The organism is Paraburkholderia sp. BCC1876 (genome assembly GCF_902833695.1).
Taxonomy (GTDB): Bacteria; Pseudomonadota; Gammaproteobacteria; order Burkholderiales; family Burkholderiaceae; genus Paraburkholderia.
This window is the reverse complement of the sequence record NZ_CADFGI010000011.1, coordinates 172,195-228,340: the sequence shown is the minus strand read 5'-3', so window position 1 is coordinate 228,340 and position 56,146 is coordinate 172,195. Positions and strand designations below refer to the sequence as shown.

At 64.1% G+C, this 56,146-nt stretch carries 51 protein-coding genes (2 of these 51 running past the window's edge); 28 read left to right on the top strand and 23 right to left on the bottom strand.

Annotation, left to right across the window (positions count from 1 at the left end):
- Together HWY05_RS31390 and HWY05_RS31385 are read left to right on the top strand one after the other, a co-directional pair.
- Positions 1-63, top strand: the 3' end of a protein-coding gene (locus HWY05_RS31390; RefSeq protein WP_035556821.1) for a sigma-70 family RNA polymerase sigma factor. Its footprint begins 456 nt before the window's first position; only the last 63 of its 519 coding nucleotides appear in the window; its start codon lies off the left edge, out of view; the stop codon is at positions 61-63.
- The gene (locus tag HWY05_RS31385; RefSeq protein WP_176060763.1) at positions 60-884 is read left to right on the top strand and encodes an anti-sigma factor; all 825 of its coding nucleotides are present in this window, start codon (positions 60-62) and stop codon (positions 882-884) included. Before HWY05_RS31390 ends, HWY05_RS31385 begins: the two co-directional genes overlap by 4 nt.
- A gap of 72 nt (positions 885-956) precedes the next feature.
- On the opposite strand, the gene HWY05_RS31380 is transcribed toward HWY05_RS31385, so the two are convergent.
- The 3 genes from HWY05_RS31380 to HWY05_RS31370 form a co-directional block, all read right to left on the bottom strand.
- Positions 957-2,024 carry a lipase secretion chaperone gene (locus HWY05_RS31380; RefSeq protein ID WP_176060762.1) on the bottom strand — a complete coding sequence of 356 codons (1,068 nt, stop codon included), beginning with the start codon at positions 2,022-2,024 and terminating at the stop codon, positions 957-959.
- Positions 2,025-2,028: 4 nt separating this feature from the next.
- Positions 2,029-3,129, bottom strand: a complete 1,101-nt coding sequence (locus HWY05_RS31375) for a triacylglycerol lipase (RefSeq protein ID WP_176060761.1) — start codon at positions 3,127-3,129, stop codon at positions 2,029-2,031.
- Positions 3,130-3,233: 104 nt separating this feature from the next.
- Positions 3,234-4,160 carry an AraC family transcriptional regulator gene (locus HWY05_RS31370; protein WP_176060760.1) on the bottom strand — a complete coding sequence of 309 codons (927 nt, stop codon included), beginning with the start codon at positions 4,158-4,160 and terminating at the stop codon, positions 3,234-3,236.
- Positions 4,161-4,383: 223 nt separating this feature from the next.
- On the opposite strand from HWY05_RS31370, the gene HWY05_RS31365 reads away from it, so the two are divergent.
- Complete coding sequence (locus HWY05_RS31365; RefSeq protein WP_176060759.1) at positions 4,384-5,415, top strand: NAD(P)H-binding protein; 1,032 nt, start codon at positions 4,384-4,386, stop codon at positions 5,413-5,415.
- Positions 5,416-5,469: 54 nt separating this feature from the next.
- A complete protein-coding gene (locus HWY05_RS31360; RefSeq protein WP_176060758.1) occupies positions 5,470-5,646 on the top strand; it encodes a hypothetical protein in 177 nt (58 codons plus the stop codon).
- Positions 5,647-5,800: 154 nt separating this feature from the next.
- Here the strand turns inward: HWY05_RS31360 and ribA are convergent, their stop codons facing one another.
- Positions 5,801-6,454: a GTP cyclohydrolase II gene (gene ribA, locus HWY05_RS31355; protein ID WP_035556805.1), complete on the bottom strand. Its 654-nt coding sequence runs from the start codon at positions 6,452-6,454 to the stop codon at positions 5,801-5,803.
- 282 nt (positions 6,455-6,736) lie between these two features.
- Between ribA and HWY05_RS31350 the strand changes: the two genes are divergently transcribed.
- A complete protein-coding gene (locus HWY05_RS31350) occupies positions 6,737-7,180 on the top strand; it encodes a CBS domain-containing protein (protein WP_035556801.1) in 444 nt (147 codons plus the stop codon).
- Between the two features lie 283 nt (positions 7,181-7,463).
- Here HWY05_RS31350 and HWY05_RS31345 read toward each other — a convergent pair whose 3' ends face one another.
- Both HWY05_RS31345 and HWY05_RS31340 read right to left on the bottom strand, forming a co-directional pair.
- Positions 7,464-7,808, bottom strand: coding sequence for a DUF4148 domain-containing protein (locus HWY05_RS31345; protein ID WP_176060757.1), 345 nt, complete (start codon positions 7,806-7,808; stop codon positions 7,464-7,466).
- A gap of 272 nt (positions 7,809-8,080) precedes the next feature.
- Complete coding sequence (locus tag HWY05_RS31340; protein WP_176060756.1) at positions 8,081-8,728, bottom strand: DNA-3-methyladenine glycosylase; 648 nt, start codon at positions 8,726-8,728, stop codon at positions 8,081-8,083.
- Between the two features lie 350 nt (positions 8,729-9,078).
- Here HWY05_RS31340 and HWY05_RS31335 point away from each other — a divergent pair, with 350 nt between their 5' ends.
- Together HWY05_RS31335 and HWY05_RS31330 are read left to right on the top strand one after the other, a co-directional pair.
- A complete protein-coding gene (locus HWY05_RS31335; RefSeq protein WP_035556792.1) occupies positions 9,079-9,441 on the top strand; it encodes a BON domain-containing protein in 363 nt (120 codons plus the stop codon).
- 280 nt (positions 9,442-9,721) lie between these two features.
- Complete coding sequence (locus tag HWY05_RS31330; RefSeq protein ID WP_035556789.1) at positions 9,722-10,804, top strand: ionic transporter y4hA; 1,083 nt, start codon at positions 9,722-9,724, stop codon at positions 10,802-10,804.
- 27 nt (positions 10,805-10,831) lie between these two features.
- Here HWY05_RS31330 and HWY05_RS31325 read toward each other — a convergent pair whose 3' ends face one another.
- On the bottom strand, positions 10,832-11,725 hold the full coding sequence (locus HWY05_RS31325; RefSeq protein ID WP_035556786.1) for a LysR substrate-binding domain-containing protein: 894 nt from the start codon (positions 11,723-11,725) through the stop codon (positions 10,832-10,834).
- A gap of 505 nt (positions 11,726-12,230) precedes the next feature.
- Between HWY05_RS31325 and HWY05_RS31320 the strand changes: the two genes are divergently transcribed.
- From HWY05_RS31320 to HWY05_RS31290, 7 genes are all read left to right on the top strand, one after another.
- On the top strand, positions 12,231-13,325 hold the full coding sequence (locus tag HWY05_RS31320) for an extracellular solute-binding protein (protein WP_176060755.1): 1,095 nt from the start codon (positions 12,231-12,233) through the stop codon (positions 13,323-13,325).
- Positions 13,322-14,275 (top strand): ABC transporter permease, encoded by a 954-nt coding sequence (locus HWY05_RS31315; protein ID WP_176060754.1) that lies wholly within the window; start codon positions 13,322-13,324, stop codon positions 14,273-14,275. Before HWY05_RS31320 ends, HWY05_RS31315 begins: the two co-directional genes overlap by 4 nt.
- Entirely contained in the window at positions 14,272-15,159 is an 888-nt protein-coding gene (locus HWY05_RS31310; RefSeq protein ID WP_176060753.1) for an ABC transporter permease, read from the top strand. The genes HWY05_RS31315 and HWY05_RS31310 overlap by 4 nt, the downstream gene beginning before the upstream one ends.
- Before the next feature lie 59 nt (positions 15,160-15,218).
- Positions 15,219-16,289 (top strand): ABC transporter ATP-binding protein, encoded by a 1,071-nt coding sequence (locus HWY05_RS31305; RefSeq protein ID WP_176060752.1) that lies wholly within the window; start codon positions 15,219-15,221, stop codon positions 16,287-16,289.
- A 40-nt stretch (positions 16,290-16,329) separates the two neighbouring features.
- Positions 16,330-17,154, top strand: coding sequence for a transporter substrate-binding domain-containing protein (locus HWY05_RS31300; protein ID WP_176060751.1), 825 nt, complete (start codon positions 16,330-16,332; stop codon positions 17,152-17,154).
- 95 nt (positions 17,155-17,249) lie between these two features.
- Positions 17,250-18,014, top strand: coding sequence for an amino acid ABC transporter permease (locus HWY05_RS31295; RefSeq protein ID WP_035556768.1), 765 nt, complete (start codon positions 17,250-17,252; stop codon positions 18,012-18,014).
- A 2-nt stretch (positions 18,015-18,016) separates the two neighbouring features.
- The gene (locus HWY05_RS31290) at positions 18,017-18,673 is read left to right on the top strand and encodes an amino acid ABC transporter permease (protein WP_035556766.1); all 657 of its coding nucleotides are present in this window, start codon (positions 18,017-18,019) and stop codon (positions 18,671-18,673) included.
- Between the two features lie 140 nt (positions 18,674-18,813).
- Here the strand turns inward: HWY05_RS31290 and HWY05_RS31285 are convergent, their stop codons facing one another.
- Genes HWY05_RS31285 through HWY05_RS31275 form a run of 3 tightly spaced genes read right to left on the bottom strand, consistent with a single transcriptional unit; the run spans position 18,814 to position 22,826 of the window.
- Complete coding sequence (locus HWY05_RS31285; protein ID WP_035556764.1) at positions 18,814-20,112, bottom strand: cytochrome c; 1,299 nt, start codon at positions 20,110-20,112, stop codon at positions 18,814-18,816.
- Positions 20,113-20,125: 13 nt separating this feature from the next.
- A complete protein-coding gene (locus HWY05_RS31280; RefSeq protein WP_176060750.1) occupies positions 20,126-22,369 on the bottom strand; it encodes a xanthine dehydrogenase family protein molybdopterin-binding subunit in 2,244 nt (747 codons plus the stop codon).
- Position 22,370: 1 nt separating this feature from the next.
- A complete protein-coding gene (locus HWY05_RS31275; RefSeq protein ID WP_035556756.1) occupies positions 22,371-22,826 on the bottom strand; it encodes a (2Fe-2S)-binding protein in 456 nt (151 codons plus the stop codon).
- Between the two features lie 362 nt (positions 22,827-23,188).
- Here HWY05_RS31275 and HWY05_RS31270 point away from each other — a divergent pair, with 362 nt between their 5' ends.
- The gene (locus HWY05_RS31270; RefSeq protein ID WP_035556753.1) at positions 23,189-23,587 is read left to right on the top strand and encodes a hypothetical protein; all 399 of its coding nucleotides are present in this window, start codon (positions 23,189-23,191) and stop codon (positions 23,585-23,587) included.
- Positions 23,588-24,022: 435 nt separating this feature from the next.
- On the top strand, positions 24,023-24,841 hold the full coding sequence (locus HWY05_RS31265; RefSeq protein WP_176060749.1) for an alpha/beta hydrolase: 819 nt from the start codon (positions 24,023-24,025) through the stop codon (positions 24,839-24,841).
- 81 nt (positions 24,842-24,922) lie between these two features.
- Here HWY05_RS31265 and HWY05_RS31260 read toward each other — a convergent pair whose 3' ends face one another.
- The 6 genes from HWY05_RS31260 to HWY05_RS31235 all read right to left on the bottom strand — a co-directional run bounded on the left by HWY05_RS31260 (position 24,923) and on the right by HWY05_RS31235 (position 33,076).
- Complete coding sequence (locus HWY05_RS31260) at positions 24,923-25,951, bottom strand: peptidoglycan DD-metalloendopeptidase family protein (protein ID WP_176060748.1); 1,029 nt, start codon at positions 25,949-25,951, stop codon at positions 24,923-24,925.
- A gap of 509 nt (positions 25,952-26,460) precedes the next feature.
- Complete coding sequence (locus tag HWY05_RS31255; RefSeq protein ID WP_035556747.1) at positions 26,461-26,886, bottom strand: hypothetical protein; 426 nt, start codon at positions 26,884-26,886, stop codon at positions 26,461-26,463.
- A 116-nt stretch (positions 26,887-27,002) separates the two neighbouring features.
- Positions 27,003-28,298, bottom strand: a complete 1,296-nt coding sequence (locus HWY05_RS31250; protein WP_035556744.1) for a cytochrome c — start codon at positions 28,296-28,298, stop codon at positions 27,003-27,005.
- A complete protein-coding gene (locus HWY05_RS31245; RefSeq protein ID WP_176060747.1) occupies positions 28,295-29,032 on the bottom strand; it encodes a (2Fe-2S)-binding protein in 738 nt (245 codons plus the stop codon). The genes HWY05_RS31250 and HWY05_RS31245 overlap by 4 nt, the downstream gene beginning before the upstream one ends.
- Positions 29,029-31,857, bottom strand: a complete 2,829-nt coding sequence (locus tag HWY05_RS31240; RefSeq protein ID WP_035556742.1) for a molybdopterin cofactor-binding domain-containing protein — start codon at positions 31,855-31,857, stop codon at positions 29,029-29,031. The genes HWY05_RS31245 and HWY05_RS31240 overlap by 4 nt, the downstream gene beginning before the upstream one ends.
- Positions 31,858-32,320: 463 nt before the next feature.
- Positions 32,321-33,076 (bottom strand): DeoR/GlpR family DNA-binding transcription regulator, encoded by a 756-nt coding sequence (locus HWY05_RS31235; protein ID WP_176060746.1) that lies wholly within the window; start codon positions 33,074-33,076, stop codon positions 32,321-32,323.
- Between the two features lie 155 nt (positions 33,077-33,231).
- Between HWY05_RS31235 and HWY05_RS31230 the strand changes: the two genes are divergently transcribed.
- Positions 33,232-33,819 (top strand): NUDIX domain-containing protein, encoded by a 588-nt coding sequence (locus tag HWY05_RS31230; RefSeq protein WP_176060745.1) that lies wholly within the window; start codon positions 33,232-33,234, stop codon positions 33,817-33,819.
- Between the two features lie 177 nt (positions 33,820-33,996).
- Entirely contained in the window at positions 33,997-34,326 is a 330-nt protein-coding gene (locus tag HWY05_RS31225; RefSeq protein WP_176060744.1) for a hypothetical protein, read from the top strand.
- 30 nt (positions 34,327-34,356) lie between these two features.
- On the opposite strand, the gene HWY05_RS31220 is transcribed toward HWY05_RS31225, so the two are convergent.
- Positions 34,357-35,517, bottom strand: a complete 1,161-nt coding sequence (locus HWY05_RS31220) for a porin (protein WP_035556729.1) — start codon at positions 35,515-35,517, stop codon at positions 34,357-34,359.
- A 543-nt stretch (positions 35,518-36,060) separates the two neighbouring features.
- Between HWY05_RS31220 and HWY05_RS31215 the strand changes: the two genes are divergently transcribed.
- The gene (locus HWY05_RS31215; RefSeq protein WP_176060743.1) at positions 36,061-37,170 is read left to right on the top strand and encodes an OpgC domain-containing protein; all 1,110 of its coding nucleotides are present in this window, start codon (positions 36,061-36,063) and stop codon (positions 37,168-37,170) included.
- A 143-nt stretch (positions 37,171-37,313) separates the two neighbouring features.
- Entirely contained in the window at positions 37,314-38,216 is a 903-nt protein-coding gene (locus tag HWY05_RS31210; protein WP_176060742.1) for an alpha/beta hydrolase-fold protein, read from the top strand.
- Positions 38,217-38,240: 24 nt separating this feature from the next.
- Here HWY05_RS31210 and HWY05_RS31205 read toward each other — a convergent pair whose 3' ends face one another.
- On the bottom strand, positions 38,241-39,347 hold the full coding sequence (locus HWY05_RS31205) for an AI-2E family transporter (RefSeq protein WP_176060741.1): 1,107 nt from the start codon (positions 39,345-39,347) through the stop codon (positions 38,241-38,243).
- Positions 39,348-39,725: 378 nt separating this feature from the next.
- Here HWY05_RS31205 and HWY05_RS31200 point away from each other — a divergent pair, with 378 nt between their 5' ends.
- From HWY05_RS31200 to HWY05_RS31175, 6 genes are all read left to right on the top strand, one after another.
- Complete coding sequence (locus tag HWY05_RS31200) at positions 39,726-40,010, top strand: DUF3331 domain-containing protein (RefSeq protein ID WP_176060786.1); 285 nt, start codon at positions 39,726-39,728, stop codon at positions 40,008-40,010.
- Positions 40,011-40,242: 232 nt separating this feature from the next.
- Positions 40,243-42,813 (top strand): adenosylcobalamin-dependent ribonucleoside-diphosphate reductase, encoded by a 2,571-nt coding sequence (locus HWY05_RS31195; RefSeq protein ID WP_176060740.1) that lies wholly within the window; start codon positions 40,243-40,245, stop codon positions 42,811-42,813.
- Between the two features lie 369 nt (positions 42,814-43,182).
- The gene (locus HWY05_RS31190) at positions 43,183-43,776 is read left to right on the top strand and encodes a cytochrome b/b6 domain-containing protein (protein WP_176060739.1); all 594 of its coding nucleotides are present in this window, start codon (positions 43,183-43,185) and stop codon (positions 43,774-43,776) included.
- Between the two features lie 26 nt (positions 43,777-43,802).
- Positions 43,803-44,570, top strand: coding sequence for a molybdopterin-dependent oxidoreductase (locus HWY05_RS31185; protein WP_035556714.1), 768 nt, complete (start codon positions 43,803-43,805; stop codon positions 44,568-44,570).
- 115 nt (positions 44,571-44,685) lie between these two features.
- Entirely contained in the window at positions 44,686-45,300 is a 615-nt protein-coding gene (locus HWY05_RS31180; RefSeq protein WP_176060738.1) for a DUF5666 domain-containing protein, read from the top strand.
- Positions 45,301-45,409: 109 nt separating this feature from the next.
- On the top strand, positions 45,410-45,985 hold the full coding sequence (locus tag HWY05_RS31175; RefSeq protein ID WP_176060737.1) for a DUF308 domain-containing protein: 576 nt from the start codon (positions 45,410-45,412) through the stop codon (positions 45,983-45,985).
- Positions 45,986-45,994: 9 nt separating this feature from the next.
- Here the strand turns inward: HWY05_RS31175 and HWY05_RS31170 are convergent, their stop codons facing one another.
- Positions 45,995-47,842 carry a M24 family metallopeptidase gene (locus tag HWY05_RS31170; protein WP_176060736.1) on the bottom strand — a complete coding sequence of 616 codons (1,848 nt, stop codon included), beginning with the start codon at positions 47,840-47,842 and terminating at the stop codon, positions 45,995-45,997.
- A gap of 411 nt (positions 47,843-48,253) precedes the next feature.
- Between HWY05_RS31170 and HWY05_RS31165 the strand changes: the two genes are divergently transcribed.
- Positions 48,254-48,967 carry a cupin domain-containing protein gene (locus HWY05_RS31165; protein WP_176060735.1) on the top strand — a complete coding sequence of 238 codons (714 nt, stop codon included), beginning with the start codon at positions 48,254-48,256 and terminating at the stop codon, positions 48,965-48,967.
- 43 nt (positions 48,968-49,010) lie between these two features.
- Here HWY05_RS31165 and HWY05_RS31160 read toward each other — a convergent pair whose 3' ends face one another.
- From HWY05_RS31160 to HWY05_RS31145, 4 genes are all read right to left on the bottom strand, one after another.
- Positions 49,011-49,961, bottom strand: a complete 951-nt coding sequence (locus HWY05_RS31160) for a DmsC/YnfH family molybdoenzyme membrane anchor subunit (RefSeq protein ID WP_035556699.1) — start codon at positions 49,959-49,961, stop codon at positions 49,011-49,013.
- 20 nt (positions 49,962-49,981) lie between these two features.
- Complete coding sequence (locus tag HWY05_RS31155; protein WP_176060734.1) at positions 49,982-50,746, bottom strand: 4Fe-4S dicluster domain-containing protein; 765 nt, start codon at positions 50,744-50,746, stop codon at positions 49,982-49,984.
- Positions 50,747-50,859: 113 nt separating this feature from the next.
- Positions 50,860-53,781 (bottom strand): molybdopterin-dependent oxidoreductase, encoded by a 2,922-nt coding sequence (locus HWY05_RS31150; RefSeq protein WP_176060733.1) that lies wholly within the window; start codon positions 53,779-53,781, stop codon positions 50,860-50,862.
- Between the two features lie 202 nt (positions 53,782-53,983).
- Positions 53,984-54,916, bottom strand: a complete 933-nt coding sequence (locus tag HWY05_RS31145; RefSeq protein ID WP_176060732.1) for a 2-hydroxyacid dehydrogenase — start codon at positions 54,914-54,916, stop codon at positions 53,984-53,986.
- Between the two features lie 215 nt (positions 54,917-55,131).
- On the opposite strand from HWY05_RS31145, the gene HWY05_RS31140 reads away from it, so the two are divergent.
- Positions 55,132-56,146, top strand: partial view of a diguanylate cyclase gene (locus HWY05_RS31140; protein WP_176060731.1) — the 5' portion only. Its footprint extends 515 nt past the window's final position; the window shows 1,015 of its 1,530 coding nt (coding positions 1-1,015); it begins with the start codon at positions 55,132-55,134; its stop codon lies beyond the right edge, outside the window.

The following is a 56,146-nucleotide window of genomic DNA, read 5'->3' as shown; positions in this document are numbered from 1 at the left end:
GAGCGGCTGCGGGCGTTGATGGCGGGCACGCAGCCCGGTGCAAAATTACAGGTGGTGCGATGAGCGACCAATCTATGCCGATCGGCGAAGAAGACCTGCACGCCTACGTGGACGGCACGCTGTCCGACGAACGGCGTGTCGAGGTGGAGCGCGCGCTCGAACAGAACCCCGAGCTGGCCGCGCGCGTCAGCGATTATTTCTCGCTCAACAGCATGTTCCACGAGCGCTACGACCGCGTGCTGAGCGAGCCGGTGCCGAAACGGCTGCAGGCGCCTGCGCCGCGTCGCTGGCGCATGGCCGCCAACTGGCCGCAGTTTGCCGGCATGGCGGCGGCGCTGGTGCTAGGTGTCGGAATCGGCGTAGGCACGCATATGGGGCAGGACGTGGTGATGCCGATGGGCGCGAGCCATTCGGATACGCGTCCGGTCAGCGCGGACAGCAGCGAAATGTTCGCGCGCCAGGCGGCGATCGCGCATGTGGTGTATATGCCCGCGGTCGACCGCCCGGCGGAGATGAACGCCGACCACGAGCAGGATTTCGTGCAGTGGCTGTCGAACCGGCTCGGCACCAATGTGCATCCGCCGGTGCTGTCGAAGAGCGGCTTCGATCTGTCGGGCGGCCGGCTGTTGCCCGGCGCCGATGGCCCGACCGCGCAGTTCATGTATCGCGGGCCGAACGGCGAGCGCGTGACGCTGTGCATCTCGCACCGCAAGGTGAATTCGAACACCACCGCGTTCAAGCTGTATCAGGACGGGCCGGTGAACGTGTTCTACTGGGTCGACGGCGACTTTGGCTATGCGGTGTCGGGTGGGATCGATCGCAAGCAGCTGTTGCAACTGTCGCACGATGTGTATGCGCAGTTGACGGGGGCTACGCCGGGTTGATGGCGGGCGCAACGCTGCGGCGAGCGGTTCCGTTTTGGGCCGCCTTGCCCGGCTTTAGCCCTGCTCCCGGCCTCAACCGCCCGAACCGCTGCCACGATCGAGCGACGCCGCCCGCATCGCGTCGCTCGGATTCGTGAAGAACTGCTGGCGCAGTTGCGTGACCTGCGCGTCACGTTGCTGCGCCGGCAAATTCTGTTTGTCGATCTGCGCGCGCTGATTGGCGTAGTCCGCATAGCGCGCCTGCCAGGCATTGTCGGCCTGCTGCATTTTCACCGCGCGTTCCGCCGCTTCGGGTCCCAGCGTCTGCGTGATCTGCGCTCGCATTGCGTCGAGCGAACCGCCCGGCTTCTGTGCCTGCGCTTGCGCCTGGCTCAACGTGTCGAGCGCGGCTTGCTGCTGACGGATGCGCTCGCGCGCGGCGCGCACTTCGGGTGGCAACGCGGCATCCAGCGCCGCGAGACGGGCCGCTTTCTGCGCGTCGCTCAATGAAGCATCCGACGCGATTCTCAGGCGCGCCAGATCCGTGTGTTGCTGCTGCGACTCCGCGCCGAAGAAGGGCGCGTTCCATTCGCCCATGAGCCGCGTGCCCACCGCGTCGCGCTGATCGAGTTCAAGTTGCAACGCGTCGAGATTCAGCCTGGCGCCGGCTTGTGTCGGCAAGGGCGATGTTTGCGGCAACTTCCCCACTGCGCTCAGATAGGCGTTGTAGCGTTGCCAGACGTTGAGCGCTTCGTCCGCGGCCGGCGTGCCGTCGAGTTGCGCGGCGATCTGCCTGCGCACCAATGCGTCGAGCGTCGTGGCGGGGATTTCGTTTTGCGTCGTCAGAAAATAGTCGAAGAAATCGCGCACCGCACGCGTGCGCGCCAGATGACCGCGACCGTCGGTAGGCAAACGTGGCGGCGACGAGCCGTCGAGCGAGGCCGGCAGCGCACCGGCCGCCGATGCGTTCGGGTCTTGCCCCAACCCAGGCGCCGTGGTTTGCGCGGCGCTACCCGCCTGCCCCGTCGCCGCCACGGACTCGTGATGCACGGTCGGCGCGCGATTCACCCACAGCGCCGCGCCGGCCGATATCGCACCGACCGCGACGTAGGCAAACCATTGCTTGCGCGCACCGCCCCGCTGCCGTTCGTCTTGCGCCATCCGCTCAAACGCCTTGGGTCTTCAGCCGGTTCGCCTGAGTCCGGATCACCGCGACCGGGTCTTCCGCATTCGCGCCGCGCACGCCGAGCAACTGGTTGATCTCGTCGAGATGGTTCCACTTGTAGCGGGTGCCGAGCACCTTGCCGTACAGCGCGCTACACACGGAGACGAGCCCGTCGTTCTGCCCCGACTGGCGTGTCAGCATCACCGTGCCGGTGCCGTACAGCACGAGCGTCGACGGGTCCAGCACGTTCGCCGGGTCGATCAGCGCGACGCTGGTGTCGGTGGCGCCGGGAATGCCGAGCACCGACGTCGGCTGAATCGCGCTGCCGGCCCACGAATACAGCAGATGCGTGTTGCCGTTCACGGTTTCGGTCGCCGCGCCCGTTTGACACGAGCCGGGCGCGCCGAGACCGGCGCTCGGATAGCGCGTGTTGAAAGCCGCCGCGTTGGCCGTGGTCAGCGTTTGCAGCGCGGCGATCGCGTCCTGATCCGTGTTGTGCGTGCTGCTCGTCAGGATCCCGAAGATATTCGCGAACGCGGCGATGATCGGCGTGGACAGACCCGTCGGGTCCTTCTGCAATACGCCTGCGACGAAGTCCCCGAATTCCGAGCCGCGATGCGGCGTGCCGATGGTCGTGACCGAAGCGACGAGCTCCGGCGCGACCGCCGCGACGTAACGCGAAGTCAGGCCGCCCTGGCTATGGCCGATCAGGTTGACCTTCGGCGCGCCGGTGGCCGCGAGCACCTGCTTCACGTACGCAAGCAGTTGTTCGCCGCGGCCGTTCGGGCCGTCGTCGCTTTGAAAGCCCGAGAGGTTCGCCACGTACACGCTTGCGCCATGCTGCTGCAGATCGGCTTGAATGCCGTACCAGTAGTCGAGCACGCCGAGGTATTTGTCCGTGCCCGCAAGACCGTGCACGAGAATGATCGGATAGCGCGTGGCCGCGTATGTGTCGACGCTGGCGTTAGCCGTTGCGGTCGCGGCGACCGCGCGATCCATGCCGGCTGGCGTAGCGAATGTGAGCAGCAGCGCGAGCGGCGCCTGGGTCAGTGCAGCGGCGATTGCCCAGGCGACAAAGCGGGAACCCTTCGATTTCGACATGTACGGCCTCCGGTTGCAAAGTCCGGGTATTTAGCGATACAAATCGACCAACGGCAATAGAGCGCGAACTCCAAACTCCGCATGCTGCGGTGCGTTTCTAACGTTTATCGCGCTGTTGCAATGCGGCGGGCATTTAACGTGGAAAGCTCGACAATGCGGCCTGCATTCGCACTTGACTTGACGAGTTCGCGCGGCGTGACACCCAGCAAGCGGACCATCCAATGCGCCATGTGACTCTGATGCGCGAAGCCCGTTTCCAACGCGATCTGACTCGCGCTGAGCTTGCCGTGCAGCAATAGCGACCGGGCCCTTTCGACGCGCCGCTGCACCACGTACTGATGCACCGGCATGCCGAGCGTTTCGCGAAATAGCACCTTGAAATGCGGCACGCTCAACTCCGCCAGTGCGGCCAGGTCGCCGAGCGTGAGACGCTGATCGAGATGCGCCTCGATGAAATCAATCACGCGCGTGGCCATGATCGGCGCGAGCGTGCGGCGCTTGTTGTCGAGGGTCGGCGCGCCGCCGATCAGGCGCACCACCATCGCGGTGCAAAGGCTTTCGGCGTACAACGGATCGGAGGCTTCGTCGGCTTCGAGTTCAGCATGCAGTGCCCACGCCAGATGCTGAAAACGCGGATCGCGCATCTGGAATTGCGGCCGGAGCTGCGCGTCGGCGGACTTCAGGGCCAACTGCTCGACGGTGCGCTGTGCGAATGCTTCGCCGATCCACACGCTGAAAATCGTGCACGGGGATTCGTCGGTCCACTGCCCGTCGAGTCCCGCGGGAATCACGTCGGCGTCGCCATGCGCCTGGATGCGCGAAGAACGGCGTTCGTTGCACAGGCAACGCGCCCGCACCGGCGCGCCGACATGCACGCCCACCCGATGATGTTTGAACGCCGGCACTCGATGCAGGCCGGCCGACACGTTGACCAGATCGGCGCCGAAGCCCTGCCAGCCCAGCGACTGGCTGGAACGCAAGGCGATGCGGGAGCCGCTGTGCGCTAGCGGTATCGGTGTCACGGCGTTCATTGCGAGCCTCGTGGATGGCGGCCTGGGTGCGTGCATTGTGCGGGGTTTTTCGCGGCGGCGCTCGACACTACGCGATCCCGTTCGCGTGTTGCAGCGCCGCAATGCAGACCGTCATCCGAATCTGCGCAATGCGATCCGTGTCTGCGCGCTTTTCGATCGCCGTCTCTCCAGGATGACGCCATGCCGCCTCATCCACCATGGCACAGAACCAGGAGAGATCAACATGTTCGTGATTTTTGGAGCCGCCGGCCAGGTCGGCAAAGTCACCGCGACGGTTTTGCGCGAAGCGGGTCACGCGGTGCGCGCGGTGGTCCGCGACCGCAAGCAAGGCGAACAACTCGCGCGGATCGGCTGTGAGATCGCGCTCGCCGATCTGCTCGATACGGCGTCGGTGGCGCGGGCCATCGAAGGCGCGTACGCGGTGCAGATCTTGTGTCCGGTGCCGCGCGCGCACGCCGATCCGGCCGCTGAAATGCGCCGCATGATCAATTCGAGCGTCGACGCGCTGGACGCGAATCCGCCGCAACGGATTCTCGCGCTATCGGACTATGGCGCGGAACACGCGAGCGGCACGGGCATCTCGACGCTGTTCCACTACCTTGAAACGCAGCTAAAAACCGTCGATACGCAACTGACCTTTCTGCGCTCCGCCGAGCACATGCACAACTGGGCGCGCATGCTGCCTTTAATGCTCGCGCGCGGTGTGCTGCCGAGCCTGCATCATCCGGTGAGCAAGCTGTATCCGACCGTCGCCGCGCAGGATGTGGGTGTGCTGGCCGCCGAACTGCTGCTCGACGATCGCGCGCTGAACGTGTCGCCGCGCGTGGTGAGTATCGAAAGCGAACAGCGCGTCAGCACGTTCGAGGTGGCGCGTACGGTCGGTGAACTGGCGAGCAGTCAGGTGATCGCGCGTGAAGTGCCGCGTGGCGAGTGGAACGCGATGCTGCAGGCGGCCGGTCTCGGCGAGCAGCACGCACGGCTGATCGTCGATCTGTACGACGCGCATAACGCGGGTCGTATCGACGTCGAAAAGGAGGTCAGCGAAAGGTACTTCGGGGCGACGACACTGGCGCAGGCGTTGGCGGGGATTTTGCCGGCGGCGGTGGCGGCGGTGGCGGCGGTAGCTTTGGCAGCGGGTAAGACTGCTGCGACCGCTAAGGCGGCTAATGCGACTGATGCCGCTGAATCAACCACAGCAATCGCTTCCAACGCCGCAAATTCACCGACCGCGGCATCGACCACCGTCTCGCGCTAGACAGCGCGTATCACGAGAGACAGCATGCACCCCTGCCCTTTACTACGCGCTTCGATGAAATCGCGCGCGTCCGCGAAATACCGAACGCCGCTGAACCGCGCGTACGCGCAAACAAACCCGCGCCGCTGGCTGGCGCTATCGCTCAGTCTGTTGGCATGGTTGGGCTGGCACGCGCTGCGGGACGTGCTCAACGCCATTCCCGACAGCAACGACGACTTCGGCCTGTTCTGATCGCACTGACGCGCGACATCTGATCGCGCTGCGTGCTTGCCGGTCGACGCAACGCCCGGCTTGCACCACCTCAACCGCGCAACAGATTGACGAAATCCACGCAAAAACGCCGGCCGCCGTGTGTCACCAACGGCGGCCGGCGCGCTTCAACGGCTTATTCGTTTTCGTCGAAATAGTGGCCGAACTTGACCTGCTTCGTGCGGATATAACGCTCGTTTTCCTCGCGCATCGGAATGGCCAGCGCCACCCGCTCGCACACCGGAATACCGTGCTTCGACAGCGTGTCGAACTTCTCCGGATTGTTGCTCATCAGACGCACCGAAGTGACCTTCAGCGTGCGCAGAATGCCGGCCGCCGAATCGTATTCGCGCGAATCGTCCGGCAGGCCGAGATCGAGGTTGGCCTCGACCGTATCGCGTCCCTGCTCCTGCAGCGCGTACGCGCGGATCTTGTTCGACAGCCCGATGCCGCGGCCTTCGTGACCGCGCAGATACAGCAGCACGCCACAGCCTTCGGCCGCGATATAGCGCAGCGCGAGGTCGAGTTGTTCGCCGCAGTCGCAACGGTAGGAGCCGAGCACGTCGCCGGTCAGGCATTCGGAATGCAGGCGCGTCAACACGGACGACTGATTGGCGACGTCGCCCATCACGAGCGCGAGATGTTCGGCGCCGCTTTCGCACACGCGAAACACGTACGAGGTGAACGTGCCGTAGCGCGTGGGGAGCGTGGCAGTAGCGTCGAGAATGACGCATTCGCCGTTGTTGAGTGCGCCGTCTGCTGCGGGCGACGGATCGTGAGACGTGAGCATGGCGTTAGACAGTGGTGCTGACATGAACCCGATCAACCGGGAGATTAGATATGAGACAGGAGTTTATCGCTAAACGGCATGACGCACCGTATGGCCATGCGGATGGCGCGGATGCGTCGCGGTGCGGCAGGCCACGGTTGGACCATGATTGCAGATAGAACGCCTGACGCGCCACAGGTATTCCCGGGTATCCCGATAGCGCGCCACGCCTATACTGGAATGGCCTGTCCCTCACGACAGCACGCCACGCCGGCATGCTGCACTGCGAAACGGAGCCGCTCCATGACAAGCGTTGCACAGCTTCTTAAAACTAAACCTGATAACACGGTCGTCTTTACGGTCGGGGCCGACGATTCCGTCTACGACGCCATCAAGCTGATGGCCGAAAAAGGGATTGGCGCATTGGTGGTGACGGACGGCGACAGCATCGCCGGCATCGTCACGGAGCGCGACTACGCGCGCAAGGTCGTGCTGATGGACCGTTCGTCGAAGGCCACGCCGGTACGCGACATCATGAGCAAAGCCGTGCGCTTCGTGCGGCCCGACCAGACCACGGACGACTGCATGGCGCTGATGACCGAGCGTCGCATGCGGCACTTGCCGGTGATCGAGAACGACCGTCTGATCGGCATGGTGTCGATCGGCGACCTGGTGAAGAACATCATCGCCGAACAGCAATTCACCATTCAGCAACTCGAGTTCTATATTCACGGCGAGCGGCCCTGAAGAAAACCACTGTCGCCTACACGCGCTGCTAAACCGGAGCGCAAAAAAAGCCCAATCCTTCAAAAGGTTGGGCGAAGCTACCTTGCGGCAGCGGAGGTTCTTTGAACTGGCTTCGCGCGGCGCGTGACCCGATTGTCAGGTCGCGCGCGCGAATTCACGTCTGCGTCTTTACATCGTCGAAGGTTTAACGCTTCGCGATGCCGTGTGTGCCGTCGGTGACGGCGCACACCCTGCTAATCCATCAACGGCTTTACTGTCTTTATTTCCAGACTGCGCTGTCCGATCAGTTACCGAAATACACCGACTTCGGGCCCGACATCGGCTGAACCACGCCACCTGCTTGCGACGAACCGCTCACTGCGCCACCGTAGCCGCTGGTGTCCGCAACCGGTTCCTGGGTTTGCGCAACCGTCGGGCTCTGCGCGTCGACACGACGCTCAGCGGCCTGAATGTCGGCCGGATAGGTCGGGTCGCTGCTGTTCGCCGGGTTGTAGCCGGCCTGTTCCAACTGGATCAACTGGTTGCGAACGTCGGCGCGGGTCACCGGTTGCTGGCTCGCTTGAGCGAACGCTGCGACGGGAGCGGCGAGAACGGCTGCAATGGCGACTGCCTTGATAAGCGACTTCATGATGACTACCTCCAGATCTGGTTTTTTGGCTTCGCCTGTCACGCGTTGTGAGAAGCGAGTGATCCAAGTCTAGACACCCGATCGTCCCGGGAAAACCCTTAATTCAGAGATACATAATTGTTGGTTTCGCAAGAATGCGCGATGAATCACCGAAAATCCGCGCTCAAGTTTTTCTCTTACCGTAATAATTGTCGGGATCGTAACATTTTGTGTCTGACGTTTCGAAATGCATCCGAACCAGCCATCTTGACCGGCGACCCATTCGCCGACGGTCATTTTTTCGCCCGCTTCGGCTCAACGGCCTGGGCCGGTAACAACAGTTTTCGCGGCCCGCTGACGAACGCGCTGCCGGGTTCGAAAAACCTCAGCGGCTGATGCATCTCACGCGACAAACCAATCCGCGTCGTCACGCCAATCGGCGTCTCGCCGCGCTCGATCGCACCGATCCACAAGTCGTGCCCACTGCACAGATCGCAGCCGTTGAACGACGGCCCGATGTCGAGCGCGTTGGTCAGCCGCCCCGGCCCGCGCGCGAGGTCGCGCAGCGGCACGCCGGGTCGGCGCGCTTCGATCAGCGGCAGACCTTCGAGCGGCTCGATCGCGCGAAACAGAATCCCGGCGCCGATCTCTTCCGCTTCGGCCGACATGTTGAGCATGTACGACACGCCATACGTAAGCCGCACATACGCAAAACCCGGCGCGAGAAACATCGGCAGGTTGTACGGGCGGCGGCCCATAAACGCGTGGCTGGTCGAATCGCCGAGCGGATACGCTTCGGTTTCGACGATCCGTCCGCTGATGCGCCCTTCCTGCCCATCGCGCACGAGATATTTGCCGATCATGAACCGCGCCAGCTCGACCGTATCGAGCGGTAATTCGTCACGAAGCAATGGCACGATAGGCAGCAACGGTTTTCGCATGCGGTCGACCTTGTTTTCAATGCGCGTCGGAACGGCGCCGGCACGGTTGCGCGATCAGCAATACGACGCCATCGGCCTGTTGCGATCGGCCGATTCGTTGTACCAGAACCTCATTTCCTGGCACCGTCTTATTCACCATGGCACTAATTGGAGTATCGTGTGTTTCCGGCCCGCGGCACAGCCTTCAACGGCTTGCGCGTGGCACGGTCGGCCTGAATCAGCAGGCAGTTTGAAAGCCTTCGCACGACCCGCAGCACCGTTCCATTCAGTGTCGATCCCGATGTATCCGCAGGCGAAGCACAGATCCCCACCCGGGGATCGTCGTATCCATGACAACAGGAGAAAGTTGAATGAAAGCATTCACGGCAATCAAGATGGTCGGCGGCGCGCTGATCGTTCTGGCGTCCCTCAATGCGTATGCGCAAAGCAGCGACGCGATGGCTGCGGCCCCGATGGCTGCATCGTCGGCGCCGTCGGCCAAGCAAGCCAAGGCAGCGAACCGTGCGCTCGGCCGCAAGGTCCGCGGCGTACTGGCGAAGACCAAGGGCCTGAGCGTCAACAACATCACCGTGCGCGCGCGCGGCGGTGCAGTGACGCTCGCCGGTTCCGTGCCTGAGCAGCAGCAGGTCGACCTGGCCACGACGGCAGCGCAAGGCGTGGCTGGCGTGACGTCGGTCAAGAACGCACTGACGATCCGTCCGGTCGGACAGTAAGCGTAGTCGAGCCGTCGCCGGCTCTACGCGGGCGCCAATGCGTTATCACAACGCGTTGGCGCCCGTTTCCGTTCAGGGGTCGCCGAGACCGCTGCGCGAGGATTGCGCCGATGCTGCGCCACGCCCCCGGGATCAAGCACTGGCCGCAAAAACTATCCTTTATAATTTAATGCGTTAGAGCGCATTGTTGACACGATGCGTTAGCATTCGCGCTCGCTTCAAGCTCCAGACGTTGGCCGTTCGCCGCCGTCCCATACAAGCATCGAAAAAGGAAGCCCGAATGACCACGCCCGCGACCGTTTTGCCCCGCTGGACTATTGCCGCGCCGCTCGTCGCGTGGATCGTGCTCGGGCTCGCCTACGCGCTGCCGGGCAACGGGCTGCTGCTTGCGCTGGTCGGCGTGGCGCTGTGCGCCGCGGTGTTCACGGCGGTGCATCACGCGGAAGTGGTCGCGCATCGCGTCGGCGAACCGTTCGGCACGCTGGTGCTGGCGGTGGCCGTCACGGTGATCGAGGTCGCGCTGATCGTTTCGGTCATGCTCACCTCCGGCCCGGAAAAAGCCGGGCTCGCGCGCGACACGGTGTTCGCGGCGGTCATGATCGTCTGCAACGGCATTGTCGGCATTTGCCTGCTGGTGGGTGGCATCCGCCATCGCGAGCAGGATTTTCAGAGCCGCGGCGCGTCGGCGGCGCTGGCCGTGCTGGCGTCGCTGTCGGTGCTGACGCTCGTCATGCCGAACTACACGACCACCAGCGTCGGCCCGATCCTGTCGCCTTCGCAGCTGGCTTTTGCCGGCGTGTCGTCGCTGGTGCTCTATGGCGTGTTCGTGTTCGTGCAGACCGTGCGCCATCGCGATTACTTTCTCGCCGATGCGTCGGATGAAGATGTACATGCGGCGCCGCCGAGTGTCGGCGTCGCGCTCGCGGCCGGCGGCTTGCTGCTGGTGTGTCTCGTTGCCGTCGTGCTGCTCGCGAAGATCCTGTCGCCGATCGTCGAAACCGCGGTCAAGAACGCGGGCGCGCCGGCCGCGGTGGTGGGTATCGTGATCGCGGCGCTGGTGCTGCTGCCCGAAGGGCTCGCCGCCGTGCGCGCGGCGCGCGCCGATCGCTTGCAGAACAGCATGAATCTCGCGCTCGGCTCGGCGCTGGCGAGTATCGGCTTGACGATTCCGACCGTCGCCGCGGTGTTTCTGTGGAACGGCCAGCCGCTCATGCTCGGCATCGACGGCAAGGAAACCGTGCTGCTGATCCTCACGCTGCTGGTCGGCACGCTCACGCTGAGTAGCGGGCGCACCACGATTCTGCAAGGCGCCGTGCATCTGTCGCTGTTCGCGGCGTATCTGTTTCTGTCGTTCGCGCCTTGACGCCTTGAGCTGACGCTTTGACCTAACTTATTCCTCCCAATGCGCCGCGATCCAGTCGCGGAACAGATTCAGCTTCTGCTGATGCGCCACCGAGTCCGGATACACGAAGTAATAGCGCCAGCCGGTTTTCAGCACGGTGTCGAACGGCCGCACGAGGCGTCGCGCCGTGACGTCTTCGTCGATCAGCGCGAGGTCGCTGATCGCCACGCCGAATCCTTGTAGCGCGGCATTGGTCGCCATATCGAGCGTATCGAAGCTCGGGCCGTGCTCGGCGTCGACCGCCGGCGCATTCGCCGCGTCGCCTTCGCTGGCTTTGGCGAGCCACATCTTCCAGTCGCGATGATCGCGAGTGGGATGCAGCAGCGTGTGGCGCGCCAGATCCGCCACCTGGGCGAGCGGCTTGTCCTTCAGCAGATCGGGCGCGCACACCGGCGTCAGACGCTCCTCGAACAACGGCACCGCCTGCACGCCCGCGCCCGGCGACGAGCCGTAGATGATCGCGGCGTCGAACGGCTCGCTCTGGAAATCGATGTCGTGCTGCCAGGTCGTGGTGATCTGCACATGCAGATCCGGGTATTCGGCCTGGAAGCGCATGATTTTCGGCAGCATCCAGCGCATCACGCAGGTCGGTACTTTCAGCGCGAGATCGGTGCGCTGCCGCGTGAGCCGCAACGAGATCTCCTCGATGCGCGCGAAGCTCTCTTTCACGGCGGGCAGCAGCATTTCGCCTTCGGCGGTAAGCGTCAGGCCTTTCGCGTGACGCTTGAAGAGCGGGAACTTGTAGTAATCCTCGAGCGCGATGATCTGCCGGCTGACCGCGCCTTGCGTCAGACACAGGTGGTCGGCGGCGCGCGTGAAGCTGCGATGGCGCGCGACGGTTTCGAAAATCTGTAGCGCGTTGAGTGGCGGAAGGCGGCGCATCGGAGTCGTCCGGGATCAGGAAAAGTCATTGTGTGGGCGACGCGGCGCGCACCGCCCACTTCGCTGTCAAGCCCACAGGATACGCGATCAGACAGGCCCACACGAGGACCGAGGCATCCCACCCGCATGCGCCGAATTCATGCCTCCGCAAAAACAGCACGCTGACCGCGCCATTTCGCACCACGCCGGGGCAAGACGCCGAAGCATCGCACCAGAACCGAGCTTTCCTCATACCTCCACGCGAGCCTAAAGTGCGCCCGAACCGTGGACGTTAACCCGCATACGCCCCGCCCTCGGTGCTCCGGCTAAGCACGACGAATTTGTCCCGTCCGTCGCGCCAAGCCCAGCGCATGAGATTCCGTCATGCGCGTCATGCGCATATTTCGTTTGTTGAGGGATTTTGGCAAACCTAGAGTGCATCAACACACCGCGCAACCGGGCGGTGCAGCGACAGCGGTCACAGTGATTTTCATCAGGCAACAGGCGTTCAACACGGGAGACCGCCATGCAAGAGATCAAACGGGGTAGAAGGCAGGCCATCAAGGCGATCGGCGCGGCGCTGGCGGCCTCCACCTTGCCGATGCCGTTCGTCAATCTGCGCGCGCAGGAACAGAACTTCAGCGGCAAGACCTTGCGCCTGCTGACCTGGTCGGACGACACCGGCGCCGCCGCGCTGCGCAACATCGCCCAGAGCTTCACGGCGAAGACCGGCTGCAAGGTGATCGCCGACCGCGCCGACGGCACCTCGGGCATGGTCGCCAAGGTGAAGGCCGCGGGCGAGCGTCCCACGTACGACGTCATCACGCTGGCCGGCGTGGGCGCGTCGGGTCTCGGCGATGCCGGACTGCTGATGAAACCCGACCTCGACAAGCTGCCCAATCTGAAGGACGTCGCGCCGCAGTACCGCACGGGCGCGAACGGTTTCGGCGTGGGCTATCTGCTGTGGTCGGACGGCTTGATCTATAACACGTCGACGGTCAAGAACGCGCCCACCTCGTACGAAGCGCTGTGGGATCCCAAGTACGCCGGCCGCCTGTTCCTGCCGCCGCCCGAGTGGGCCGAAGCGGTCGACCTCGCGATCATCGCGGCGAAGATGAACGGCGGTTCGCAGCAGAACATCGAGCCGGGCTTCAAGAAGCTGATGGAGCTGAAAGACCGCGTGATGACGCTCGGCGAGAACCCGAACCAGGTGGCCGATCTGTTCCGCACCGGTTCGCTCGATATCGGCGGGATTTATTCGCCGGCCTTTTTCCCCGACCAGATCCGCAAGCCCGAGTACAAGATGGGCGTGACGTACGGCATGAAAGAAGGCTTCGCCACGCAACTGATGTTCACGGTGATCCCCAAAGCGCATCCGGCCGACAGCGACGTGATCCACGCCTTCATCAACCATTCGCTCGACGCGGGCGTGCAAGGTCGCATGGCTGCCGACGTGCTGAACGGACCGGTCAATTCGAAAGCCGTGATTCCCGCCGAGAGCCGCGCGTTCGTGCCGAGCCCGAAGCAGATCGCCGAGAAGGCCGTGTTGCATGACGACAAGGCGCTCGCCGTCGTGCAGCCGGCGTGGATCAAGCGCTACACCGAAATTTTCTCGGCATGACACCGATGCTCGCGCGCTTTTCGCGGCGTGCTGCGGCGGAGGCGGCTTCTGGTGAAGCCGCCTCCGGCTCCCCCACAGCGGACGCGCCTGCCGCCTCCGCGATGGAAAAAGCGCGCCCCTGGTTGCTGCTCGCGCCGATCCTGCTGTTTCTCGCCGTGCTCGGCGCGGCGGCGCTGGTCGTGCTGCGCATGAGCTTCGGCACGCAGGGCAACGAGTGGCACGGCTTCACGCTGCAGAACTACGCCGACCTGCTCGACAGCTACTTTCTGAAGTCGTTGTGGCTCACGCTGAAGCTCGCGTTTCAAAGCATGATCTGCGCGGTGCTGCTCGCCATTCCGGTCGCGCTCGCCATGGCGCGCACCCAGTCGCGGCTCGCGCGCCGCCTGCTGCTGGCCGGCGTGCTGCTGCCGCTGCTCGTCAATCTGCTGCTGCAAGGCTATGGCTGGCTGATCATTCTCGGCCCGGCCGGTTTGCTCAATCACGCGCTGCTCGGCAGTGGGCTCGTCCAGCGTCCGCTGATGTGGCTGTATCGCGAGAACGGCGTGTTGCTCGGCCTGATCCAGACCGCCTTTCCGCTGGCCGTGCTGCCGCTCTCCAGCGCAATGCGCGCGGTGTCCCGCTCGTATGAAGAAGCCGCGGCCACGCTCGGCGCGACGCGCTGGCAAACGCTGCGTCACGTGTTGTTGCCGCTGGCCATGCCGGGTCTGGTGTCGGGCGCGCTGCTGGTGTTCGCGTACAACGCCAGTGCGTTCGCCGTGCCGCTGCTGCTCGGCGGACGGCGCGTGCCGATGCTCGCCGTGCTGGTTCACGATCAGGTCGCGCCCTTGCTGAACTGGCCGGCGGCGTCCGCGTCGGGCGTCGTTCTGATGATCGCCACGCTGACGGTGATGGCGCTGTCGCAGCGCCTCGTGCGCCGAACCCAGCGTCTTGCCGAGGAGCCTCACGCATGAGCACGCCCGTTCGCCGCGCGGAGCTTCAACCCCGTCCGCCTTTTTTGCCGCGCTGGCCCGCCGCGACCATGCCGGGCCAACTCGGCAAGGCCGCCGCGTTGCTTGCCGCGATCGTGCTGTTTCTCGCCGCGCTGCCGATCCTCACGATGATCACGATGTCGTTCAGCGCCGCCGACACGCTCGAATTCCCACCCCACGCGTACGGCCTGCACTGGTATCGCGCGGCGTGGCACAGCTTTGTGTCGCCGGATGCGAGCGACTCGCTCTCGATGGGCGCCGCGTTGAGCACGAGCCTGATCGTTGCGCTTTCAACCATGCTGATCGCCACGCTCGTCTCCGTGCCCGCCGCCTACGCGCTGAGCCGCTACCGTTTTCGCGGCAAGCCGGCGGTCGAACAACTGGTGGCGTTGCCGCTGGTCTATCCGCTGGTGATGCTCGGCCTGTCGCTGCTGCTGGTGTTCAACGTACTGCCGGTCGAACTGGGCGTGTTCCGCCTGATCATCGCGCATGTGATTCTGGCGCTGCCGTTCACGGTGAAGAATTGCGCGGCCTCGGTCGCCGCGATCGGCCCCGAGTTCGAGGAAGCCGCCTGCGTGATGGGCGCGAGTCCTCTTCGCGCGCTGGTCGACGTGATCCTGCCGCTGATGCGCCCGGGCATTCTCGCCGGCATGCTGTTCGCGTTCATCGTCTCGTTCAACGAATTCACGGTGACCTTCTTTCTGTACGGCATCGACACGATGACCTTGCCGGTGTGGCTGTATAGCCGCACGGTGTCGTCGCTCGATCCGACCGTGTTCTGTTTCGCGGTGTTTATCGTCGCGATCGACTTCGCGCTGATCTGGCTGCTCGAAAAACTGGTCGGCGATGAAGGCGTGGCGCTTTAAGCGCCGCCTGTATCGCGTTGGACCAGGCGAACCGTGACACCTCTTTGCTGGAGCATTCGATGACCCATCTGACCTTGCAGGCCGTGACCCGTCGCTTCGGCGCGGCGCAGGCCGTCGACAGCGTCGATCTGAGCGTGCCCGACGGCAAGCTGGTGTGCTTTCTCGGCCCGTCCGGCTGCGGCAAGACCACCTTGCTGCGGATGATCGCCGGTCTGGAGACGCCGACCTCGGGCAGCATTCATTTCGCCGGCCGCGACATCACGCGCCTGCCGGCGAATCAGCGCGATTTCGGCATGGTGTTCCAGTCGCTCGCGCTGTTTCCGCACATGACGGTCGCGCAGAACGTCGCCTATCCGCTGAAATTACGCAAGACCGCCAGGGATCAGCAGGCGCGCCGCGTCGCCGAATTGCTGGAGCTGATCCAGTTGCCGCACATGGCGAACCGGCCGGTCACGCAGCTCTCCGGCGGCCAGCGCCAGCGCGTGGCGATTGCGCGCGCAATCGCCTCGCAACCGAAACTGCTGCTGCTCGACGAACCGCTGTCCGCGCTCGACGCCAAGCTGCGCGAAGCGATGCAGGTAGAAATCCGCCTGCTGCAACAGCGCCTGGGCATCACGACGATCATGGTCACGCACGACCAGCGCGAAGCGATGACCATGGCCGACGAAATCGTCGTGATGGAGAAAGGCCGGATTGCGCAAGTCGGCAAACCGCTGGATATTTATCGCGATCCGGTCAGCGAGTTCGTGGCGGATTTCATCGGGCTCGGCAATATCCTGCCGGTCACTTACGACGGCCACGGCGGCGTGAATCTGCCCGGCGGCCGGCGCATCAGCGTGGCGCAAAACGCACGCATGCCGGAGTCCGGCAGCGACATCCGTCTGCTGATCCGCCCCGAGGACGTGTGCGTCAAACCGGCGTCGGACACGGCGGGTCCGAACCGGCTGGCCGGCACGGTCACGTTTATTCGCGACGTCGGCGCGTCGCTCGAAGCGACGATCGATTGCGCCGGCTTCACGCTGACCGCCGCGACCACGCCGCGCGAAACGCCGGGGCTCACGCTCGGCATGCCGGTGCTCGCGGAATTGCCGTCGCACGCGTGCAAACTGATCGCCGCGCGCGCCCACTAAAACCTATTCCAATACCGATCCACTCGACAGAGGAAAGACCATGACCCAAGCTCAAGCCGCTCACTCCAGCACGCGCCGCGTGTTTGCGACGCTCGCCGCCGCGCTCGCCTTCACCGGCTTCGGCGCGCTGTGCGCGTTCTCGTCGGCCGCGCATGCCGACGCGCTCGACAGCATCGCCAAATCGGGCACGGTACGCATCGGCGTGTTCGAGGATTACCCGCCGTTCGGCTCGATCGGTCCGGACATGAAGCCGCAAGGCTACGACATCGACGTCGCCAATCTGATCGGCAAGGCGCTCAACGCCAAGGTCGAACTCGTGCAGGTGACGGGCGACAACCGTATGGCCTATCTCGCCGACCACAAGGCTGACATGCTGCTTTCAGTCGGCCAGACGCCGGAGCGCGACAAGGTGATCGACTTCTCGCAACCGTACGCGCCGTACTACCTCGCCGTGTTCGGTCCGAAGTCGCTGCCCGTGAAGAACGCCGCCGACCTCGCCGGCAAGTCGATTTCGGTGGCGCGCGGCACGCTGGAAGACCTGAGCGTGACCAAGATCGCCCCGCCGTCCGCCAACATCAAAAGATTCGACGATCCTAACGGCGCAATATCGGCGTTCCTTTCTGGTCAGGTACAGTTGATGGTAGTCGGCAACGACGTCGGCGCCACGATTCTCGCGCGTCATCCCGCGAACGATCCGGAGCAGAAATTCTCGCTGTTCAGCTCGCCGGATCACGTCGGTCTGAACAAGAACGAGCCGCGTCTGAAGCAGAAAGTCGACGACGTGATTGCCAAGGCCCGCAAGGACGGCACCATGAACGCGATTTCGCAGAAGTGGCTGCGCGCGCCGCTGCCGGCCGACCTCTAACATTTTTTGCGCGAACCGCCCGAGGCGTCCCGTCAGAGGATTGCCTCGGGGTCCGGAAACGCGGCGGAGTCTGACCTCACGATGAGCGCCACGCCATGACTTATGCGTTCGATTTCAGCGGCTTCGGCCTCTATGCGGGGATGCTCGTGCGCGGCGCCGCCGTCACGCTCGGGCTGACCGCGGTTTCTACCGTGCTCGGCGGGCTGGTCGGCATTGGCGGCGCGAGCATCGCGGTGGCCGGGCCGAAATGGGCGCGCTGGGTCGTGGCCAGTTATGTAGAGGTGATCCGCAATACGCCGTTTATCGTGCAGTTGTTTTTCGTGTTCTTCGGCTTGCCGAGCCTCGGCATTCACATCGACGAAGTACAGGCCGCGATTCTGGCCATGACCGTCAATCTCGGCGCGTACGCGATCGAGATCGTGCGCGCCGGTATCGATTCGATTCCGCGCGGCCAGGTGCAGGCGGCGCAAGCGCTCGGTTTGCACGGGCGCCAGGTGTTCCGCTTCGTGGTGCTGCCGCAGGCGATCGCCAACGTGTTTCCCGCGCTGCTGAGTCAGGTGCTGATCGTCATGCTCGGCTCGGCGGTGGTGTCGCAGATCTCCGTGCCCGATCTCACTTACGCGGCCAACTTCATCCAGTCGCGCAACTTTCGTTCGTTCGAGAGCTACGTGATCATCACCGTCACGTATCTGGTGTTGTCGATCGTCTTGCGGCAACTGCTCAATCGCTTCGGGCGCGGCCTGTTCGCGGGCCGCGCCGCTCGCGGCAACAGCAACAGCCATGGCAGCGGCAACGCGCCGCGTAACTGGCGCGACCGCCTGATGTGGCGCGGTGCCCGCACGCTGCCCACGGAGCGTTGATCATGGTCGAATTCACGCTGTGGGACATCGCCCGTAATCTGTTGCTCGCCGCGCGCTGGACCGTGCTGCTGTCGTTGATCGCGTTTGTGGGCGGCGGCCTCGTCGGGCTGATACTGCTCGCCATGCGCGTGTCGCCGATCGCCTGGCTGCGGCGCGTGGTGATCGTCTACGTTGAAGTGTTTCAGGGCACGCCGCTGCTGATGCAGCTATTCCTCGCGTTCTTCGGCTTGCCCCTGCTCGGCGTCGACGTCTCGCCATGGGTCGCGGCAACCGTCACGCTGACGTTTTATACGAGCGCGTATCTGGTCGATATCTGGCGCGGCTGCGTCGAAGCGGTGCCGCGTGGTCAGTGGGCCGCGGGCGCGAGTCTCGGCATGACGTTCAGCCAGCAGTTGCGCTATATCGTGTGGCCGCAGGCGTTGAAAATCGCGGTGGCGCCGACGGTCGGTTTTCTCGTGCAGGTCGTGAAAAGCACCGCGCTCGCGTCGATTATCGGCTTCACCGAATTGACCAAGACCGGCTCGATGATCACCAACGCCGCGTTCCGTCCGTTTCCGATCTACGGCATGGTCGCGATGATTTACTTCGCAATGTGTTTCCCGTTGACGTGGTACGCGCGGGTGCTGGAAAAACGGCAGAAGGTGGGACAGCATCGCTGAGGTTTTTGGGCTTCGTTGAAGCTTCATTAACGTAGCGGCTTCAATGCGAAAAAGCGGTAACCGTGTGGCGAACACGGTTACCGCTTTTTTTTGCAGCCTAACTATCACGGCGTTAAACGCTAAGCGTCACACCCGTAAAACTATCGAGCCGCCTGCGTCGACTTGCGCAACTTCGCCACCTCGGCCGCGCTCACCGTCGGCGCGCCGTTGTTCCAGCCCGATCGCACGAAGCTCAGCACGTCGGCGATCTGCTGGTCGTTGAGCACCGGCGCGTACTTCGGCATCGGATACGGCGCGGGAATACCGCCGATCACCAGATCTTCCGTGCCGTTCAGCGTCACGTTGATCAGCGACGACGGGTCCTTCTCGAGCACGTTCGGATTGCCCGCGAGCGGCGCCAGCATCGGCGCGAAGCCGCGCCCGTCGACGCCGTGACAGTGCATGCAATACGCGGTGTAGACGCGTGCGCCGGCATCGTTCGCGGGACGGTTGAGCGATACCTTGGTGGCCTGCGGATCGTACGCGTACGGCGGCGCATTGCTGCCGCCCGCCGGCGGCAACGACTTCAGATACGTCGACATGGCGGCGACGTCGGTGTCGTTCAGGCCCTGCGTGCTGTTGTTGATCACGCTGGTCATCGAGCCGAACGCCGACGCATGGCGATTCGCACCGGTCTTCAGGAACGCCTGCAGATCCTGATCGTTCCAGCGCCCCAACCCGACGTTGTGCTCGCCGGTCAGATTCGCCGCGAACCAGCCGTCGAGCAGGCCGCCGGTCAGGAACGCGCTGCCGCTTTCGTCGAGCGCTTTCTCCTGGAACGCGATGCCGCGCGGCGTGTGGCACGAACCGCAGTGGCCGAGACCCTGAATCAGGTACGCGCCGCGATTCCAGGCGACGTCCTTGCCCGGCTTGTCCTGATAGGCGCCCTTCTCCAGAAACACCATGTTCCAGAACTTCAGCGGCCAGCGCATGTTCAACGGCCACTTGATGTCCGCCTCGCGATTCGCCTGCTGCACCGGCGCCACGCCGCCCATGAAATACGCGTACAGCGCTTTCATGTCGTCGTCGTTGACCTTCGCATACGACGGATACGGCATCGCCGGATACAGGTTGTGGCCGTCTTTCGCGACGCCTTCGCGCATCGCTCGCGCGAAGTCTTCCTCCGTATAGCCGCCGATGCCGGTCTTCGGATCGGGCGTGATGTTGGTGGTGTAGATCTGGCCCATCGGCGTGGTCATCGGCAGGCCGCCCGCGAACGGCTTGCCCTTCGGCGCTGTGTGACAGGCCACGCAGTCGCCGACCTTCGCGAGATAGGCGCCGCGTTGCACCAGCGCGGGATCGCCTGATTGCGCGGCGGCATAGGCCGAGCCTTGCGTCAGCGCCAGCAACGGCAACGCGACGCACAACGCCGCGCCGACACCCTTCAGTGTGTTTTTCATGATCGGGCTCCGGTTAGGCGGTTTGCAGTTGGCTGCCGACGGGCAAGTGCCGCAGCCGCTTGCCGGTGGCCGCGTAGATCGCGTTGGTCAGCGCCGGCGCGAGCGCCGCCGTGCCGGGTTCGCCGATACCGCCGGGCGCCTCGCCGCTCTTCACGATATGCACCTCGATGGGTGGCGTCTGGTCGATCCGCAGCATCCGGTAGTCGGTGAAATTGTTCTGCTCGACGCGGCCGTCCTTGATCGTGATCTCGCTGTACAGCGCCGCCGTGATCCCGAAGATGATGCCGCCCTGCACCTGCGCTTCGATCGTGTTCGGATTCACCACCATGCCGCAATCGACCGCGCACACCACCCGCTTGACCGCGACCTCGCCCTGATCGACCGCCACATCGACGACGATCGCGAAGAAGCTGCCGAACGCGTGCATGACCGACACGCCGCGCCCCTGGCCCTTCGGCAACGCACTGCCCCAGCCCGCCGACTGCGTCGCGACGTTCAGCACGTTCAGCGCGCGCGGCGTCTTGCCCAGCAGATCCTGGCGATATTTGACCGGATCGACTTTAGCCTGCGCCGCGAGTTCGTCGATGAAACTCTCCACCACGAAGGTGCCGCGCGTCGGACCCACGCCGCGCCAGAACGCGGTGGGCACCGCGTGCGGTTCCTGGCGCACGTAATCGACCAGTTGATTCGGCAGGTCGTACGGCAGATCGGCGGCCACTTCGACCGCGTCGGGATCGATGCCGTTCTTGAACGCGGGCGGTGCGAAGCGCGCGATCACCGACGAGCCGACGATCCGGTGCTGCCACGCGATCGGCTTGCCGTTCGCGTCGAGGCCGGCCGAGATCTTGTCGTAGTAGTACGGTCGGTACATGTCGTGCTGAATGTCTTCTTCACGCGTCCAGGTCACCTTCACCGGCGACGACACCTGTTTCGCCACTTTCACCGCCTGCGTGACCATGTCGAATTCGAGCCGCCGGCCGAAGCCGCCGCCGATCAGATGGTTATGCACGACGATCTTGTCGGCCGGCAAACCCGTGACTGCCACCGCCGCGTCCACGACCCGCGTCGGCACCTGCGAGCCGAGCCAGACGTCGCAGCCGTCGGGGCGTACATGCACCGTGCAGTTGATCGGCTCCATGGTGGCGTGCGCCAGGAACGGCTGCTGATACACCGCGTCGACGCGCGTCTTCGCATTCGAAAACGCGTTGCCCACGTCGCCGTCTTTCCGCGCCACCGCGCCGTTGCGTTGCGACGCGGCGGCGAGATCGTCGACGATCTGCTGCATCGAAATAGCCGCACCCGCACCTTCGTTCCATTTGATATCGAGCGCCTGCACGCCGCGTTTGGCGGCCCACGTGTGGTCGCCGATCACCGCAACCGCGTTGTCGATCCTGACGATCTGGCGCACGCCGGGAATCTTCTTCGCGTTGGTATCGTCGACGCTCGCGAGCGTGCCGCCAAACACCGGGCAGTTCGCGATCGCGGCGTAGACCATGCCGGGCACGCGCACGTCGAGTCCGAACATCGCGGTGCCATCCACTTTTTCCGGCGAATCCAGACGCTTGGGCGACGTGCCGATCAGCTTGAAGTCTTTCGGGTTCTTCAGCGGCACGTTTTGCGGCGCGGGCAGTTTGGCCGCGGCGTCCGCCAGTTGACCGTAGCCGAGGCTGCGCTGGCTGGCCGCATGGAGCACCTGGCCGGCCTGCGCGTGGCAGCTCGCCGGATCGACCTGCCATTGCTGCGCGGCCGCCTGGATCAGCACCACGCGCGCGGCGGCGCCGGCACGGCGCATCGGCTCCCACGCGTAGCGGATCGAGGTCGAGCCGCCGGTTAACTGGCCGCCGAGCAGCGGGTCCATGAAGAGCTTTTCGTTGGGCGGCGCGTGATCGACCGTGATCGAATCGAGCGGCACTTCGAGCTCTTCGGCGATCAGCATCGGAATCGACGTGTAGACGCCCTGGCCCATCTCGACCTTGGGAATCACCAGCGTGACCTTGCCCGCCGTGTCGATCTGGATGAACGCGTTCGGCGCGAACACGCCGCTTTGCGGCGTCTCGACTCCATCGCCGCCAATCACCGATTTACCGGCCTTCTGATCCTGGCTGGCCGCCGGCAGGCTGAAGCCGAGCAGCAAACCGCCGCCGGCCGCCGCGCCCACCGTCACGCCGAATTTCAGAAACGTGCGGCGCGACACGCGCCCCGCCTTCGTTCCGGACGGCTGTGCACCGTTGCCTGCATCGAGCAATCCCTGGGACATGTCAGGCTCCCTTCGCGGCTTGCTTGATCGCCGCGCGGATGCGGTTATACGTCCCACAGCGGCAGATGTTGCCGGCCATGGCGGCGTCGATATCCGCGTCGCTGGGGTTCGGGTTGCTCGTGAGCAGCGAAGCCGCCGACATGACCTGCCCCGACTGACAGTAGCCGCACTGCACCACGTCCAGTTGCCGCCAGGCCTGCTGCACTTTCTGGCCGGCGGGCGTGCCGCCGACCGCTTCGATGGTGGTGATCTTGCGGTCGCCGACCGCTGCGGCCGGCAATACGCACGAGCGCACCGCAACACCGTCGAGATGCACGGTGCAGGCGCCGCATTGCGCAATGCCGCAACCGAACTTGGTGCCGGTCAAACCGACGAGGTCGCGTAAGACCCACAACAGGGGCATGTCGGGTGGGGCGTCGACGGTATGGGTCTCGCCGTTGATATTCAGGGTTGTCATTGAGCGGCTCCGAGTGGGGTTTATTGTTGATGAGGCTGTTTAGACAGAGACGTCGAACCAAAACAGTGAGCGTTGCCGCGTTTATTCGATCAGCCGGACTAATACGCGCGGCGGCTCGCGTTCAGTTCAAACAGACATTCGATGCAAGGCGCGAACGCGCCGGAGATGATCGGCAAATTGTAGTCGCGGATAAATAATTTCGCAGCGACCCCCATGCGCGCGTGGCCGTTGAAACGCTTTAGCGGTCAGCGGCCGCCGATTTTGCTAGCATGGTTCCGGTTTGGAACGATTGCATGTACCCGAATACCTGAATACCCGAATGCCGGATGCGATCCGGCCTGACACTCCGAAGGAGCAGCACGATGAACGACCAGCAATGCACTCAATTCCTCTCGGACATTCGCCGACCTCTGCTGTCGCTGCACAAAGCGATTCTCGACCACGAACGCGCGGCGTATGAAAAGGAATTCGGTCCGGTGACGCCGGCGGCGTTTCTGCAGGTGCTCATCAACGGCTCGGGGTTTCGCTGGCTCACGCCGCTCTCGACGGTGATCGCGAGCGTCGACGAAATCCTCGACGACAAGGAAGCCGATACCGCCGACCGGGTCGGCGCGGCCGAAGCGGTCACGGGACTGTTCTCGCCCGATGCGCCGAACAATATTTTTCTGCCGCGCTATCTGCCGTTGTTGCAGGCCGACCCGGCGATTCTGCATCACCATGGGCAGGTGGCGCAGTTGCTGCGTGGGGTGGCGGAGAAGTGAGCGGTTGGCGGTGAGGTTTTTTAAGGCCGGCGTGCGTCGACGCGCGCCGGCTTGTTCGAATGCGCGGTGCGCGCCGCCGGCTCCCGAATTTCCTCACCATTGAGAAGCGTGCTTTTTGATCGGCTGAACATGACCGGGTTGAATACGGCGGTCGACGATTATCAGGAATTGCCAGGCTTCCGGTAGTCAGCCGATGCGAAAAGCCTTATTTCAGGCCAATTTATGCGCGATTCGCAAGAGTGGGCGTCGCAAGCGTGTGTTGTTTACGATTTGAATCGATACGCTGGTGGCTCAAAATCGAATTTGCCTGGCTTTGCTGAATAAACCCAAGGTGAGCTTTTTCGGGAACGGCACGCCGACCGCTACGAAAACCCGATCAGCGCGCATCGCGGTGCCCTGCTAAGGTAAGCGAACTCTCTTGCCACGTTCACTGCCATGCAAAACTGGCCACTCCCCGAAAGCTACTTATTCCGCGATCAGACCGTGCGCTTCAACGTGACCGGCAATGGTCCGCCGCTGGTGCTGATTCACGGCACGCCGTTTTCTTCGTCTGTGTGGCATCGCATCGCGCCGCACCTCGCGCAAAACCACACGGTCTACTACTACGACCTGCTCGGTTACGGCCAATCCGAACAATGCGAGGCGCAAGACGTCTCGCTCGGCATCCAGAACGTGCTGCTGGCGGCGTTGCTCGCGCATTGGCAGTTAGCGAAGCCGGACGTGGTGGCGCATGATTTCGGCGGTGCGACTTCGTTGCGCGCGCATCTGATCGACGGCTGCGAGTACCGCAGCCTCACGCTGATCGATCCGGTTGCGGTTGCGCCGTGGGGCTCGCCCTTCGTGCGCCATGTGCGCGAGCACGGCGACGCGTTTGCCGGGCTGCCGCCCTACATTCACGAAGCGGTGGTGAAAGCGTATCTACGCGGCGCGATTGCGCGTGAGATTCCGGACGGCGAACTCGCGCCCTATGTCACGCCGTGGCTCGGCGCGACGGGACAGGCCGCGTTCTACCGGCAGATCGCGCAAATGGATCAGCGCTATACCGACGAGGTCGAAGCGCGCTACGCGCAACTGCGCTGCCCGGTGCAGATTCTGTGGGGCGAAGAGGATCAATGGATTCCGCTGGCGCGCGGCCGCCAACTGGCTGCGGCGATACCGAACGCGCGCTTTCAGGCAGTGCCGAACGCCGGCCATCTGATGCAGGAAGACGCGCCGGAAGCGATCGTCGCTGCGGCGCTACGCTGGATTGCTTGAGGATGCGGGCTAAGCCGCGTCCCGTTCACGCCGGCGTTGAACGCCGCTGAGAGGTGTGCGGGTTCGTGTGACGACGCGGGCTTAACCGCGCCCGTGCGGCAGATAAGGCATCGGATCGATCGGCTTGCCGTCGCGGCGCAACTCGAAGCCCACGGAGACGCGCGAGTTGTTTTCGTCGCCCATCTCGGCGATCTGCTGCCCTTGCCGGACGATGTCGCCGGTCTTGACCAGTAGCTTGCGGTTATGCGAGTAAGCGGTCAGAAAGTCCTTGTTGTGCTGGACGATGATCAGACTGCCGTAGCTGTTCAGGCCCGTGCCGGCGTACATCACTTTGCCGTCGGCGGCGGCGCGCACCGGATCGCCCGGCTTGCCGCCGATTTCAATGCCGCGCGTCTCGCCCGCCTGGAAGCCTTCAACGACATGGCCGCCCGCCGGCCATGCCAGCGCCACGCCGTTCGCGTGCCGCGCGGTTTGCTGCGCGACTTCGCGTGCCTCAGCGGCGCTCGGCGCGGCTGAGTCCGCTGCGGTGGTGGCCGGAGCGGCCTGGGTGGCTTGGGTTGCCGATGCGGCTGCCGCAACCGAAGCATTAGCCGTAACCGCAGCCGAATTCGTCGATACGCCCGGCTGCTGCGCCACCGGTGCAGCCGCCGAAGCCGAAGCCGAAGCCGAAGCCGCTGCCGCCTTGGCCGAAGCCGCCGCGTTAGCCGCGTTCACGGCCCGCACGGTTTCCGGCGACGCCACATGCAGCACCTGCCCCAACTTCAACCGCGACTTCGTTTTCAAACCGTTCCAGGCTTGCAACTGCCTGACGCTGCAATGATGATGCTGCGCGATACGCGCCAGCGTATCGCCCCGCTTCACGCGATAAACGAGCGGTGGCGATTTCTTCAGCGGCGTGCCCGCATCGGCGCCGATCTTCAGTTGCGCAGCGGAAGCTGCCGTTGCAGCCGGCGCATTCGCCGCCGGCACCGCGGAAGCGGCCGTCGCATCCGGCGCCGCGCCGCTCTGCGCGCCCTGCTGCCCGACGTTCGCACAACCGCTGACGGCCAGCGCGACCCACACGCCGGCCAGACTGGCCTTGATTGTTCTGTCGAAACGCTTTTCCACCATGTCCGACTCCTGCCTTTTTTATGGCGGACCGGATGCACGCCTCGTCGCGTGCGATGCGCGCGTTCGTACGCCGCGCGGCCTATCTTCGCGACACGGCGAGGTCGCCTCGTGCGACGCTCATCCCATGTCCTGCCGAACAATCCAACCCTTCGCCATCAGCCGATACCGGGAAGCCACGTCTACCGTGGACTCACCCAAAACCGCCGATCTTCTGCGAAAAGGGCCAGATTGCCGATTAAAATTCCAGCGGAATTGTAAAGTGCGTTTTACAGAAAACGCCCCGCTCCACACAATCTGATACAAACCTTACCCACGGTATTGCGGACATCGTTGCGCGTGCAACGGAAACGGCAACACCTCGGCAATCGGTCGGTAACTTTTGCTTTAACGGCAAAGCGCCGCGAAAACTTGAATCGTTTTCACGGCGTAAAAGGAACGGCGAATGGGGAAAAGATGAACGTGCCGGCAGGCGAACGGCGCGATGTCCGTCCGCTTCGAGGGAAACCGGGTTAGCTGTAGTACTGCCCGTCGTAGCGTACGTAGCCGACCGGATGATGCGTGAAATGCAGTACCGGCAGCACGGGGTTGTTGTTGTCGGCGGTGGGATAGGCGCTGGAATCGGGAATATATTCCCCTTGCGCTTCAATCGGCTGACCGGCCTGCAAGCCGGGGATCTCGTGCGCCAGACCTTCGTCGTCGCCGAAACGCACGGCGACGAAAACTTCGGTGCCCACCAGATTCTCCGAGCCGCCTTCGAACTTCAGCACCGTGTCGATCTTGATCACGAATTGCTGATGATTCGCGCCGTGGTGATTGTCCGGGCTGGGGAATACCTTGCTGATCGTGCCTTGCACACAGGCGAGCGGCGCGCCGAGTGAATGAACGTAGCTGTGGTGCGGAAGAATCTCTGTCGCGCGATTGCTCACATTGCTCATGAAGTCTCCGTGGAAGAAACCAGACTGATCGATGGCGAACCGTAAGGCGCGCCGCCAGCCGGCGGCGCGATACGGTTTGAGCAGGTCGGCGCGGTCGAGTTCACCGCGTCATTACTTCATCGCAACGCTTTCACCGAGTCCGCGGTGACGTCGGCCGGTTGGCCGCCCCACGTCGCACGCAGATAGTTCGCGAGCTGCGCGAGTTCTTCGTCGCTGAGTTGCGTGGCGAAACCCGGCATCTCCTGCATCCGTTCGAGACCCGGGAAATCCTGCGCGCCGAGACCGTCGAGCATCGCCACGATCAGGTTGTGCGCATCGCTCTGACGCAGGGTCGAGTTGGCGTGCATCGGCACCGCGACGTGCGGCTTGCCTTCACCGTTGATGCCGTGACAACCGGCACACACGGCGAGATACACGTTGCGCCCGGCTTCGAGCTGCGCGGCATCGGCCGAACCTGACTGCAACGGTTGCAACGGCTGCGGCGCGGGCGGCTGATCGCCGAGCAGGTAAGTGGACATGGCGCGCAGATCGTCGTGCGTCATGTACTGGCTGCTCAGATGCACGACCGGAAACATCTCGCCGAACGCCGAGCCTTGCGGCGCGATGCCGGTGGCGAAAAACGTCTGCAGATCGGCGGCGGTCCAGCCACGCGCTGCCAGACCGTGCGGCGTGATGTCGGGTGCCGCGATCCGGCCGAGCGCCGCACCCGCCAGCGGCTTCGCGCCGTCGAGTTGGCCGAACTTGCCGCGCGGCGTGTGGCATTCGGCGCAATGGCCGAGCGCGCTCGCCAGATAACGCCCGCGATACCAGTCCGCCGAACCGGTGGCGGCAGCGCCCTTGGCTGACGCCTGGTTCGACGCATCCGGCAACGCGTCCTTCAGGAACACCCAGTCCCAGAAGCGCACGCCAAAACGCAGGTTGAACGGGAACGACAGTTCGGGTTCGTGGTTCGGCACGGCGGCCGGTTTCTGCGCCATCAGATACGCGTAGATCGCATCGCTATCCGCGCGCGACAACTGACGGTACGACGTGTACGGCATCGCCGGATACAACTGTTTGGTCGGCGTGACGCCGTCGTGCAGCGCCTTGTACAGATCGTCGGCGCTCCAGTTGCCGATGCCGTGCGCTTTGTCCGGCGTGATGTTGGTGCCGTAGAAAGTGCCGAACGGCGAAGCCAGTTTCACGCCGCCGGCGAACGGCGCGCCGTCCGAGGTGGTGTGGCAGGCGGCGCAATCGGCGGCTTTCACGAGATAGCGGCCGCGCGCGAGCGGATCGGCGGCGGTGGACTGCGGCCCCAACGCGGCGGCGGCGGTCATTGCGGCGGAATCGTCGTGCTTGCCGCACGCGCTCAACGCGAGCGTCGCGCCAAGCAAAAGCAGCGCGCGGCGCAGAGTGATCGGGCGGCGCATCATGCGGCTTCCTTGACGAGACCCGGCGTCGTCAGCACGACTTCCTTGACGGCTTCGTAATAACGCACGTAGCCCGTGCAACGGCAGATGTGGTCGTTCAGCGCTTCGGTGATCGTTGCTTCGACCTTGTCTTTGGCAACCGGCTGACGCTGCAGACGTTCGATCAACACCGTGGCCGCGTTGACGAAACCCGGCGTGCAGTAGCCGCACTGAAAGCTGAAGTGCTCGAGAAACTTCTGCTGGATCGGCGACATGCCGATCACTTCGCCCGCGTCGTTGCGCTTCGCGTGGCCTTCGATCGTGCGAATGGTTTTGCCGTGGAAGAAATTCGCGCCGGTGATGCAGGTGCGCACTTCTTCGCTGGTGCCGTCCGGTTTGTCGACGATCACCACGCACGCGTGGCAGATGCCCTGACCGCAGCCGAGACGCGAGCCGGTCAGGTGCAGATACTCGTGCAGGTAGTCGATCATCATCAGACCGGCGGGCACGTCGGTCGGACCGACGATCTCGCCGTTGACCTTGATCGACAACGGCAGCGTGCGGAAATGCGTCAACGGACGCTCGACCACACCGGCGGCCGGCGCGCTGGCGGCAACGCCGGCGGATGCAGCAGCCGAAACCGAAGCAGCCGCCGGAGCAGCCGCGGCACTCGCCGTCCCGCCCACCACACCGGAAGCCACCGCCACACCACCCGTCTGGCTCGCGGCGTTCGTCAAATCTTGCTTGGGGGCCGTCATGCGAGCACCTCCTGAATACGTTGCGGGGTAACCGGCAGATCGGTAAACCGATGCCCGATCGCATGCGCGATCCCATTCACGATCGCGCCGACCACCGGAATCATCACCACTTCGGCAATGCCCTTCGGCGGATCGGTCTCGGTGAGCGGCGGCAGCACTTCGCCGGTCTGGGTCCAGACGGCGACGTCCGTCGCGCGCGGCAAGTGGTAGCGGTTGAAGTTCCACGTGCCGTTGCCCGGACCGTCTTCGTACAGCGGCAGATACTCGTGCAGCGCGTGGCCGATGCCCATTGCCAGACCGCCTTGCAACTGGCCCGACACGAGTTGCGGCGAGATCTGATTGCCGCACTCCATGATCGAATGATGCGCGAGCAACTCGACCTTGCCGCTCGCTTCATGCACCGACAGTTCGACCAGCGTGCCGACCGCGCTGTAGTACGTCACGGTTGCGTTGTTGCGCTGAACCGGCGGAATGAACACGCGCTGACGATCCAGCACGCGATAACGATTCGCCGTGGTCTGCAGTTTCTTGCGTTCGTCCGGCGCGTTGTCGCCGTAGCGCAGCGCGAGGCCGTCGAGCGGCAAGCGCACGACCGCGCCGTCGATCTCGAAGTCCGCTTCGGTCCATTGCCAGCGATTGAACACGTGCACAGTCGCGCCGGTCACGAGCCCGAGTTCGTGCGCTTTCTTCGCGAGCTGTTCGAACGGCAGCGCCTCGAGCCCCGCTGCCGACAGCTTGCCGTCGACCCAGCGCGCGTCTTCGATCCGCACCACCAGCGGCGCGGCCTGACCGCCGCCCGTGCCCTGACTCCAGATCGCCATCGCCGCCGGCCACAGGCCGTGCGCGAACACGACCCGCGCCGCTTCGCGCGTGCTGTGCGTGAAATAGAACGCGGAGTTCGTCGCGCTGGACGGCGACGCATAACCCGGCGACCAGCGCGGATTCGCCGCGAGCTTGTCCTGATCGGCCTGCGACATCATGTACGGATCGCCGCTCGTGACGACCGGCAGATCCGGCCAGTCGGTGATCGCGACGTGCACGTCGGTGGCCGGCTTGCCGAGCCACTTGGCGACCGCGACGGCCTGCGAGGTCGACACGCCGGTGCCGATTTCAGCGGCCGTGTGCTGCAAACTGATCTTGCCGTCGGCGCTGAATTCGACCTTCGCGAACGAGGTCTCCGCGCCGGTGCCGAAGTCCTTCTGCACGCACGCGAAACCCACGCCGTAGCGCTTGCCCGGATGCGCCGCTTCGAACTCGGCCTTGCGCTTCGCGCGATTCACCCACAGCGGATGCACCTTGGCCTTGTTCAACACGTCGTCGACGCGAATCGCGCCGGCCGGCACCGCGCCTTGCGTGTTTTTCATGCCGGAGCGCAACGCGTTCTTCAGGCGGAAATCGATCGGATCGAGCTTCAGTTGCGCGGCGATTTCGTCGACCATCATTTCGGTCGCGGCCATGCTCTGCAGCGTGCCGTAGCCGCGCGCGGAACCGGCGTCGATCGCGCGCGACGCAATCGCCACCGCCGACAGATCGTTGCTCGGGAAGTAATAGATCGACTGCGCGGCGGTCGCGCCCACCATTGCCACGGAAGGCGAAAAGTTGCAGCGCCCGCCGCCGTCCGCTTCCATCTCCGCCTTGAACGATTGCAGCAGACCGGTCTTTTTATCGACGGCGATGCGGTAGTTCATCTTGAACGCGTGGCGTTTCAGCGAGGTCTGGAACTGCTCGTAGCGGTCGTTGGCGAGACGCACCGGGCGGCCGTCCGCATACATCGCGCAGACGAGGCCATAGAACGGCACGTTGAAGTGATCCTTCGAGCCGTAACCGACCGTGTAGCACGGGTGAATGAACAGGTTCTTCACCGGGAACGCGCACTTCGCGACCATGCCGGCCGCGCTGTCCACGACTTCGGACGGCGCCTGGGTCGGCACCACCATGTGCAGCGATTGCGTCGCGGCGTCGTACCAGCAGTTCGCGTTGTCGGGCTCGAGCGCGGCCGTATCGATCGACTGCGTGTTGTACTCGCGCTCCATCACCAGCCAGTCCGCCGACGGATGATCGAGGTTCTGCTGGATCTGCGCGGCGTGGAACATGCCCTGCTCGTCCAGCTTGCCGTGCTCGACGCCGTCGGGCCACACCGGCTTGTGCTTGCGCATCATGCTCGGAAACACCGGCGCGTCTTTCAGGCTGGAGAAAACATCGTCGTCGTACGGCGTCTTGCCGCCGACCCGCACGAAGCGGAACGTGCCCCACGGATCGCGTTCCAGCGGCCCCGTCTGCGCGCCGTAGCGGATGATCTGATCCTGGAACTTCAGCGTGTTCTTCGCGAAGCGGAAGCGCGCGAAGTCGTGATAGATCAGGATCGCGACCGCCTGGCCGAGATACGCGGGCGTCTTGCCCGGCGGCAGCAACATGTCGTCGCCGTAGAAGGCCGGGAAGATCAGGCCGTCGCGCGTCAGATCCGCCGCCGTCACCACCCGGTCGGGTTGCAGATCGGCGCCGAGCAGCGACAGGTCGAAACCTTCGTAGCTGCGGTCAGCTTGCGTAGTGCGCAGAATGAACGCGTGCGACTGCTGCTGCGGCCAATGCGGCATGTCGGTGGCGCGAATGTCGCGTGCGAACACTTTCGACCCGGTCACCTTGGCGATCCCGTCGATACGGAATTTCGCCTGACCGTTCGCCGCGTCCCACTGCATCGGCGTCAGAATTTTCTCTTCGAACAACGCAGCGAATGCGCGGCTGCCCATCGGCGCGAGATACACCGACACACCCGCCACGACGCTGGCCTTCAGAAAACTACGACGCGAAAGGTCGAGTTTCCCCATGGACTTCTCCTTAAGTGAACACGGCGGCAACCCGTCGGCGGAACCCACACGCTTCCCCCGCCGCCGCGCGCGCGACGATGCGCGCGCTGACACGCACGCGCTTGCGTGCGGAACGGCAATGGAACCACGAAGGAGCTGTTCGAACCACAGGCGCTCATGCGCGCCCGCGCGTACCGGCGATCTGCGACGACCCGTGTTCCGGTTGCGCCGCATTCGATCTGATTGACCTTTGAACTACCGTGAGTTGCCTTTTTGTCTGCCCGGCGAAGGGCAAAGGCCGCGATTATCGCGCTGATTCGCCGCAGGGTGCGTCAAATTTTGTCCGCTATCTCGAAAATAACGGATTCAGCATGGGTTGATCTGGAAGCGCGTTGGAAGCCCGCTGGAACCGTTATGCAGTGGGCTTAATAGCGGCTTGAGCGTGATGCCCGGAAGGCCTCCGCGTGGCCACCGTCGCGACGAATTACGCTCGCACGATCGTGATGCCGAGCGCCTCGAACGGCGCAGTCAGCGCCTCGGCCGTGCCGCGTTCAACCACGATCGCGCTGGCCGCCGTCACGTCCGCGATCTTGTACGCCGACGCCGCATGCAGCTTCTCCGCCGACGCCAACACCACGGTCTCCGCCGCATGCTCGGCGAACGCGCGCTTCACGTAGGCCTCTTCGCGATCGCCGGTGCTCAGACCCGCTTGCGGATGCACGCCGGTCGCGCCCATGAAAAACAGATCGGCGCGAATATGGCTGAGCGTTTCGATGGCGGCCGCGCCGAGATTGACCATCGAATGCCGGAACAGACGGCCGCCGATCATCACGACCTCGAGTTGCGTGTGCTCGGCAAGTTCGACCGCGATGCTCGGGCTATGCGTGACGATCGTGGCCTGCAAGTCGCGCGGCAGATGACGCGCCAGCTGCACGGCCGTCGTGCCGCCGTCGACGAACACGATCTGGCCAGGCGCGATCATGCCGGCGGCAGCGCGGCCGATCGCCGCTTTCGACGCCGACTCGATCCGCTCGCGCCCGGCAAAGTCTACCGCCGCCGGCGACGCCGGCAACGCGCCGCCATGCACGCGCTGAAGCTGGCCTTCGGCGGCGAGCTCGCGCAGATCGCGGCGGATCGTGTCTTCCGACACCTCGAATTCGACGCTCAGCGTCTTGGCGATCACCTGCCCGTTGCGCTTCAGCGCTTCGAGGATCAGTTGTTTTCTTTGCGAAGTCAGCACGGTGAGGGTCTCGACAGGGTCAGGGGCATTTCAACGCAATTGCACGAAATCACTTGTTTTTGCACGAAACTGCACGATACCATGATTCGCCGGCGGCGCCGACCGCTTTGTCCTTGCCCATGCAAACATGGCAATCAGAAAAACAGGAAGCGAACATGAACGAAACCGCCGGACGGGTCCGTATCGTCGACGTCGAAGTGCTCTCGGACGACTGGTACGTGCTGAAAAAAACCACCTTCGACTATCAACGCGCCGACGGTAGCTGGCAGCGCCAAAGCCGCGAAACCTACGACCGCGGCAACGGCGCCACCCTGCTGCTGTACGATCCGCGCCGCCGTACGGTGGTGCTGACGCGGCAATTCCGCCTGCCGGCGTTCGTCAACGGTCATCACGGCATGTTGATCGAGGCGCCGGCCGGTCTGCTGGAAGCCGCCTCGCCGGAAGAACGGATTCGCGCGGAGGTGGAAGAGGAAACCGGTTACCGCGTGCATGACGTGCGCAAGGTGTTCGAGGCGTTCATGAGCCCGGGCTCGGTCACGGAGAAGCTGCACTTTTTCGTCGCCGAATACGACGCGTTGGCGAAGGTCGGCGCAGGCGGCGGCATCGCGGATGAAGGCGAAGATATCGAGGTGCTGGAATTGCCGGTGGACGAAGCGCTCGCGATGATCGAGCGCGGCGAAATCGTCGACGGCAAGACGATCATGCTGCTGCAGTACGCGAAACTGAATCTGCTGGGCGCGTAGGCGGCCATTTACGCGGCGGCCGTTTCCGACTTATCGCGCGAGGCGTTGGGAAACGGACGCTAGGTAGCGGCCGCCAAAGAAAATATTCTGACGGGTCGATTCAATCGAACACCCTTCCCGTCCGTCTATTTTTTCGTTCGTCACGTTTATCCCGCTGACGAACGCGTTGAGGTTGCAGTGGATTCTCTTCAATCGGCAAACCGGTTTATCAGCGGTTTTTTCTTCGGCGCGTTGATCGCTGCCGGTGTCATGGTGCTGCTTTGCAATGCCGGCGAGTTCTCGCCGTTCACGGCCCAGTTGCACGCATTCGGGCAAGTTGTCGTCACGGTGCTGATCGCCGTCGTGATCGTCGGCGCGAAACCGTTGGCTTATAAAACCGTGTGGCGCGAGCGTCGCTGCCGCTTTGTCCTTGACGAGGATTTAAGCGCGACGCTGCGTGGCCGAAGCTTCGGCATTCCGGCCGGCGTGGTGGTCGGGATTCTGATTCAGCACTACGTGATGAACTGAGCCGCTCACGCAAGCGCCATGCGCGCTCGCCTAGAACTTATGCCGTATCGCCGCCCGCACCACGACCTGCTTCGACGTCGATGAAGGCGACTGGGTGCCGGGCGTGAAGGCATCGTCCAGAATCGTGTAGGTCGAGTCGCCGGTCACCTGCTGATATTCGCCCTGAATGTAGACGTCGGTGCGTTTGGACAAGTTGTAATCCGCCATCAGACCGAACGAGTGAATCCGCGGCTTCACGCCGCCGTTGGACGCGTCGTAGCTTTCCATCGTGTAGACATATTGCGCGCCGACGAACAGCATCGGCGACACCTGATATTTGCCGTTCACCTCGAAGTTCTGATACTTCAGCGAGTTGAGCAAAATGCCCGGCGGCACGAGCGGTGTGATGCCGAGATAACCGTTGCCGGTCGGATCCAGATAATTCGAGTTGGTATAAACGAAGCCGGCCGTCGCCGGACCGAACGAGTACGTGATGCCGCCGCCGAACACGCGCATGCGCCCGGCGATGAAACTGGCGTCGTTCGCGGTAATCGCGCCGTTCGCGCCATTGCCGGGATTGTCGGCCTGCAGATAAGCAGCGGCGACCAGCAGGCCGCCATACGTATATTGCCCGCCGAAACTGTAAGCGCGGTTATTGGCGAAGTTGGTGTCGTTGCTGAAGCTGTAGACGCCGCCGAACTGGAAGCCGGAGATCGACGGGCTGGTGAACTTGACCGAGTTGTCGAGGCGAAACGAGTTGTCGGTGTTGTCGTTGTCGTACGGGTGCGAGAACAGTTCGCCGGCCCAATTGCCGTTGGCCGTGGTCTGCGCCAGATAGTCGACCACCGAATCGTACTGGCGCCCGAACGTCAAGCTGCCGAAGGTATCCGAACTGATGCCCACGAAGGCCTGGCGGCCGAACATCCGGCCGCCCTGATTGAAGCGTCCCGAGCTGACGTCGAAGCCGTTTTCGAGCTGGAAGATCGCTTTCAGACCGCCGCCCAGTTCCTCGGCGCCCTTCAGGCCCCAGCGGCTGCCTTGCGCGTCGCCGCTCGCCAGTTCATAGACATGGCCACGGCCGACGTTATTGGTGTAGTTGATGCCCTCATCGAGTACGCCGTACAGCGTCACGCTGGTCTGCGCCGAGGCAGACTGGGCAAAAGCGGCGGACAAAGCGGCGGAGACAGCCAGCGCGAACACTTGCTTGTTCATGATGATCTCCCTGCACTCGAGTAATCGGACAACTCGATCCAGCCGCTTTGTTCTTGACGCTTTGTCAGGGCTTTCACCGGCCCCTGTGCGCCTTCAGGAAATCCTCACACGCCGTTAGCTGGACGTCCATCGGGTGTCACGTCGATATCTCAAATTGTTGCGAAATGTCCACTTCGTGCAAGCGCCCCTTTTATCGCGGCGCTCATTCAGGTAAACGGCAGCGCGCCGCCCTGACTGAAGTCCAGCCCGGTTTTGAGCTGCGTTTCGCGCCCGGCGCGCTGCCCGGCTCGCCGGGTCCTTGTCACGGAAAGAAATATAATCGAAAGCTTTCGCGGCGCTGCAGCGGAACTCAGCGTCGTCACATGGGTCATTTTTACTGCCCTCTGCAATCGAGCCTGCCCCAGGCCGCGCGGTTGAAAACGGCGACGCCGAGCGCGTAGATCGTGCATCCGCCGCAGCTCGCCCCTATTTCCAAAGTCACGTGAGACGTTTGCCGCGCTGAGCCAGCGCGCCGTCCCATGAGGCTGCTTTTGGCGTCACACCATGCAAGCATCGCAATCCCGTCTGATCGAGCTCGACTTTTTCCGCGGACTGGTTCTGCTGATCATCGTCGTCGACCATATCGGCGGCAGCATTCTGTCGCGCGTCACGCTGCACGCTTACGCGTTATGCGATGCCGCCGAAGTCTTCGTGTTCCTGGGCGGCTTCGCCACCGCCACGGCCTACGCGGCGCTGGCCGAACGGCGCAATGAGACGATCGCGCGCGGCCGCTTCCTGCGGCGTTCGCTGGAAATCTACCGGGCGTTCCTGATCACCGCCGCGCTGATGCTGCTGGTCAGCGCGGTGCTGACGGCGTTCAGCATCGACGGCCCGAATCTCGCCACCACCGACCTGGACGATCTGATGGACGCCCCCGTCGCCGCGTTGCGCGACATCCTGCTGTTCCGCCGCCAGCCGTATCTCGCCTCCGTGCTGCCGATGTACGCGTTCTTCGCGGCGCTGGTGCCGATGATCCTGCCGCTCGCGCGCAGCAAGCCGTGGTGGCTGCTGGCCGGCAGCGTCGCGCTGTGGGCCGGCGCCCCGGCGATCACCGCGTATTTGCCCGCCGCGCCGGACATGCATTGGGACTTCAACCCGTTCGCCTGGCAGTTGCTGTTCGTGCTCGGCGTGCTGGCCCGCTGCCAGCCGGTATATCAGCGCATCAGCGCGCACCGGCTCGGCTGGCTGGTCAGCGTGCTGGCGTTCGCCGTGGTGGCGGCCGCGGCTTACTACAAACTGTTTATCGAGCTCGAACCGCTCGACGGCGGTCTCAAGCAGAACCTCTCCTATCTGCGCGCGGTTAATTTTCTGGCGATTGCATGGCTCGTCGCGAATCTGATTCAGCTCGGCTGGGCCAGGAAACTCGCGCAATGGCTGCCGTGGGTCGGCGTGATCGGCCGCAAGGGGCTGCTGTGCTTTATCGCCGGCGCGGTGATTTCGCTGGTGGTCGATTCGGTGCTGTATGCGGCCACCGACGGTTATCTCAACTACCCGCTCGGCCTGCTCGCCGATGCCGTCGCGGTCGGTGCGCTGCTGGCCGTCGCGCTCGGGGAAAAGCCGTTCAAGCGGCTCGCTTCGCGGCTGGTCGGCGCGCGGCTTCGCACCTCGCCTTGAGTGGCGGGCGGGCAGCGCGCCGGGATGCAGGCGTTCGCGGTCTCGTCCGTTGTCCGCGCTGAGTTCGTATCGCTTCAATCTCCACCGCCGATCCTGTTAGCATGACGCCGCCCGCGACCCGCGCGGCGGCCTCCTACTCTCACATGCGTCCATTCCTACACTCCGCACTCGTTGCGCTGTGCGTCGTCGCTCACGGCGCGGCTTGCGCCAGCACCGTGATCAGCCGCAGCTTCCATGCCGACGCGCTCGGCCGCGACTGGTCGTACACCATCTATCTGCCGACCGGCTATCGTCACGACGCCGCCCGCATTCCGGTGCTCTATCTCCTGCACGGCAATAACGGCGACGCCAACGACTGGCTCACCCAAGGCCATCTGCAAAGTACCGCCGACGCGCTGATCGACCACAAGGACATGCCGCCGGTCGCGATCGTGATGCCGCAAGGCGGCACCGACTGGTACGTCGATCGCAAGGAGAAGATGGAGACGGCGTTCTTCGACGATCTGCTGCCCGAGATCGAATCGCGCTACGCGGTGTCGACACAGCGCGGCGGCCGCATGATCGGCGGTGTGTCGATGGGTGGCTTCGGCGCGCTGCGTTACGCGCTGACGCAGCCGGAACGCTTTTGCGGCGCGATGCTGCTGAGCCCCGCGATCTACCCGAACGAACCGCCGCGCGCGTCGGCGGCGCGGCGTGTGGGGGTATTCGGCGAGCGCGAATTCGATCCGCGCATCTGGCATGAGCTCAACTATCCGGCGCAGTGGGACCGCTATATGAGCCGGCCGTATCGTCTGCCGATGTTCATTGCCGCCGGTGACGACGATCTCGCGATCCAGGCCGATGCGTCGTCGCTGTACACGCATCTGCGGCTGGCGGGCAATCCAGCGGCGCTGCGTATCATCGACGGCGCCCACACGTGGGATGTCTGGAGCGCGCTGCTGCCGGCCGCGCTGAAGTACACGCTGGGCTGCGTGAAGACGCAAACGCCGACACAAACGCCAACGCCACCACAACCGCTGGATCACCCCTCGACCGGCCGCCCTTGAAACCGACCTGAAATTCGCGTGCAACTATTGCACAAGGTCGGTCCACAACACCATCAGGACGGTCATCAACGCCGGGCCGATAAAAATGCCCAGCAGACCGAAGGTTTCCGCGCCGCCAAGAATGCCGAACAGCACGAGCAGGAACGGCAGGCGCGTCGAGTTGCCGATCAGCACCGGCCGCACGAAATGCTCGGCGACGAACACCACCACCGAGCCGAACACCGCGAGCCCGATGGCCGACGCCACCGACCCTTGCGACAGCAGCCACAACGCCGCGAGGCCGAACGTCAGCGGCGCGCAGAACGGCAGCATCGCGGCGATCGCGGTGATCACCGCGAGCAACGCGACATGCGGCAAGCCGGTCACCGCATAAGCCACACCCAGCAACGCGCCTTCGCCGAGTCCGACCACCACCAGTCCCGACACCGTGCCGCGCACGGCCGTGGCCATGCGTTGCAGAAGCTGCGCGCCGGCCTCGCCGAAACCGCGCCGCATGCCGGTGGAGAGCGACCCCGACAAGCGCGGCCCCGCCTGAAAAATCACGAACAGCGTGACGAGCATGAACGCGAACACCATCAGCGCATGCACCGCGCGCGCCCCGAAATGGCGGCCGAGCGTCATCACGGTGGTGCTGTGCAAGCCCTTCATCGCCGCCGAATCGCGTAGCGGCTGCGCGAGGTTGGCTTGCCACCACGCGGAAATCTGTTGCACGCCGAACGGCAGATGCTGAACGAAATCCGGCAACGCAATGCCGTTTTCCTGCACGGTCTTGAACCAGTCGGTTATGTCGTGCGCCTCGCGCAACGCCTGCGCGATCCCGACGCCGACTGGCAGCACCACCAGCAACGCGATCGCGAGCGTCAACACCGCGGCGATCAAGGTCGTGCGGCCGCTGAACCAGCGGTGTCCCTCGATCTTGCGCAGCAGCGGCCACAACGCGATGGCCAGCACGCTCGCCCAGGCCGCTACCGCGATGAAATCGCGCACGACCCACAACGCCAGCAGCACCAATCCGATGTACAGCAGGAGCGACGCGGTCCGCTGCTTTTTCAGACGCTCGGGCGAGGTCGGCGATTCGGGTGGTGTGACGGGTGGCGATTCGGGTGGCGTGACGGGCGGGCGTGAATTCATGTGATCTCTGGTGGTTTTATCAAAGCGTGGATGCGCGACCCAAGGCGATTTTCCCCAGGTGCGCGCGAGCCGACCGGAAAAAACCAGAACCGCTACACTGGCATGCCACGGTCGCTCATCGATAACGACATCTTAAAGGAAGCGCCGTCGGCCTTAACGGGCGGGACTCTCGTCGCGCTACGAACAACACTGCGTTGCAAAAATCCGCCTTATCTCCAAATTGCTGTCATCGGGCCCGTAAAACCCCGCCGTGACGGGCAGATGTGAATGTCAAGTTTCATTGTTGCTATTTCGAGAACAGTGTTTCAACTCGGACACAATGGCTATCTAGCCCGCGCAGGACTACATTCGGCACACCACAATACGGAGCCGATGATGATGACCTTTGAGTCCATCCCCCTTGACGGTACCAATGGCGTGCGCATCGAAATTCTCGAACGCTCCGATACGACGCTGGTGATCCGTTGGGTCGAACCGGGGAAATGTCATTATGGCGAGCAGCGCTGGCGCCGCCGGTCGGCGCACACGTCCGGCACCTGCGCGGTATCGCGCCGCAAGATCCGCCGCGGCGACGCAGTGTTCAAACCGGCCGAGCGGCCGGCGCCCGCGAATGCATCGGCGATGATTTGCGCCGAACTGCTAGGTGAATTCGCCGAAGCCTGAAGTTTTCCGTTTCCGGTCGCCCCACCACAAGACCCGTTGCATAGCGCGCCCCTCAAGCGCCACGTGTCATCCCGCCATGCAAAAACCCTTCCGATTGCGGCCCCTCGCGCGCTGAGCTAAGGTGCAGGAGATTGCGCCACGTCACCGCGCCGGCTTCGCTGTCCGGCTATCGTGACCCTCGCATTTCCACCCACCGCGCCGCGTGTCTTGCGGCGCCGTCCGAGGGCATACCATGGCAGAAGACACGCCGGACACCCGCACCGCATCGGCCGCCCCGGCCCCGCTCGTCGCACCGCAACAGTTCTCCGTCGACGTCCTGCTTGAAAAATACGCGAAAGGCGACGAGCAATCGGCCGACGACGTATTCCAACGCGTCGCCCACGGCGTCGCCCAGGCCGAGCCGGAAGCGCTACGTGAATCCGTAGAAGCGCGCTTTGTCGACAATCTGCGGCACGGCGCACTTGGCGCGGGCCGCATCATGAGCGCGGCCGGCACCGGCATTGCCGCCACGCTGATCAACTGCTTCGTGCAGCCGGTCGGCGACGCGATTCAGGGCGTCGACGAACAGGGCCTGCCCGGCATCTACGTCGCGTTGCTGCAGGCGGCCGAAACCATGCGCCGCGGCGGCGGCGTCGGCTATAACTTCTCGGCGATCCGCCCCAAGGGCGCGCGGGTTCACAGCACCAGTTCATCGGCGTCCGGGCCGTGCAGTTATATGGATGTGTTCGACGCGTCCTGTCGCACCGTCGAAAGCGCCGGTTCACGGCGCGGCGCGCAGATGGCCGTGCTCGACTGCGACCACCCCGACCTGCTCGAATTCATCGAGGCCAAGCATTCGAAAGGCCGCTGGAACAACTTCAACGTGTCGGTCGGCGTCACCGACGCCTTCATGCGCGCGGTCGAAGCCGATCAACCCTGGCAGCTCGTGCATCGCGGCGAACCGTCGCCGGCGCTACGCGCGGCCAACGACATGCGGCAGCGCGACGACGGCCTGTGGGTCTACAGCGAACGCCCGGCGCGCGCGATCTGGGAGCGCATCATGCGCTCCACGTACGACGTCGCGGAACCCGGCATCGTGTTCATTTCGCGGATGAACGAGGACAACAACCTGCGCGCGGTCGAAACCATCCGCGCGACCAATCCGTGCGGCGAACAACCGTTGCCCGCGTACGGCTGCTGCAACCTCGGGCCGCTCAACCTGACGCGCTTCGTGATCGAGCCGTTCGCGCAGATGCAAGGCGGCGCGCCGTCGTTCGACTGGGACGGCCTCGCCCAGCGCACCCGCACGCAGGTGCGCTTTCTCGACGACGTGCTCGACGTCACGCTGTGGCCGCTGCCGCAGCAATACGACGAGTCGCACGCGAAGCGGCGCATCGGCGTCGGCTTCACCGGTCTCGGCGACACGCTCGTGATGCTCGGCCTGCGCTACAACTCGCAGGCCGGCCGCGACTTCGCGGTGCGGATCGCGCGACTGATGCGCGACGAAGCGTATCGCGCGTCGGTGGAGCTGGCGCGCGAGCGCGGCGCGTTTCCGCTGTTCGACGCCGGCCGCTATCTGGAAGCGGGCACTTTCGCGTCGCGCCTGCCCGACGACCTCAAGGCGGCGATTCGCCGCGACGGCATCCGCAACAGCCATCTGCTGTCCATCGCGCCGACCGGCACGGTGAGCCTCGCGTTCGCGGACAACGCGTCGAACGGCATCGAGCCGGCCTTCTCGTGGACCTACACGCGCATGAAGGTGATGGCCGACGGCGGCCGTGAATCGTTCGACGTGGAAGACTACGCGTACCGGCTGTATCGCGAGCTGGGCGGCGATGTCGGCAAGCTGCCGGATTACTTCGTCAGCGCGCTCGAGATGTCGGCGCGCGACCATCTCGACATGATGGCGGCCGTGCAACCGTATGTGGACACCTCGATCTCGAAGACCGTCAACGTGCCCGCCGATTATCCGTTCGACGCGTTCGAAAGCCTCTATTTCGACGCCTGGAAAAACGGCCTAAAAGGCCTCGCCACGTATCGCCCGAACGAAACGCTCGGCGCGGTGCTCAGCGTGAGCCCGCCGCCGGCGCAAGCGGAAGACTCGCTGGCCGACAACGATCAGGATCCGCTGCGAATCGCGATCGATCATCGGCCCAAAGGCGAACTGCCGGCGATCATCGAGAAGGTCGAATATCTGACCCAGGCCGGCAAGAAATCGCTGTATGTGGCGGTGTCGTTTATCGAAGTCACGGGGCGGCTGGGCGGCGAAGAGGTCAGCATCGAGCGTCCTATCGAGTTCTTTATTCCGACCGGCCAGCGCGACGAATCGCAGCAATGGATCACGGCGACCATGCGCTCGCTGTCGCTCGCCGCGCGCGGCGGGTTCGTCGCGCGCAATCTGCAGGATATGCGCAAGGTGTCGTGGGATCGCGGGCAAGTGCGGCTCGGCGACGTGCAGCGGCTCGACGGTCATCGCACGCCGCGCTGGCACGATTCAGAAGTGGCCGCGCTCGCGTTCGCGATCCAGCAGATTCTGCATCGGCGCGGCTTTCTCGACGCCGAGGGCAATCAGGTGCCGTCGCGTAGGCTGGCGCGTTTGCCGCGCGGGCAGATGAAGGCGGAGACGGCGCTGTCGGCGGACTTCGGCATCCGGCCGAATCCCGACGATGGCGATGATGCCGCCACGTCGGCGCAGGCCGGCGGCGTGCTCGGACTGCAGACCATGCTCGGACGCAAATGCGGGTCGTGCGGCGCGAATGCGGTGATTCGCAAGGACGGCTGCGACTTTTGCACGGCCTGCGGCGAGGTCGGCGCGTGCGGGTGAAAGCGGGCCATGCGGCCGCGCGCGCCATTCGAAGTTGACGGCAGCGGCCGCGCAACGCTGCGTGACGCATCGCGCTGTTGTTGCGCGGTAGTTATCAGATAAAACGACCGGCAGCGCTGATCCCAGTCAGCGCAAGCCGCTCGCCGAAGCCCTGCGGCACGCCAGTGACGCACCGGGCGCAACAAACCGAAACCCACCTCACCACCTCCCTACCCCGGGGTCGGTCATTCGACCGATGGCGTCAACCTGCGCCGGATGCGATTCTCACACCGAACCGAAGCCCATCGATCGAGTCGCCCGAGACGGCCTCCTTCCTGCGCCAACACGCCAACACGCCGTCACGCCGACAACCCGATGCCCAATGCTCCCATGAACAGCACGCTTGCCCATCCCGCTTACGTCCGCATTTTTCACTGGCTCAATGCCGCCTCCGTGATTGCGATGTGCATGAGCGGCTGGCAGATCTACAACGCGTCGCCTATTTTCCCGAGCCTCAGGTTTCCCGCCGCCATCACGCTGGGCAATTGGCTAGGAGGGGCGCTGCTCTGGCACTTCGCGATCATGTGGATCCTCGTCATTAACTTTGTTGCGTATCTGGGGCTGAGCATCGCCACGGGACGCCTGCGCACGAAGCTGTTTCCGGTCACGCTTCGCGCCGTCGGCTCGGATCTGCTTGCCGCCATGCGAGGCAAGCTGGCGCACGCTGATCCGACCCAGTACAACGCCGTCCAGAAGTTGGCTTACCTTGCCGTGCTTGCCGACATCGCACTTGTCGTTCTGTCGGGTCTGACGGTATGGAAACCCGTGCAATTCCCGCTTCTGCGCACGCTGATGGGGGGCTTCGATAACGCGCGCGTCGTCCATTTTGTCGCCATGAGCGGACTCGTTGGATTTCTGATCGTGCACGTAACCATGGTCGCCCTAGTTCCACGTTCCTTGCTGACGATCATTCGAGGCCGCTAAAGATGAACTCCCCAAAACGCGGCGCTATGCCCGCTCCGGCATATCGACCCGACGCGGCTTCCATCGTCAAGGATGCACGAGGTGAACTTCAATCCTCCGCACGACGCTTGCTGGGTAAAAGAATCCTCACGCTCGGCGGTTTGATGCTGCTGTCGGGTTGCGACCTGAAGACCGACAAATCGGTCGAGACGATGCTGCGCAGAGTCTCCGCCTTCAACGACGACGCCCAGGCACGCCTGTTCGACCCGCGCGAGCTCGCGCCGACTTACCCCGAGTCGATGATCACCCGGCCGTTTCCATTCAATGCGTACTACGACATCGATCAGGTGCCGGTCGTCGATCCTCAGGCCTATCGTCTCGAGTTGAAAGGACGGGTCAAAGGCAAAGCTCGCTGGACGCTCGCCGAACTGCGCGCGTTGCCGCAACAAAGCCAGGTCACCCGGCACATCTGCATTGAAGGCTGGAGCGCCATAGGGAAATGGGGCGGCGTGCGATTTTCCGATTTCCTCGCGCTGGTCGAAGCGGATACGACGGCGAAGTATGTCGCCTTGCATTGCGCCGACGACTACTGGACCAGCATCGACATGCCCACGGCACTGCATCCGCAGACCCAGCTCACGTTGACCTACGACGGCAACATTCTGCCCGCGCGGTACGGCTTCCCGATGAAGCTTCGGATGCCGACCAAGCTCGGCTACAAGAACCCGAAACACATCGTGGCGATCACGATCACCAACGAGTTTCCCGGCGGATATTGGGAAAACCAGGGGTACAACTGGTTCGGAGGTTCCTGAGCCGGCGCCGCAAGTTTTCACTCACGCCAAGCTTCAACATCAAGATTCAACGTCAAGCCTCAACGTCCAGCTTCAACCTCAAGTTTCACACCACTACTGCACACACGGAGCATTCATGTCGATTCGCCTCAAACTCGCTATTTCCACCCTGGCGCTGACGCTCGCCGGAACGGCCTTCGCTCAATCGTCCACCGACAAGCCCGAACGGATCCGAGGCGCGATCGAGTCGTTCTCGGGCAACACGCTGCAGGTACACCGCCGCAGCGGCGACACCGTCACGATCCAGATGAAGGACTCGACGCACCTGAACGCCGTGAAGGCCGTCCAGCTTTCGGACATCAAACCCGGCTCTTACGTCGGCGCTGCGGCAACGCCCGGACCGGACGGCAAGCTGGTCGCCAAAGAGGTGCTGGTGTTCCCCGAAGCCGCGCGCGGTACGGGAGAGGGACACTATGCCTGGGACCTCGGCGCCAACACGTCGATGACAAACGCCAACGTCGACACCGTGGTGCAAGGCACGAGCGGCCGCGATCTGAAACTGTCGTACAAGGGCGGCACCAACGTCATCAACGTGCCGGCCAACGCGCCGGTCGTCACGCTCATTCCCGCAACGCGCGACGATCTGAAGGCAGGCAAACAGGTCTTCGTGGTGGCGATTCATGGGAAAGACGGCGCTTACGACGGTAACTTCGTCGTCGTCGAAAAGGAAGGCGTCGCGCCCCCGATGTAAGTCATGCGGCCGACGCACGCTGCACGGGCAACCGCCTGGCGTTGTCGGCCGACCAGGCGCCCAGAATCTATCGACGACTCCGGTCGTCGACAATCCAGAAGGAGTTGCAATGAACGATCGCCGCACCGATCCCACACGTGCTCGCGAAGAACGGTGGCTCACGCAGTATTACTTCATTCGGGCAGCGTTTTCCGTTGCCTGGGTCGCGCTTGCTTTCTCCCTCGGACAGCATTCCCCGGAGGCCGTCGCCGCGCTGCTGGTCGTCTATCCGGCATGGGATGCGCTTGCTAATTACATCGACATGTCGCGCACGGGCGGAATGGCCGAAAGCCGTACTCAGGCAATCAATGTCGTCATCAGTATCCTGACGACGACCGCGGTGGTCGTTGCCTTGAGCGTCGACACGAGCTGGGTGCTGGGCGTGTTTGGCGCGTGGGCGATACTTGCCGGACTGCTTCAACTCGGCACGGCAGCACGCCGCTGGAAACAATTCGGCGCGCAGTGGGCCATGATTTTGAGCGGCGCGCAATCGGCGATCGCAGGCACGTTCTTTATCGTGCAAGCTCACACGGCCACGCCGCCGGTTATCTCCAGAGTGGCGGCGTACGCGGCGGTGGGCGCGATCTATTTTCTGGTGTCCGCGCTGTGGCTGTCCGTCGGCCAAATGCGACGCAAGGCCGCCTGAAAGACTGGCCTACAGCAACGGACACGCCGTCACACTCGTGCCGCGCTCGGCACACAGCCGCTCATAGTCACGCAGATAATCCCGCTCGCTTTCGTCGAGCAGATCGAGGTCGATCAAATCCCAGTCGTAACCCACGGCAACGATATTCTCGAATTCCATCTTGCCGGCTTGCGTAGCGCTCGGATGAATGATCACGATGTTCTCGATCCGGACGCCGCCCTTGCCCGCCAGATAGATGCCCGGTTCGACCGAAATCACCGCGCCGGGCACGAGACCGTACGTTGCCCCAGGCGCGAAGCGCACGCCGCCTTCATGAACGTGAATGCCGACGCCGTGCCCGGTGCCGTGCCCGAAATCGTAGCCATGCTGCTGACAGACCGCGCGCACGGCGGCGTCGACTTCCGCGCCGGTCGTGTCGGCGGGAAACTGCGTGACCAGACCTTTGATGCACGCCTTCAACGCGACCGTATAGATCTCTTTCTGCCACGGTCGCGCCCGGGTCTGCGGATCGGTTTTGCGCAATACGACGCGCGTGCAATCGGTCGCGAAGCCGCTTTCGTAGTACGCGCCGCTATCCAGCAGCACCAACTCGCCTTCCTGCAGATCGACCTCGGCGCTGGCCGCCGAGTAATGCGCCGACGCGCTGTTCGCGCCGTTCGCCGCGATCGACGTGAACGACAGCCCGACGGCGCCACGCGCGCCATAAGCGTCGTTGATCGTGCGCGCGAGGTCGTATTCGGAGCGGCGTTGTCCATCGCCCGACTTGGTCCACCGCATGGTCTCGGCAATCGCCGCCGAACTGCGCGCGAACGCGTCGCGGAACTGGTCCAGCACTTCGGGCGTCTTGCCGACCCGCATCGATTCGACCGGGCTGAAATCCGTATGCGCGGCCGCCGGCCAGATACGGCGCACCGCGTCGGGCAGCGCGCAGTTGACCGCCTCGGCGCTGTAGCACACCTGCTGCACCTCGAACTCGCCCAACACGCGCGCCAGTTCGCCCCGATCGCGACGGACCACACGCAGCGACGGATACGTGCGCAATTCCACCGGACACTGATCGCATCCTTCCGGCAGAAACAGCACGACGTGCTCGCCGATCACGAACAGAAAACCCAGATGCGACGACGCATTAGGCAGGTGATAGCCGCGGCTGTTCAGCAGAAAGCTGATGTCGTCCGCCACGCAGGTCAGGAAGCAGGTGGCTGGCTGCGCTCCACCTAAACGCGCGTGAACGCGCTGATTCAGCGTCGCGATGTTTTGCGCGACGCTCGATCCGGTCATCGACTGCGGCAACTCGAAGATCGGACGATCCACCTTCCAGCCGGGCAAATCGATCGCGCTGTCCACTTCGCGGCCGGTCAGGCCGGTCCACACGAGATTGGCCTGCGCGGTCGCTTCGAGCATGCCTTCGCGTTGCGCGACGCTCATCCGCAACGCGTCGTAGCCCACGGCGTTGACGCGTGCCGAATGCGCGATCAGCCAGTCGGCGATGGCCTTCCACATCGACACGCCCAACGCCAGCTTCTGCACCTGCACCCGTTGCGGATCGCATTGCAGATCGGCCTGCAGATGGTAGCGGCCATCGACGAACAACAGGAATTGCGGCAGACCGAGTTCGAGCGCGACCGCTTCCGACAGAAACACGCCGTTGCCGGTCGAACCGTCGAACGCGGACAGCGCGTAACGCGGGTCGTTACAGCGCGGCAAATACTCGCTGACGAATTCGTCCTGCGACGTGACCAGCAGCGCATCGAGGCCGCGCTGCTGCATGAGTCGCGAGAGCCCGGCGTGCGTATCGGCGACGGCGGCGTCATAGCGCGCGAGGCTGGAGAAGCTGTATTTCAGTCGATCTATCATCGGATGCCCATGTTTTGTTTATCGATCAGGCGCACGCAACGGCCGGGACCGCTTTTCAAAATTACCTTGAGCTAAAAATTGCGTCAAGCTTAAATTTTACTCCTACTAAAATTCGCAAACGAACCTGGGATTAAGCGAAAGGAAGCGGAAAGGCGCGCCCATGCTGGAATTCAGGCAGTGTCACGCATTGCGGTTAAGGTGAAATTGCGCTGCTGCCCCGCCTGGCAGGCGGTTGGAAACCGCCACACCGCTGGCATCGTCGGACGAAACGGCGAATTCGGCGCGCTACAATGCGGCCTGCATTGTCGACCGGACGGTTGTGCTTCGTGCGATTTCCCGGAACGTGAAACGCCGGCGACGCCGCGACATTTTCCGCATGCTTTGTCTATATCGCCGCTTTGAAGGAGCTTCATGGATTCCGACATCATGCACATCGGCCAGCGCATTCGCCGCTTGCGCCGGGAAGCCAGAATGACGCTTCTGGAAGTGGCGTCGGCAGCGAACCTGTCGATCGGCTTCATGTCGCAGGTCGAGCGCAATCTGACGGGGATTTCGATTTCGTCGCTCGTCAATGTCGCCAAGGCGCTGAACGTGCCGCTCGGCGTGCTGGTCGATCAACCGCGTCAGGAGCAGCCGGATTCGCATCAGGGCGCCCGCGAATCCTATTCGCTCGACGACACCCAGCAGCGCTACGAACGACTCTCCACCACCTTCAATGGCAGCCTGCTGAACGCCGTCAAGGTGCAGTTGCTGGAGGGATACCGCTCCGAATGGGTCGCGCATGGCGGCGACGAGTTCGTCTTTGTGCTCTCGGGACAGGTGAGCTATGCGGTCGGCAAGAAGGAATATCTGCTGGGCTCAGGCGACTCGCTGCATTTCGACGCGCAGCAGCAGCATCGCGTGACCAACCTCGGCGACGGTGTCGCGGAGCTGATTTCGGTCGGCACGCTTCAGTTGTTCGACGACGACCATTCGGTGTTCGTGTCGCTGGCCAATAGTGCGAGTACGAAACCGGTCCGGGCGGCCAAGAAGGCAAAGGTGCCGGCCGCGCCAGTTGCTGCCGAAACTACCGCCGCGAAGACCGTGGCTGCGCCGCGCCGTCGAACAGCGCGCGCCGGGAAGTAAACGCGTCGCCTGGCTGGCGTGTCGTAGCTGCGCGGCTCCCCGCTCACCCCACCCGCGCGTAATACAGATTCTGCGGATGCTTCGCTTCGGCGAAGAAAAACCAGCGTTCCGCGACCAGCCCCGCGTACTGCACCAGACACGCGGCGGCCAGCAGACTCAGCGACCCGCCGATCGAACGCAAGCTCGCACCCAACGCGATCAACACGACCGGCGCGACGAACGCCGTCGCCAGAAAACCCCATTTGATTCCGCGCAACGTGCCCGCCGATTTGCCGTGAAAAAACTCACGCAGATTGAACGCGCCGGCGGTGAAGCCACGCGACACCTGCACCAGCTTCGGATTGTGAATGCCCGTAGCGCTCTGCACCGTCGACTTTGGCCGCAAGCGCGCATTGCGCACCAGCGACGCCGAGCGGCTCGCACAACCGGCCAGCGTCAGCACGCAGGCACACAACGCGAGCCCACCGGTCGGCGCCGGCACGAACCACGCGCTCAACGCGGTAGCCAGCGTGAAGCCGGACGCGCACCCGAGCAACGCGAAATTGACCAACGTGAGCGGCGTGGCCCACTCCTGCAGAAAGCGCAGACACGCGTAAATCATCGCCGTGCAGACGAACAGCGCGGCGCTCGCCAGCACGCCGAGCCAACCGATCGCGAGCGACCACGGCGAGCCCAGCCAATGCGCGACGCCGTAGAAAAACACGCAGGCGAGAAACGCCGGCAGGCACAAACATTCACGCGACAGCCACGAGGTGCGCCACATCGCGATCGCGCGCCATGCGCGTTCCGGATGCCCCAGATGGAAAAACGACGCGATCAGCCCGAGCCCGCCCAGCATCACCGACACGCCCGCGCCGGTGATATAGAACGCCGCGCCGGGCGACGCGATCAGCCCCAGTTGCGCGGCGCTCTCCACGCCGACGAGTGCGATCAGCAGCCCTTGAGCCGCGCCGCTCAAGGTGGTGAGGAAGACGACAGAGAAAGCCGGATTCATCGCTAGGTCCCCTTGGATTTTTAGATGCGCGTCGCCATCGACGCGAGATGCAATTCACCGCGCTCGAGTTGCGCGTCGAGCGAAGCCGGCGCCTGCGTGGCGTCCGTCGAGTCCGTCGCTGATCCCGTCGATTTGCACGAGCACGCGCCGCTGCCGCAGCCGGCGGTCTCGGTCGGCACGCGCGGCAAATAGTGATTCGCGGGCCGCGTGTTCCACTCGGGCATCAACTGATAGCCGCCGCGTTCCTCGATCGCTTTCGACACCACCGACTCCGGGTCGTGAATATCGCCGAACAGCCGTGCGGAGGTCGGGCAAGCCAGCACACAAGCCGGCTGACGATCGCGTTCGGAGAGATTCTCGTCGTGAATCCGATCGACGCACAGCGTGCACTTGGTCATCTCCTTGCGCGATTCGTCGAGTTCACGCGCGCCGTACGGACACGCCCACGCGCAGTACTTGCAGCCGATACAGCGGTCGAAGTCCACCAGCACGAGCCCGTCTTCCTTACGCTTATAGCTCGCACCGGTCGGACAGACCGGCACGCAGGGCGGGTCCTCGCAGTGCAGGCACGACTTCGGAAAATGGATCGTCTCGGCGTTCGGAAAACTGCCCGCCTCGAAGCTCTGGACCCGGTTGAAGAAGGTGCCGGACGGGTCCGAGTCGTACGGATTCAGATCCGCGAGACTGCCCGATTCGCCCGACGTGTTCCACTCCTTGCAACTCGTCACGCAAGCGTGGCAACCCACGCAGACGTTCAGGTCGATCACCAATGCCATCTGTGTCATCAAAGGCTCCTTCGCTGCCTGTCTTTCGCTGCTCGTCTTTCGCTGCTTGTATTCCGCTGCTTGCCGGTCCGCTCCCGCGCTCCTCGCCAGCCGCGCGGATTACTAGCGGCCGGTCACTTCCGTCCGTTCGCTCCGCGCAATCGCGCCGCGAACTCCCCGCGTCCCGCGAAATAGGTCTGCACGATGCGTGAAATCACGCCGTTCGAACCGGGCAACGGCGGCATCGTCGCGAATTGCGGCAGCGTGTGTCGCGCATCCGCTTCCGCCGGATAAAGCCGCACCCGCACGTCGTACCAGGCGGCCTGCCCCGTGATCGGATCCGAGTTCGAGAAGCGTGAGGCGGTGTCGTCGCCAGCCGGCAATTCGTCGGTGATCAGGTGATTGAGCAGGAAGCCGCGCTGCGATTCGTTCGCGTCGGCAGAAAGATTCCACGCGCCCGCCGCCTTGCCGATCGCATTCCACGTCCACACGGTGCCCGGCTCGACCGTTTCGCTAAAACGCGCCATGCAGCGCACGCGGCCCCACTGCGACTCGGCGTAGATCCAGCTACCGTCGGCAATACCGTTTTCGGCGGCCATCAGCGGATTCATGTACAGATAGTTCTCGCCATGAATCTGCCGCAGCCAGGCGTTCTGCGAATCCCACGAGTGGTACATCGCCATGGGACGCTGCGTCACGGCGGCCAGCGGGAAACGTTCGAGATCCGTCGCGGCGCTTTCCAGCGGCGCGTACCAGAACGGCAGCGGATCGAAATACGTCTCGACGCGCGCACGCAGATGGTCCGGTGGCTGCCGGCCGCTCGTGCGGCCTTGGGCGGCGAGCCGGAATTTCTGCATCACGTCGGAGTACAACTGGATCAGGATCGGCTCGTTGAATTTGCGGAAGCCCTTCTTCACGGCCCAGTCGAGATACGGTCCATTGCAGTTGCGCATGTACTGCATGTCTTCGGGCAAGCGGTAATGGAACACGCAGTTGTTCTTCGCGTACTGCTCCCATTGGTTCGGATTCGGCTCGCCCACCAGCGCCTTGTCGCCGTCCTTGCCGCGCCAGCCGATCAGAAAGCCGACGCCGGACTCCGGCGTGGTCGTGAAATTGACCACGAAGTCGGGATAGTCGCGAAACCGCCGCGTGCCGTCGGCTCTCGTGAAAGCCGGAAATTTCAGGCGTGAAGCGAGTTCGATCAGCACTTCCTGGAACGGTTTGCACTCGCCGGTTGGCGGCACGACCGGTACGCGCACCGAATCCACCGGACCATCGAATTCGGAGATCGGCCGGTCGAGCATCGACATCGCGTCGTGGCGTTCCAGATAGGTCGTGTCCGGCAGGATCAGATCGGCGAACGCGGTCATCTCCGACTGGAACGCGTCGCACACCACCAGAAACGGAATCTTGTACTCGCCGTCCGCGTGCTTGTCGACCAGCATCTCGCGCACTTTCATCGTATTCATCGACGAATTCCACGCCATGTTGGCCATGAAAATCATCAGCGTGTCGATCGGATACGGGTCGCCGCGCCACGCGTTGGTGATCACGCTATGCATCAGGCCATGCACGGCGAGCGGGTATTCCCACGAGAACGCCTTGTCGATCCGCACCGGGCCGCCCTGCTCGTCGATAAACAGGTCTTCGGGCGCGGCCGGCCAGCCGAGTGGGCCCGTGGCGAGCGGTGTATTCGGCTTGACGGCGTCGGGACTGTTCGGCGGTTTCGCGGACGGCGGCACCGCGCGCGGAAACGGCGACTTGTGGCGAAAACCGCCGGGCCGGTCGATCGTACCGAGCAGCGACATCAGCACGGCCAGCGCGCGGATCGACTGGAAGCCGTTCGAATGCGCGGCGAGCCCGCGCATGGCGTGAAACGCGACCGGATTGCCGGTGACCGTTTCGTGCGTTTCGCCCCAGGCGTCGGTCCAGCGGATCGGCAGCGTGATGCGATGGTCGCGGCTCACCTGGATCATCTCGCCGGCGAGACGGCGAATCGTGTCTGCCGCGATACCCGTGATACCGGCCGCCCATTCCGGCGTGCAGGCGGCCACGCGTTCGCGCAGCAACGCGAACGACGGCGTGACCGGCGTGCCGTCCTCGAGCGTGTAACGGCCGTCGAGCGCGGGCGTCACACCCGGCGCGTGATGCGGCACCGCGCGCCCGGCAGCGGCGTCCCACCACAGATGATTCTGCGGAAACAGCGGATTGCCGGCCGGCCGCTGCGGATCGCGCACGAACAAACCGAAGTTGGCGCTGCTTTCGTCAAGGTCGACGAGTTCGGCCGCGTTGGTGTAGCGCTGCACGAACTCGTGATCCCAGGCGTCGGCGGCGATCAGTTCGTGCAGGAACGCCATGAACAACGCGCCGTCGGTGCCGGGTTTGATCGGCACCCATTCGTCGGCGATCGCGGCGTAGCCGGTGCGGATCGGATTGATCGCGATAAAGCGGCCGCCCGCACGCTTGAACTTCGAAATGGCGATCTTGAGCGGATTCGAATGATGGTCTTCGGCGGTGCCGATCATGAAGAACAGCTTCGCGCTGTCCAGATCCGGGCCGCCGAATTCCCAGAACGAGCCGCCGATCGTATAGATCATGCCGGCCGCCATGTTGGACGAGCAGAAGCCGCCGTGCGCCGCATAATTGGGCGTGCCGAACTGCTTGGCGAACAGGCCGGTCAGCGCCTGCATCTGGTCGCGGCCGGTGAAGAGCGCGAACTTCTTCGGGTCGGTGGCGCGAATCGCGCCGAGGCGCTTTTCGAGGACCTCGAACGCGTGCTCCCACGTGACCGGCTCGAACTGCGCGCTGCCGCGCTCCGCGCCGGGTTTGCGCATCAGCGGCTGGGTCAGGCGCGCGGGGGAATACTGCTTCATGATGCCCGAGGCGCCCTTCGCGCAGATCACGCCCTGGTTGAGCGGATGCTCGGGATTACCGTCGATGTAGCGCACCTCGCCTTCGCGCAGATGCACGCGGATGCCGCAGCGGCACGCGCACATGTAGCAGGTGGTGGTCTTGATCTCGAGCCGTTCGTCCTGCGTGCGGGCGTGGTGTTCCATGCGGGGCCTCCGTCGCGGCTTCGAATGATCGAAGCGCTGATGATCCAATATCGACCATCCTATGCGCCGCGGCCCCACAAGGGAAATCGCTATTCGTGAGAGAAACTATCCGCGGCGCCGATAGTTTCGGTTTGGCTTTCAATGATGCGGCTGAGCTGTCGGATCGGCTTCAGATTGATTTCGCGCCGATTGCAGCCTGCGTTCAGATCGGCGTCAGCACCGGCTCGCCCGCAAAATGCCGTTTGGCGTTGCTCAGGAAATTGTCGACCGAAGCCGTGATCGCTTCCGGCGACCGGCCGCCCACATGCGGCGTCAGCACCACGTTGTGCAACGCCAGCAACGCCTCGGGCGGATGCGGCTCGCCTTCGTAGACGTCGAGCGCCGCGCCGGCAATCGTCCCCACGCTCAGCGCCTGCGCGAGCGCCGCCGTGTCGAGCACGCTGCCGCGCGACACGTTGACCACGAAGCCTTGCGGACCCAGCGCGTCGAGCACCTTGGCGTCGATCAGATGACGCGTGCCCGCTCCGCCGGGCGTCGCCACCACCAGGAAATCGCTCCACTGCGCGAGCGCCGTCACGCTGTCGAAGTAACGCAGCGGCGAACCTTCACGCGGCGTGCGATTGTGATAACCGACCTCCATGTCGAAGCCGCCGCCCCGGCGCGCGACCTTCGCGCCGATATTGCCGAGACCGACAATGCCGAGCCGCTTGCCGGACACGTTCGGGCGCATGGGCAAAGTGTCGCGCCAGACGCCCACGCGAGTCGCCTGGTCGAGTTGCGGCACGTCGCGCACCACCGCGAGCAGTAGCGCGAACGCATGATCAGCCACGCAATGATCGTTGGTGCCCGCGCCGTTGACGACCACGATCCCGCGCGAGCGGGCATGGTCGACGGCGAGGTTTTCGTAGCCCGCGCCCAGTGCGCTGAGCAATTCGAGTTGCGGCATCTGATCGATTTCCGCGGCGTTCAGGCCGGTCGTGCCGTTGGTCAGCACCGCGCGAAACGTCGCGCCGTGCGCGGCGATCGCGGCGGCGCGCTGAGCGCTGTCGGGGGCGTGAACGGCCTCGAACGCCGCGTCGATACTGGCGCGGCTAGTGTCGTTCAGGGAAATCAGAACCAGCAGGGATGGCTTCATGACGGGACGTTTTTTAACCGGGTTGGCGGACGGAATTGACAGCGGATCAGTGTAGCAAGGCACTCAAAGACGCGCTGCCGGACGGCCACGCCTGAAGTGGCTCCGCGCCGGTAGCTTGCCGAACGGCCTGCGCAAAATCGATGCCTCGTACGCGTTTGTTTTTACCCAACGCCTATCCGTCTTAGAATAGCGGCTACTCCGACCCCGAGAATCCCATGCTGGATATGCTCCCGCACGACCCCGCCTCCGCCCCCGCCGCCCGGCAAATCAGCCGCCCCGAAGCAAATCCCCGCGACGCATCGGGCGACGATTTCGAAATGTTCGAACTCGCGCCGGTCTCGCTCTGGCTCGAAGACTTCAGCGGCGTGCGCGCGCTGTTCGACGCGTGGCGTGCCGAAGGCGTCACGGATCTGCGCGCGCATTTCGCCGCGGAGCCGAGCCGGGTCGCCGACTGCGCGCACAGCATCCGCGTGATCAAGGTCAATCAGAAGACGCTGACGCAGTTCGAAGCCGCCGATTTCGACGCGCTTACCGGCAACCTCGCCGCGGTGTTCCGCGACGACATGCTCAAGACCCACCTCGAAGAGCTGTGCCAGTTGTGGGCGGGGCATTCGCAATTCACGAGCCACACGGTCAACTACACGCTCGGCGGCCGCCGCCTCGACGTGCTGCTCAAGGGCGCCGTGCTGCCAGGCCACGAAGCGAACTGGGACCGCGTGCTGGTGTCGGTCGAGGACATCACGGAACTGGAAGGCGCCCGGCATCGCATGACGCTCGCCGAACAATACGTGCGCGGGTTGTTCGAGCATTCGCCGGTGTCGCTGTGGGTGGAAGACTTCAGCGCGGTCAAGCGTCTGCTCGACGACGCGCGGGCGGCCGGCATCAGCGATTTTCGCGTGTTCACCGACGTGCACCCCGAGTTCGTCGAGCGCTGCATGCAGGAAATCCATGTGCTCGACGTGAACCAGCACACGCTCGACATGTTCGCCGCGAAAGACAAACCCACGCTGCTGGCGCGGCTCGCCGACGTATTCCGCGACGACATGCGGCCGCATTTCCGCGAGCAGTTGATCGACCTGTGGGACAACAAGCTGTTCCAGCAGCGCGAAGTGCTCAACTACTCGCTCGACGGCAGCGAGGTGCATGTGCATCTGCAATTCTCCGTGCTGCCGGGACACGAGAAAAACTGGGACCTGGTGCTGGTGGCGCTGACCGACATCACGGCGCGCA

What these genes read in the sequence shown, in the direction of transcription:
- HWY05_RS31385 (WP_176060763.1), top strand. Translation starts at nt 60, where the DNA reads ATGAGCGACCAATCTATGCCGATCGGCGAAGAAGACCTGCACGCCTAC.
- HWY05_RS31380 (WP_176060762.1), bottom strand. Translation starts at nt 2,024, where the DNA reads ATGGCGCAAGACGAACGGCAGCGGGGCGGTGCGCGCAAGCAATGGTTT.
- HWY05_RS31375 (WP_176060761.1), bottom strand. Translation starts at nt 3,129, where the DNA reads ATGTCGAAATCGAAGGGTTCCCGCTTTGTCGCCTGGGCAATCGCCGCT.
- HWY05_RS31370 (WP_176060760.1), bottom strand. Translation starts at nt 4,160, where the DNA reads ATGAACGCCGTGACACCGATACCGCTAGCGCACAGCGGCTCCCGCATC.
- HWY05_RS31365 (WP_176060759.1), top strand. Translation starts at nt 4,384, where the DNA reads ATGTTCGTGATTTTTGGAGCCGCCGGCCAGGTCGGCAAAGTCACCGCG.
- HWY05_RS31360 (WP_176060758.1), top strand. Translation starts at nt 5,470, where the DNA reads ATGAAATCGCGCGCGTCCGCGAAATACCGAACGCCGCTGAACCGCGCG.
- ribA (WP_035556805.1), bottom strand. Translation starts at nt 6,454, where the DNA reads ATGCTCACGTCTCACGATCCGTCGCCCGCAGCAGACGGCGCACTCAAC.
- HWY05_RS31350 (WP_035556801.1), top strand. Translation starts at nt 6,737, where the DNA reads ATGACAAGCGTTGCACAGCTTCTTAAAACTAAACCTGATAACACGGTC.
- HWY05_RS31345 (WP_176060757.1), bottom strand. Translation starts at nt 7,808, where the DNA reads ATGAAGTCGCTTATCAAGGCAGTCGCCATTGCAGCCGTTCTCGCCGCT.
- HWY05_RS31340 (WP_176060756.1), bottom strand. Translation starts at nt 8,728, where the DNA reads ATGCGAAAACCGTTGCTGCCTATCGTGCCATTGCTTCGTGACGAATTA.
- HWY05_RS31335 (WP_035556792.1), top strand. Translation starts at nt 9,079, where the DNA reads ATGAAAGCATTCACGGCAATCAAGATGGTCGGCGGCGCGCTGATCGTT.
- HWY05_RS31330 (WP_035556789.1), top strand. Translation starts at nt 9,722, where the DNA reads ATGACCACGCCCGCGACCGTTTTGCCCCGCTGGACTATTGCCGCGCCG.
- HWY05_RS31325 (WP_035556786.1), bottom strand. Translation starts at nt 11,725, where the DNA reads ATGCGCCGCCTTCCGCCACTCAACGCGCTACAGATTTTCGAAACCGTC.
- HWY05_RS31320 (WP_176060755.1), top strand. Translation starts at nt 12,231, where the DNA reads ATGCAAGAGATCAAACGGGGTAGAAGGCAGGCCATCAAGGCGATCGGC.
- HWY05_RS31315 (WP_176060754.1), top strand. Translation starts at nt 13,322, where the DNA reads ATGACACCGATGCTCGCGCGCTTTTCGCGGCGTGCTGCGGCGGAGGCG.
- HWY05_RS31310 (WP_176060753.1), top strand. Translation starts at nt 14,272, where the DNA reads ATGAGCACGCCCGTTCGCCGCGCGGAGCTTCAACCCCGTCCGCCTTTT.
- HWY05_RS31305 (WP_176060752.1), top strand. Translation starts at nt 15,219, where the DNA reads ATGACCCATCTGACCTTGCAGGCCGTGACCCGTCGCTTCGGCGCGGCG.
- HWY05_RS31300 (WP_176060751.1), top strand. Translation starts at nt 16,330, where the DNA reads ATGACCCAAGCTCAAGCCGCTCACTCCAGCACGCGCCGCGTGTTTGCG.
- HWY05_RS31295 (WP_035556768.1), top strand. Translation starts at nt 17,250, where the DNA reads ATGACTTATGCGTTCGATTTCAGCGGCTTCGGCCTCTATGCGGGGATG.
- HWY05_RS31290 (WP_035556766.1), top strand. Translation starts at nt 18,017, where the DNA reads ATGGTCGAATTCACGCTGTGGGACATCGCCCGTAATCTGTTGCTCGCC.
- HWY05_RS31285 (WP_035556764.1), bottom strand. Translation starts at nt 20,112, where the DNA reads ATGAAAAACACACTGAAGGGTGTCGGCGCGGCGTTGTGCGTCGCGTTG.
- HWY05_RS31280 (WP_176060750.1), bottom strand. Translation starts at nt 22,369, where the DNA reads ATGTCCCAGGGATTGCTCGATGCAGGCAACGGTGCACAGCCGTCCGGA.
- HWY05_RS31275 (WP_035556756.1), bottom strand. Translation starts at nt 22,826, where the DNA reads ATGACAACCCTGAATATCAACGGCGAGACCCATACCGTCGACGCCCCA.
- HWY05_RS31270 (WP_035556753.1), top strand. Translation starts at nt 23,189, where the DNA reads ATGAACGACCAGCAATGCACTCAATTCCTCTCGGACATTCGCCGACCT.
- HWY05_RS31265 (WP_176060749.1), top strand. Translation starts at nt 24,023, where the DNA reads ATGCAAAACTGGCCACTCCCCGAAAGCTACTTATTCCGCGATCAGACC.
- HWY05_RS31260 (WP_176060748.1), bottom strand. Translation starts at nt 25,951, where the DNA reads ATGGTGGAAAAGCGTTTCGACAGAACAATCAAGGCCAGTCTGGCCGGC.
- HWY05_RS31255 (WP_035556747.1), bottom strand. Translation starts at nt 26,886, where the DNA reads ATGAGCAATGTGAGCAATCGCGCGACAGAGATTCTTCCGCACCACAGC.
- HWY05_RS31250 (WP_035556744.1), bottom strand. Translation starts at nt 28,298, where the DNA reads ATGATGCGCCGCCCGATCACTCTGCGCCGCGCGCTGCTTTTGCTTGGC.
- HWY05_RS31245 (WP_176060747.1), bottom strand. Translation starts at nt 29,032, where the DNA reads ATGACGGCCCCCAAGCAAGATTTGACGAACGCCGCGAGCCAGACGGGT.
- HWY05_RS31240 (WP_035556742.1), bottom strand. Translation starts at nt 31,857, where the DNA reads ATGGGGAAACTCGACCTTTCGCGTCGTAGTTTTCTGAAGGCCAGCGTC.
- HWY05_RS31230 (WP_176060745.1), top strand. Translation starts at nt 33,232, where the DNA reads ATGAACGAAACCGCCGGACGGGTCCGTATCGTCGACGTCGAAGTGCTC.
- HWY05_RS31220 (WP_035556729.1), bottom strand. Translation starts at nt 35,517, where the DNA reads ATGAACAAGCAAGTGTTCGCGCTGGCTGTCTCCGCCGCTTTGTCCGCC.
- HWY05_RS31215 (WP_176060743.1), top strand. Translation starts at nt 36,061, where the DNA reads ATGCAAGCATCGCAATCCCGTCTGATCGAGCTCGACTTTTTCCGCGGA.
- HWY05_RS31210 (WP_176060742.1), top strand. Translation starts at nt 37,314, where the DNA reads ATGCGTCCATTCCTACACTCCGCACTCGTTGCGCTGTGCGTCGTCGCT.
- HWY05_RS31205 (WP_176060741.1), bottom strand. Translation starts at nt 39,347, where the DNA reads ATGAATTCACGCCCGCCCGTCACGCCACCCGAATCGCCACCCGTCACA.
- HWY05_RS31200 (WP_176060786.1), top strand. Translation starts at nt 39,726, where the DNA reads ATGACCTTTGAGTCCATCCCCCTTGACGGTACCAATGGCGTGCGCATC.
- HWY05_RS31195 (WP_176060740.1), top strand. Translation starts at nt 40,243, where the DNA reads ATGGCAGAAGACACGCCGGACACCCGCACCGCATCGGCCGCCCCGGCC.
- HWY05_RS31190 (WP_176060739.1), top strand. Translation starts at nt 43,183, where the DNA reads ATGAACAGCACGCTTGCCCATCCCGCTTACGTCCGCATTTTTCACTGG.
- HWY05_RS31185 (WP_035556714.1), top strand. Translation starts at nt 43,803, where the DNA reads ATGCCCGCTCCGGCATATCGACCCGACGCGGCTTCCATCGTCAAGGAT.
- HWY05_RS31180 (WP_176060738.1), top strand. Translation starts at nt 44,686, where the DNA reads ATGTCGATTCGCCTCAAACTCGCTATTTCCACCCTGGCGCTGACGCTC.
- HWY05_RS31175 (WP_176060737.1), top strand. Translation starts at nt 45,410, where the DNA reads ATGAACGATCGCCGCACCGATCCCACACGTGCTCGCGAAGAACGGTGG.
- HWY05_RS31170 (WP_176060736.1), bottom strand. Translation starts at nt 47,842, where the DNA reads ATGATAGATCGACTGAAATACAGCTTCTCCAGCCTCGCGCGCTATGAC.
- HWY05_RS31165 (WP_176060735.1), top strand. Translation starts at nt 48,254, where the DNA reads ATGGATTCCGACATCATGCACATCGGCCAGCGCATTCGCCGCTTGCGC.
- HWY05_RS31160 (WP_035556699.1), bottom strand. Translation starts at nt 49,961, where the DNA reads ATGAATCCGGCTTTCTCTGTCGTCTTCCTCACCACCTTGAGCGGCGCG.
- HWY05_RS31155 (WP_176060734.1), bottom strand. Translation starts at nt 50,746, where the DNA reads ATGACACAGATGGCATTGGTGATCGACCTGAACGTCTGCGTGGGTTGC.
- HWY05_RS31150 (WP_176060733.1), bottom strand. Translation starts at nt 53,781, where the DNA reads ATGGAACACCACGCCCGCACGCAGGACGAACGGCTCGAGATCAAGACC.
- HWY05_RS31145 (WP_176060732.1), bottom strand. Translation starts at nt 54,916, where the DNA reads ATGAAGCCATCCCTGCTGGTTCTGATTTCCCTGAACGACACTAGCCGC.